Raw genomic sequence first — 54,809 nt, forward strand, 5'->3', positions numbered from 1 at the left:
CCCGGCGTCCACGACCCGACCGACCTTCTGGTGGCCGGCGGCCTCGGAGACGGCGGAGTAGTGCGGGAAGAGATCGTTCCAGAGGATCGCCTCGCGGAAGGAGTCCAGGCCCTCACCGGTGAGCTCGTGCAGGGTGTACCGGACCCGGACCGGGCGACCGTTCTCCGTGAGGCGCTCGTCCAGGCTGTTCTGGCAAGTCTCGCGGGCGAGGACCTGCACGTCGGCGTCGAAGGCGAAGGCAGCGGCATTGCCCAGGTCACGACCGCCGTCGGAGTAGCCGGGGCGGTGGTACCAGGTGACCGGGAGGCCGGCCTGGGTGTCGGTGGTGCGGGTGTGAACGGTCCCCACGTCCGTACCGAGCGCCTTGGCGATGTCCGTCATGACGGTAGGGCGAGGAGTCGACCTGCCGGTGATCCACGCGGACACGGCGGCCCGAGTCAGCTGCAGCTCGTCGGCCAGCTCGGCCTGTGTCTTCCCCGCGAGCTTGAGCTGTCGGGCCAACCAAGGCCCGAACTCCTCACCTGTCTCCACGCGTCACCTGCTCTTCTTCGGAGTCCATGCAGATCGTGTGCTGTGGACCACGAGGGTAATTTGACAGGCCCAGAAGCGTCAACCAACAGTTGATCGCCCCCATCACGCGATCCCTTGGCCTCGATGTCCAAGATGAGCCGAATAGTCAAGTGTCGCCCTACATGCGAAACTTCTCCATTCGGAGCCGTCAACTCCCCTTGCATGAATGAGAGTTGGGGTTGCGCCTTCGAGTGAACCTCGTTACCTTTGTTGACGATGGGGATCCCATCTCGCTCACGAAACCCGAAATCGGGAGGGCTGGGCGGCCGGGGGAGAAGTGCACCCAAATTCAGCCCCGCACCAGGGGACCGAGGCACACACCAGTTGCCACTGGACCACCGCAGATTATTTCGACGAAAGAGCTGGCGACACCGGACCGATGCCCGCTAGTGTCCTCAGCCAACAAGAATCCCGAAGCGGGATTCACCATCGATGTCATCCATTTTTCGCGGGGGGACGTGTGCCCAATCCACCCCTGTGCTACCTGAATAGGGGTGCGCTATCCATGATTGAACAGGGATACAACGACTTCTTGTTTTCAGCTCGGGAAATGAGTTCGTTCGAACTGGGAATCAAAACAGCCAAGACTTCGGCCGAGGTGGTGAAGATTCTCCAGGATCACGACCTGTCCGAGAAGGACTCCCCCGAGGGCAGGATTCCCGGTCTGCCGCCGGACGGGTTCCCCACGACCTGAGAGCGAGACAGCAAGAGAGCAGTTCACAGCCTCAATCGTTGCTCTTGGCAGGCCCCCCACCGCCTTCCGCCCGCGAAGGCACTGCGACGCCACTACACCAGCACCACGTCAGGAACGCGCCGTCTTTCGACGAAGCCGGCGCGACCTGCCCCATCGCTGAACATTTCACTCGGACTTTCACGACTCAGGAGTGCAGAGCAGTGCCACCTTCGTCCTCATCCGTAGTCCAAACCGTTCTCGAACAGTCCTCACGCGTCTTGCAGACCTACTCGGTGGACCCCGGCCTCGTGGCCGAGCACGCCAATGGCGAGCGCCGGATCACCCAGGGCGGATACGGCGACCGCCAGCTCTTCGAACTCGTCCAGAACGCGGCGGACGAAATGACCGAAGAGCCGGGCGGGCGAATTTACATCGTCCTCACGGATACCCATCTGTACTGCGCGAACGAGGGTACTCCGGTCACCCCTGAGGGCGCCGAGACAATCCTTCGAATGAGCATGTCGAAGAAGCGTGGAGGTCAGATCGGACGCTTCGGAGTAGGCGTGAAATCCGTCCTCGTGGTGACCGACGCACCTGAATTCTTCAGCAGCAGCGGGAGTTTCGGATTCGACCGTGCCTGGTCTTACGAGCAGATCAAGACCGTATGCGGCGTGATGGAACGCTACGGCCCGGACTTCGACGCCCCGGTGCTGCGGATGGCCCGGCCTCTCGACATGCAGGCCGAGCGCGCCGCAGATCATGTGCTCAACGAACTGCTGGGCTGGGCCACCACCGTCGTCCGTCTTCCTCTGCTCGCCAGGGCAGACGAGCGGCTGGGCAGGGACATGCACGGCGGTCGCGCCAAGGACCACGGCGACCCGCGCGAGGAATTCCCGGTGGGTTTCCAGCTCTTCTCCCCGCACGTCGCGAAGGTCGTACTGGAGGACCGCCGGCCCCGTCCCATGGCCCGCCGTACGCTGACCACCCGGCAGACCGGCGACCTGCACACGGTCGTGGAGGAGCGGACCGGAAAGGCCGTCACCACCGACCGATGGCGCGTGTTCCGCACGACTCACGAGCCCGGACCGAGTGCCCGGGCGGATGCCGGAGAGCTGCACGACCGGCTTCTGCTCGACATCGCATGGGGTGTCCCGGCCCTGGAGAAGGATCCGGAGAGTGGTCTGTACGTCAGCCCGAGGTCGCGCGGACGCGGGAAGTTCTGGTCTTTCTTCCCGACCAAGTACGAAATGTCGCTGAGCGGCATTCTCAACGGAGCCTGGAAGACCAACGAGGACCGACAGAACCTGCTCGACTCTTCCCCGTTCAACCAAGAGATGATCAGGGTGTCGGCGAAGCTGGTGGTCGACTCCCTTCCCTCCATGGCAACGGCCGAGGACCCGGCCGCCTATCTGCCTCTGCTGCCCGGCCGCGTCAAGGAGGCGATCAGCTGGGCCGACGAGTTCCTGACGAGGGAGATCTGGGCCCGCACCGCGAACAGCCCCTCCCTGCCTGACCAGGACGGCGTCCTGCGCGTCCCCTCGCACCTGCGGATCCACCCGCGGCTCGACAAGGATGTGAGGAAGCTTTCCGGTTGGCTGCGGATGTGGAACGAGTGCCCCGGGCGACCCTCGAACTGGCTGCACCCGAGCGCGGAGGCGGACGCCCTGCGTTCCGGCAAGGTCGAGCACATCATCGGCGCGGCCGGACACGAGCGGACCGGCGTCCGTGAGTGGCTGGAGGCCCTGGTCGCGAGCGGGACTCCCGAGGCATCCGCAGTCGCCGTCCGAATCCTCGCGGACATGGTCGAGGCCCACTCTCCCTATGCCGAGGAGGCCCGCACGGCCCACATCGTGCTCACCGAGGAGCACGGTCTCGTCGCCCCCGTGCACGGCAAGGTGTTCCGCCGGGCCGATCAGGGCGGCTTGCGCGAGGCCCTGGTGTACGTGGTCGACGAGCTTGCCCATGATCCGTCGCTCGCTCACGCCCTCAACACCCTGGGCATCCGGGAGGCCGACGTCGAGGGCAGGTTCGTCAGCGTCCTCGACCAAGGCTTCGGTCACTACAGCTACTCGGACTGGGAGCGGTTCTGGGAGTTGTTCCGCCAGGCGGGAGTCCGTCGACTGGCCCACAAAGTCCTGGAGCGGGTGTCCACTCCACGCTCGACGATCCGGGTGCGGACCGCCGACGGCCGGTTCCGGCCGGTCGAGGACTGCATGCTGCCGGGTGTCGTCGTCGACGCAAAGCGCGACCCGAGCATCGCCGTCGACATGACCTTCCACTCCGACGACACCCCGTTCTTCTCCCAGGTCGGTCTGCGGGAACGCCCCTCCGGCGGGATACAGCCCCAGACAAACGAGACTTGGTTCGAGGAGTACCGCGAGGCCGTCCACGCCGCGTACCTCCGGGGTCTGGACAGTCGCGCCCCGCGCCCCACTCTCAACCGGCTGAAGGTCGAGGGCGCCGCGATCGGTGGCCCGCTCCACCTCTTCCGGGCACTCTCCGAGGATTCGCGCGCGGCCTTCCTGAAGGTGTTGCCGGACGACGCGGTGGTGGACAACTGGACGCTGCAGATCGGCGCGCAGACCAGCACCCGTCAGGCGGCAGTCTCGCCGATCCGGTGGATGCTGAGGAAGTTCGGCACGGTGGCCACCTCTCAGGGGATCAAGCCTCTGAGGGAGGCCGTCGGCCCCCAGCTCGCCGGATACCGGGACGTGCTACCGGTCGCTGACATCTCTCCCGAGAAGGCTCGCAGGCTGCGACTCCCGACCACCGTCGACGAGGTTCCCGCAGATCGGTGGGACGCGCTGCTCGACGAGATCACCCGCAGCGAGGACGACTCCTTCGTCGGCGCCACCTACGTGATGCTGACCCGATTCGGCGCGGACTTCCCCGAGGGCTCCCTGACCCGTTGCCGGATCGGCAACGTCTGGGGCACCCGCCCCGACGAGGAGATCACGATCGCGGTCGGAACCGCTCAGTACCAAGCACTCCGCGCCGAGCAGCTCCCGGCGCTCCTCGTGCCGACCGCCGAGGACGCAGAGCTGATGATCGAGAAGTGGGGGATGCTCCGCTTCACGGACGTGATCAGTCGGGAGACCCGTGAAGTACCGGAGGGTGACCCCGTCCCTCTGGTCGAGCTGTTCCCTGCCCTGCGGCAGCGCCTGAACAGCGGGCATCGGAACCACATGGTGCAACGGTGCAGCGAACTGGAGGAGGTCACTCGGACGCCCAACGGCACGCACGCGTCCCCCCTGGATGCCGTGCGCAAGGACGGCGCCGTAAAGGTGCGCATGCCGCTTGAGCCCGAGCCGATGCTGCGTCTCATCGACCGCGAACTCGGCCTCGGTCTCGGCGCCGCCGGTTGCCGCGCCGTCCTGGAGCATCAGGATCGGATGGCTCGTGACAGCGAACTGAAGGCAGCGCAGAAGGCGGTACGCGAGGCCACGGACGTGGTGGCCAAGATCGAGCTGCTGATCGGTGCCGACGCGCTCAGGGCCGGCCTCCCTGAGGGATTGATGGAGGCCGAGTTGCAGGCGGCCGACGGCGCGGAGCCGTCCGGGCGCCGAATCGCACAGATGGCGTTCAACGCGCACGGTGACGGAGTGCTCCAGCAGCACGCTCGCGACATCCAGGCTCGTTTTCCCAACGCGCCGGTCGGGTACGGAGGTTCGTCGGCCGCCATCGCGTTCGTCTCTGAGTTGAAGCTCCCTGTCTCGTTCGCGGGTTCGAGAACTCCGTCGCCTCCTCCGTTCGAGACCGTGGACGGCCCTCGGGACTTCCCTCGCCTCCACGACTACCAGGAGGATCTGGTACGGAACATCTCCACGATGCTCGACCGGCTGGCACCGCAGCGTGGGATGCTCTCCCTGCCGACCGGTGCCGGCAAGACCCGGGTCACAGCCGAGGCCGTGATCCGATGGGTGAAGCGGGTCGGCGACCTCAGGGGTCCACTGCTGTGGATCGCGCAGACCGAAGAGCTGTGTGAACAGGCCGTTCAGAGCTGGAAGTTCGTTTGGAGCAAGGTGGGTGCCGAGCGCCCGCTCACCATCAGTCGGCTGTGGACCACCAACGAGGTCGGCAATGTCGTCGACCACCCGCACCTGGTGGTCGCCACCGACGCCAAGCTGGAACGGTGCCTGGGGACGGACCAGTACGCCTGGTTGCGTCAGGCCGCGTTGGTGATCGTGGACGAGGCGCACACCGCCATCTCCAAGCGGTACACCGAGATCCTCGGCCAGTTGGGACTCACCCAGTATGAGACCGGCCGACATCTGCTCGGCCTCACCGCCACCCCGTTCCGGAACAAGAACGAGGAGGAGACCCGCCGCCTGGTCAGCCGCTTCGGCAACCGGCGACTCGACGACGGAGTTTTCCCGTCGGGCGATCCGTACCGTGACCTCCAGGACTGGGGCATGCTCGCTCAAGTCGAGCACCGCACTCTCGAGGGCGGCCGGATCGAGCTCACCCGGGACGAGAAGACACACGCCGACCGTATGGCCGTGCTCTCCCGCTCCGCCGAGCAGCGGCTTGCCGACGACCACGCCCGCAGTCGCCGCATCGTGGACTCGGTGGCCGAGCTGCCGGACGGCTGGCCGACGCTGCTCTTCGCCACCTCCGTCGACCACGCCAAGTACCTGGCGGCCTTGCTCAACGACCGGGGCGTCCCGTCCGCCGCGGTGGACTCGACGACCAGTGCACAGGACCGGCGTGCTCGCGTCGAGAACTTCCGAAGCGGACGCATCCGGGTCCTGACCAACTACGGTGTGCTCACCCAGGGCTTCGACGCCCCGGCGACGCGTGCAGTGGTCGTGGCCCGGCCTGTCTACAGCACCAACGTCTACCAGCAGATGATCGGTCGCGGACTGCGTGGACCGCTGAACGGGGGCAAGGACAGCTGCCTCATCCTGAACATCAGCGACAACATCACCAACTTCGACACCGACCTCGCCTTCACCGAGTTCGAGCACCTCTGGAGCCGGAAGTGATCGACGCCTACCTGGACAGCCCTCCGCTCACCGACGAGCAGCGGGCCGTGGTCGAGCAGCCCTGGGATGCGCGCATCCTGGTCACCGCGGGCGCCGGAGCGGGAAAGACCCACACCTTGGTGCGCCGGCTCGACGCGTTGTGCGGTCACGAGGACCCGGACCAGGCCCTGGAGGCGGCCGAGATCCTGGTGCTGACCTTCTCTCGAGCAGCAGCCCGGGAGCTGCGCGAACGGATCTCCCGGCACGGGGAGCGGGCCCTTCGGGTACGTGCCCGCACGTTCGACGCGTGGGCCTACGAGGTGCTCCTCCAGGCGCACCCCGACGGCGAATGGGGAACGGTCGGGTTCGACGCGCGGATCGCCGCCGCGACCCGCGCGATCGAGAAGGGCGCGCTGGAGGTCGGCGACGCGGTCCCACCGGCGCATGTCGTGATCGACGAGGTGCAGGACCTGCTGGGCGGACGCCGCGAGCTGGTCGAGACGCTCCTCGACCGCTACCAGGACAGTTGCGGCTTCACCGTCGTCGGAGACGCCGCCCAGTCCGTGTACGGCTTCCAGATCCACGACTTGAACGAGCGCGTCGACGAGACCGGCCGATTCTTCGACTGGCTGCGCTGCTCCTACCCCGACGACCTGGTGGAGCTGCGTCTCACCCGGAACTTCCGGGCCACCACCGCCGAGGCGCGGGTCGCGCTGACGCACGGCCCCCTTCTCCAGCAGGTCACCGACGCGGACGAGGCCAGCAGGCTCTACGACGAATTGCGCGACCTCCTGTTGGATCCGGCGAACGGCATGGGCGACCTCGCCGAAGACTTCACCCTGGCGGGCCTGCGGGACCTCTCCGACACCTGCGCCGTCCTCACCCGGGACAATCAACAGGCCCTCGTGATCTCCGGCATGCTGCACGCGCACGGCATCGACCACCGGCTGCGGCGCCCGCTGGAGGAGCGTCCGGTGCCGTACTGGGTGGCCGAGCTGCTGCGACGCACGGAGGCGACCGGCCTCACCGAGGACCGGTTCCGCACACTCCTCTCGGAGATCCCGCTCCCGTACGAACCGAACGTCCCAGCCCTGTGGACGGTGCTGCGTCGGGTCGCGCGCGGACCGGGGCGCGGGGTGCTCGATCTGGACAGGCTGCGCCGCGCGGTCGCCGACGGCAGATTCCCCGACGAAGCGGCAGACCCGGAGGCCGCCCGCATCGTCCTTTCGACGGTGCATCGGGCCAAAGGCCTGGAGTTCGACAGGGTGATCGTGCTGACCCCTCCTACCGTCGCCGAGCTCCACAAGCGGTACCGGGAGGAATTGGACCTTCCAGCCGAAGCCCGCGCCCTGTACGTGGCGATGACACGCGCCCGCCAGGACCTCTACCACGTGGCGCCCCCCGAACTGCCGCACTTCAAACGGGCGGGAGGCCGACGGCACGGACGTCGCTACCTCGGGTCGTGGCGGTCGTACGACAGGTACGGGATCGTCGCCGAGGCGGGCGACGTGTGCCGGGACAACCCGCCCGGTCCTCGAACAGACGCTGTCACCACACAGGCGTATCTCCTGGCACAGGTGCGTCCCGGCCAGGAAGTGCTGCTGCGCAAGCGCCACGACCTGCCGATGAGTGAGGTCGAGAGCCCGCCCTACGCCCTGATGCACGGCGGAAGGGAGATAGGGGAAGCCTCGCAGCGATTCCGCGAGGATCTCTTCCAGGTACAGAAGGTGAACCGCACCTGGACCCCTTGGTGGCCCGACGAGATCCACGATCTGCGGATCGACACCCTGGAGACCGTGACCGGCAGCATCGCCGCCGGCTCGAACGTCGGACTCGGTGAACGAGGCGTATGGATCACGCCGCGGATCACCGGCATCGGCCGGTTCAGGAGAGCCGACGACCACGAGGAGCAGCGCGCATGACGCAGGTGGCAGGTCCACACACCGAGCACTACCGGGTCCGGGACGAGGAACTCCTGGTGGGACTCCGCCGTGAACTCCTGGGCCCTGCCGAGGACGCCGAACCGGACGATCGAGGAGAGATTCTCGCGCAGGACGCGCCGTTCGACCGCTACCTGACGGGCGTTCTGTATCCCCGTGCCGCGGACAGCGCGGCGAAGGAACACAAGGACGAGGACGCCGCAGAGCAGGAAGGCCTCGACGCGGCCCCTGTGCTCACTCGCGTAGACGTCGAGGAGTCCGGCACCGCACACGAGGTCGGTGCCGCGGGTGACAGGCGACCTTCGTCGATGGGTCTCACCTTCGCGGTCCGCCCGAGCATAAGCAGTTCGATCGTGGTCTCTGCCCGCGCGGCCGTCTACGAACCCACCGATGCCGAGGGCAGGCCTGTTCCTGCCCGCCGCGCCGAGGCCCGTACCACCGCCGACCAGCGGGAGCGGTGGCGCCGCAAGGAACTCGTCCTCCCCGAGCAGCACCTCGACGTGAGACATCCGGATCCGAGGAAGACATTCCAGCTCGCGCCGGAAGCGGCGTTGCACGTCAACATCCGGCGCCACGATCGGACCACCGACACAGTCACGGTCACGGTCACGCTGATCAATACCCAGAAAGTAGGTGAGCGGGATCTCCAGGACGCCTTCTCCCTGTTCCAGTGCGGTCTGACGGTTCGGGCCGCCGACGGCTCCACCGCGTTCGTGGAGCGTCCCGCCCCCGCTGCCGCCCACGACGGGGAGATCGCCCTGAGTCGGTTGCTGCACCGCCACGCCCCGACCTTCGCTGTCGGCCACGGCTGCGCCGCCGAGTGGGACTGGACTCCGCAGCCGATCGGCATGATCGACGCCCAACAGCCCGCCGTCCCCGAGGTGCGAAGCCAGTTCGTGCCCACGGTGGAGGTACTGCTGACCGACTCCAACCCGGAGATCGACAGCTCGGCACTGTCGATGCTGGGGCTGGCCGAGCAGACGGACACCAAGGTCCTGGCCGCTCTGGAAGGGCTGGCCACCGGGTACGAGCACTGGATCGACCGCAAGTCGACCGAAACGGACGCTCTGACGGGTACCGTCCACGAAAAGCCCGCACAGGACCAGGTGCGTGCCTGCCGCGAGGCACTCGACCGTGTCCGTGAAGGCATCGAGCTGCTGCGGACCAAGACCGATCTCATGCGTGCTTTCCGCCTCGCGAACCGCGCCATGGCGGATCAGCGCGCCCGCAGCAAGTGGGTGAAGGACGGACGCGTCGGTGTCCCCGCCCCGGCCGCCGGCCGCTGGCGCCCTTTCCAGATCGCGTTCCTGCTGCTCTGTCTGGCCGGCATCGACGACCGTGCGCACCGCGATCGGCAGGTGTCCGACCTGCTGTGGTTCCCCACCGGTGGTGGCAAGACGGAGGCCTACCTCGGGCTGATTGCCTTCACGTCGTTCCTGCGTCGCATTCGGCGGGGTGCGGACGGCGGCGGAGTCACCGTCCTCATGCGTTACACCCTGCGGCTGCTCACCCTCCAGCAGTTCGAGCGCGCGGCGATCCTGCTCTGCGCCATGGAGAACATGCGGCGCCGGACGCCCGAGCTGGGCAAAGAGGAGTTCTCCGTCGGCATGTGGGTGGGGCGTTCGGCCACCCCCAACACGCTGGCCGTCGCCGACCAGAAGCTGGACGAACTGCGGAGGAACCTCGACAAGCGCCTCGCCACTGAGAATCCCGTCCAGTTGCACGCCTGCCCCTGGTGCGGTACACGCCTCGACGCCCGGAACTACGAGGCCGACGAAAACGCCAAGCGGATGTACGTCCGATGCACCGGAGCGGACTGCGAGTTCACCGACGGTCTGCCCGTCCACCTCATCGACGAGGCGGTGTACGACGCGCGGCCGACCCTGGTGATCGCCACCGTCGACAAGTTCGCGTCGATGCCATGGCGCCCCGCGACCTCCGCGCTCTTCAACCGCGACGACGACCCGGACGACGGCACCCCGCCCCCGGAGTTGATCGTCCAAGACGAACTGCATCTGATCTCCGGCCCGTTGGGTACCCTCACGGGCCTGTACGAGACCGCCGTCGACGCCCTCGCCGACCGGCCGAAGGTGATCGCCTCCACAGCGACCATTCGCCGCGCCGCAGACCAGGGTCTCCACCTCTTCGCCCGCGATGTGCGGCAGTTCCCGCCTGCCGGCCTGGATGCCCGCGACTCATGGTTCGCCGTGGAGACGCCACGCCAGGAGAAGGCGAGCCGACGCTACGTCGGCCTCCTGGCCCCCGGCACCAGCCAGTCCACCCTGCTGATCCGCACGTATGCCACCCTGCTGCACCGGGCGAAGCAGGCGAAGACCGATGACGAGGTGCGTGACGCGTACTGGAGTCTCGTCGGCTACTTCAACAGCCTCCGGCTGCTGTCCGCGGCCGAACTCCAGGTCCATGACGACGTGGTGGCTTATCTGGAGCTGCTCGCCGAGCGTGAGGGCGTGGAGGTCCGTTCGGTCGCCAACTACTCGGAGCTGACGAGCCGTATCGACGCCAGCGAGATCCCCACCCGCCTCAAGGGCATCGAGAAGCGGCTGCCCGACGAGGACACCGTGGACGTCCTCCTGGCCACCAACATGATTGCGGTCGGTGTGGACGTGGACCGCCTCGGTCTCATGGCCGTGATGGGCCAGCCGCAGACGACCGCCGAGTACATCCAGGCGACCAGCCGTGTCGGCCGCGCGCACCCCGGCCTGGTCACGGTCATGCTGAATTCGACGCGGTCCCGGGACCGTTCCCACTACGAAAGCTTCCTGCATTTCCACTCTGCGTTGTATCGCGAGGTCGAATCGACCTCCGTCACCCCTTTCTCCGCCCGCGCGCGTGACCGGGGCCTGCACGCGGTGATCGTCGCCCTCGCCCGCATCATGATTCCGGCCGCCCGCCCCAACGAGGGAGCGGGCCAGGTCGAGTCCTATGAAGACGTGCTCCGGGGCCGCATCAAGGCGATCCTCCTGCAACGCGTCGAGGCGGTGACCCCGGAGGAGACCGACGCTGTCTCCCGTGCTTTCGACGAATTCGTCGAGTGGTGGTGCGAGGAGGCCGACATCCACAGTGGCCTGCTGTTCGAACCTCAGAGGGGCCGTCGTACCCCATCGCTCCTGAAGGCGTACGACGACGAGTCCGAGGAGGCAGAAGCGTGGTCCACTCTGTGGAGCCTGCGCGACGTCGACGCCGAGACCGCCCTGTTCATGGAGGGAACCCGATGACCCCGCCCCCCGCCCGCCGTCGCCGGACCGGCGCGAACGGCGCCGCACCCGTCCACAACTTTCCGCGGCGTGGCGCCGTCCGTCGCGCCCAGGCGATCACCACGTACGGCGTCGGGTCGCTCGTCGCCGTGGATCACGAGTCCTTCATCGTCTCGGGGCTCGACGAGGCCGAGCAGAGCTGGAGTCGTGACGAGTCCCCACGGATCCATGAACGGCGCTTGGCCCGGCTGCTCGGCGTCGACTACTTCCGGCTGCCGCCCGCGTCCGACGACACCAGCAGGGACGGTCTCCGGGTCCGACGGTTCCCCATGATGCACTCCTGCCCGGAGTGCAACGACCTGCAGCGGCACCGCGACTTCAATCCGCCTGCCGGCAGGAGCGTCTGTGGCACGTGTGAGGTCGACCTGGTCCCCTCGCGTTTCGTCGTCGCGTGCGAGGCCGGACACGTCGGCGAGTTTCCGTACTGGCAGTGGATGCACCGCTCCAAGGAGCGTGGCGCCTCGCCGAGCGCACTGTGCGGAGGAAAGCTCAAGCTGCGTACGTCCGGGCGCACTTCCTCGCTCCGCTCCATCCTGATCTCCTGCACCTGCGGGCAGGCCCCCGAGGTCTCGATGGAGGGCTCCTTCCGCAGGAACGCGCTCAAGGACCTGGGCCTCAAGTGCCGAGGGAGTCGTCCATGGCTCGGCGCATCCGCCCCCGCTCAGCAGTGTGGACTTCCCCTGCGCACGTTGCAGCGCGGTTCCTCGGCGGTCTGGCAGCCGGTACTGAAGTCGGCGCTCTCCATCCCGCCGTGGAGCGACGGCCGCGCGGATCCACTCGCCGAACACTGGGAAGCGCTCCGCGAGTACGAGGAGCGCGAGCATGTCGAGATCTACCTCAAAGGTGTTTTCAAGGGGAAGAGTCCCGTACCGCTGGACGAGGTGATGGCGCTGCTCGACGCGGAGCGCGAAGAGGATCCCGACGGCGAGTCGGCCCCCACCTTCGACCACCGCTACCGTGCCCTGCGCAACAAGGAGTACGAGCGTCTCCGCGCGGGCAATGACGAGAGCGAACACACCCGTGACGAGCAGTTCGTCTGCGAGACCCCGCTGGGCGACCAGGGTGTGCTCGATCCACTCGGCCTCACCGGCCCGATGCTGGTCAAAAAGCTCCGCGAGGTTCGCGCCCTCAAGGCGTTCACCCGGCTCGTCGACGCGGAGTCGACCACCGACTCCAAGGAGATGCCGCTGTCCGAGCACCCCCTGCGCTGGCTCCCGGCCATGGAGGTGCGAGGCGAGGGAGTCTTCCTCCGCCTGGACGAGGCCCGGCTGGACGCCTGGGAGAAGGCACCGGCGGTGGCCGCCCGGATCGAACGGATGCGGACCGCCCACCAGCGCGTTCTGGAGCAGCGAGCCGACGACCCGAGCCATGTCGTCCCCTCCCCCGCGACGCCTCGTATGGTGCTGCTGCACACCCTTGCCCACGTCCTCATCAACGAGTGGAGCCTGGAGGCGGGCTACCCGGCCGCATCCCTGCGCGAGCGCCTGTACGCCGCCGACGACATGGCCGGCGTGCTCGTCTACACGGCGACCAGCGATTCCGCGGGCAGTCTGGGTGGTCTGGTCGCTCAAGGTGAGCCGGAGATCCTTGCTCGCACGACCCGTTCGGCCGTCCGCCGTGCCGAATGGTGTTCCTCGGACCCGCTCTGCATGGAGACCGAGGCGTCCGGCGCCGGCGGAATCAACCTGGCGGCATGCCACGCCTGCGTGATGCTCCCGGAGACGAGCTGCGAGCACAACAACATCCTGTTGGACCGCGCACTCCTCGTCGGCATCCCGGAGGAGCCCCATGTGGGTTTCTTCGCGAACATACTGAGCCGCTAGCAACTCACCGAGCGTGTGTTGGGCCGCTTCGCAGAACACGTCTCTGCGAAGCGGCCCAACTCGAACTGGGCAGGGACTACCGCCGACCGCAGTCGGTACAGACCCCGCGGAGATTGCACAGCGTGGAGACCGCAGGCGGCCTAGGTGCTGATTTCCGCCTCGAAACGCGTCTGCGCCCGATCTAGAAGCTCATCCGCATCGTGCCCCCGTGCCCACAGCCAATGGAGCACGCCCGCGATGACGTCGACCGCGGCGTCCTCGACCAAGGCGGTACCCAGTGGACGCGAAGCACCGCTCAGCGGGCCGGTCGACGCCCGGCTTCCGTGCGGTTGAGTTCGATCGGTCGGTTCGGTCGCCAACTCGCACCAGGTCGCTTTCCGATCAAGGCGGAGATCCACGCCCCAGCGATCGGCGGTCGCTGCGACAAGCGCCATACCTCGGCCGCCTTCGCAGTCGCTCCCAGCCTGCATCAGCGTCGGCAGGGCACGGCAGTCGGGATCGTGGACCTCGATCCGCAGGTATGTGTCGTTCATCGAGACCGCCAGCGTGGCCGGGGTGCCGCGGCCGACGTGTGTGATTACGTTGGACACCAGCTCGCTTACGCAGAGTTGTGCTCCGTCCACGATCTCGTGAAGCCCCCAGATGCCCAGGTGCAGCTTCATGATGCGCCGCAATGTCGCCACTTCTTCGGGCTCGGCCGTGAACGCCAGCTCCCAAGGCTTCCGCTGCAGACATGCAATGTTGAGCACGAAAGGTCGACCCCTCTCATCACATGCTCGACACGCCGACGAAGCGACGTGACGTCACCAATACATACAGTGACTGGCACCGACGGCCAGCATGCGGCCCGCCCATCCCGTCGTGCAATGTGCACGACGGGATTCCCGCGTACGAGTGATTGGCAAGCCCAAACCTTGGCGCGAGACTGAACGTCCGCTACCAGAAGGGTTTTGTGATGGCCGGCTCTCCGACGGCACGCCGTCGCCGTCTCTCGATCGAGCTGAAGAAGCTCCGCGAGTCGAGTGCCCTCACCTGCGCTCAGGTCGGCCAGGCCCTCGACTGGAGCGGCTCAAAGGTCAATCGCATGGAAACGGGGAGCGGTCGCGTCCAACCATCGGACGTCGATGCTCTGTGCCGGTTCTACGAAACCACCGACGAGCTACGCGACTTCCTCAAGTCACTTGCACGGCAGGCGAAGACACGCGGCTGGTGGCAGGTGCACGGCTCCGGCATTCCTGAGTGGTTCAACATCTACATCGGGCTCGAGCAGGACGCATCCACGATCCGCCAGTACCAGTGCGAAGTGGTTCCCGGCCTGATGCAAGTCGGACCGTACGCTCGCGAGCTCCACACGACCGGCGCGCACATGTCCTCTCAGGACATCGACAAGGCAGTACGTGTACGCCTGGAACGCCAGGTCATGCTCACACGACCTGATGCTCCCGAGGCCTGGTTCATCGTGAACGAGGCCGTCGTACGCAACGTGATCGGAGATCGTTCCCTGATGCGTGACCAGCTCGAACGGGTCTTGGACGCAGCGGAGCTGCCGAAGGTTACTCTGCAGGTGCTTCCGTTCGATTCGGGTACCTACCCCACCACCGGTTCCTTCACCATGCTCGGATTTCCTGCCCAGGAGGACCTCGACCTGGTGTACCGGGACGGAATCACTGATGCCGTCTACCTGGAAGGCGAGCATCATGTTCGTGAGTACGCACGGGCATTCGACGGCTTGCGCGCCGCAGCTCTGAGTCCTCAGCGTTCCGCCCAGCTGATCAAGTCCGTTCTCAAGGATTACGCAGGATGAGCATGGAAGTGTCGCTCGACGAGTACCGTCCGGCATGGTTCCGATCGTCGTACAGCAACGGCGCCGGAGGCGAGTGCGTGGAGTGCGCGCCGACCCACACAGGCGTACTTCTCCGCGATTCCAAAGGCAGCACGGCTTCCGTCGTGATGGTGAGCGGCAAGACATGGAGCGCTTTCATCGAGGGCTTGAAAGGCGGGGCGCCCTGTCGGCCTCGCACAGTCGGGAGACTTCGAACGGAGTCGGTGGTACAGGCGGAAGTCGACCCGGTGTGACCTGACGTTGGTTATGAGGTGCCCACGGCCGCCCGGTTGTTCTGAGGGTGGCGGTTGCGGGGCGAGGGTCAAGAGCGCCCTTCGGGCGTCGGCTTCGCCGATTCCGCTGCGCTCCACTCCTGACACTCGCCCCTCCACCGCGGTGTTTCCTCCGGCCGGGCGGCCCAGGGGTGGGGCCTCCGGGATCGGTGGGTGCGTAGTGGCGCCGCGTCGCCGGGTGCCAGTGTGCGGGGGTGCGCACCGGCCTATCGGGGCACGCCGGCTCGGCTTGGCGGGTGGCGCAAGCGCTCGTGGATCGAGCCTGTCGGCCCCCCTGGCTGTCTGCCAGGATCTCCCCGGTGTTCAGGGCCACTTGGGGGAGGACGAACATGCGTATCGGGGTGTATCTCGCGCATCCGCGGGACGGGAGCTTCAATCACGCCCTCTTCGGGGCCGTGGTCGGTGAGTTGCGTCGACGTGGGTGTGATGTCGTCGCGCATGATCTGTGTGCCGAGGGGTTTCCGGCCGAGGTGTCCGCCGAGGAGACGGGGACCGTTCAGGTCGCGGCGCGTGCCGGGGATGCCCAGGTCGCGCTGCATCGGGGCGAGGTCGCCACGCTGAACGCCCTGGTGTTCGTGCATCCCAACTGGTGGGGGATGCCGCCCGCCGTGCTGGTCGGGTGGGTGCAACGGGTGTTCGTGCCGGGAGTTGCCTACAAGTTGGGGAGTGCGCAAGGGGAGCCCGTCGGGCTGCTGCGGGCCCGGCGGGCGCTGGTGCTGAACACGTCCGACACTCCCGCCGAGCGGGAGGCGGGTGAGTTCGGAGATCCTTTGGACCGGGTCTGGAGGGCCTGCGTCCTGCCGTACGTGGGCGTCGTCGACGTGCGGCGCGTGGTGTTCCGTACGGTCGGCGATTCGAGTGAGGAGCAGCGTGCCGCGTGGCTCACCCGGGCTCGGCGCGAAGCCGCCGCGCTCCTGGACGCGCGGCATCCGTCCAGCCATTCGTGACCGCTTCGGCGCGCCCCGGCTCAAGATGCGATCTCCGCGGCCCGCGCGGGACGATGAGGAAACCGCCAGGAGTTTCAACTGCCAGGAGTGTTGAAACTGCCCGGAGACTCAACTGCCAGGAGACTCAGCTGCCAGGAGCTTCATCCGCCTACCCCCACCCTGATGATCATGCTGCTCGCGGACAAGAACGCCCTGATCTACGGCGCCGGTGGGGCGGTGGGAGGCGCCGTCGCGCGTGCCTTCGCCCGAGAAGGGGCCACCGTCTTCCTCGCCGGTCGCACCGAAGGCAAGCTGCAGGCGGTGGCCGGGGACATCGCCGCCGCCGGCGGGCGGGCCTGGACCGTGCGGGTCGACGCGCTCGACGAGGGGTCCGTCGAGGACTGTGTCGCCGGGGTCGCCGCGCGGGCGGGGCGCATCGACGTCTCGTTCAACGCCATCGGGCTCGACGAGGTCCAAGGGACGCCGCTCGTCGAGATGTCCTACGACGACTTCGCGCGGCCCATCGGCATCGCGACGCGGACGCAGTTCCTGACCGCGAGGGCCGTCGCGCCCCGCATGATCGAGGCCGGGTCCGGCGTGATCATGATGATCACGGCCACCCCCTCCCGGATCCCCTTCCCCCTCGTCGGCGGCTTCGGCGTCACCTGCGCCGCGTTGGAGGGCCTGTCCCGCACGCTGGCGGCGGAACTGGGCCCGAGTGGTGTGCGGGTCATCTGTCTGCGCTCGGCCGGATCGGTGGAGTCGATCGAGGACGTGCTGGACAGACACGCCGCCGGCACCGGGACGACCCGGGACGACTTCGTCGCCCAGCTCACGGAGATGACCCTGCTGAAGCGGCTGCCCTCCCTCGCCGACGTCGGCAATGTCGCCGCGCTCATGGCGTCGGACCACGCGGCCGCCATGACCGGCGCGGTCCCCAACGTCACCTGCGGCCAGGTCGTCGACTGACGGCCCCGGCGAGCGGCTTCGGAGTCAGCTCCGCCCGGCCGAACAACAGCGCGTACCCCCGCGGGAGTTGGCGCAGCAGGTCGTCCACCGAGGCGTCGCCGATCACCTCGGGCAGGACACCGAGGACGGAGCTGACGTCCCAGCGGGCGGTCGCCGGGGTGGCGCCCTCCACGCGGCTCGCCACCGCGTCGACGAACTCCGGGGCGGTGAGCGGGCGGGGCGCCGGGATCTCGGAGGCGACGGCCCGCGCCGCCTCCTCCGGGAGGGCCTGCGCCAGGGCCACCCGTGCGTCGCCCGGGACGTGCCGGCCGAGGGCGCGCAGGACGGTGCGGGTGAGGCGCTCCGCCTCTGTCCGCGTCGGGTACCGGCCCGCCCGCTGTACGGCAGTGATCAGTTCTGTCCAGGTCACGGTGCGGGCCGGCGCCGTCGTCAGGGGCGGCATCGTGGGTGCGGTCATCGTGCGGCCTTCTCCTCCAGGTGGGCCGAAAGAGTCCAGGTGGGCGCGGGGGCGTCCCGCAGGCGGGGTGCCGTGCCCGCGGGACGCCGCTCGTCGACTGCCCTGATCGGGCGTTCAGGTGCTGAGCTGCTTGCGGCTGTCGCCGCCGGTGATCTGGATGCGGCGTGGCTTGGCCGCCTCCGCGACGGGGATGCGCAGCGTGAGGACGCCCGCTTCGTACGAGGCGTCGATGCGGTCCGTGTCGAGGGTCTCGCCGAGGAAGAGCTGACGGGTGAAGGTTCCCGTGGGGCGTTCGGCGACGATCATCTCCGCGCCCTGGGGGGCGGGGACGCGGCGCTCGGCGCGGACGTTCAGGACGTTGCGTTCGACGTCCAGTTCGATCGTCTCGGGGTCGATGCCGGGCAGGTCGAAGTGGACGACGAAGTCGTCACCGGACCGGTAGGCGTCCATCGGCATCGCGGCCGGACGGGCGGGGCCGAAGACCTGCTGCGCGAGGCGGTCGAATTCACGGAAGGGGTCGGTACGCATGAGCATCACGGGTCACTCCTTTCGGAAGAGGCTGGGTGCGATGCCCTACGCCTTCTTATATAGCTCGCGCGAGGAAAGTTGACAAGCCACGACTCAGGTTAAGTGCACCGGGGCAGGTGAGCAGTAGTCTCGGGGACGGACACGAGGTCGTACGAGGAGGCAGCAGATGGTCAGGGTTCCCAGCGCGCTCGTCGCCGCGAGCGGGCTCGTCGGCGGGTACGGTGTCGCCCGCTGGACCAGGAAGCGGCAGCTCGGCGGAGTCGTGCTCGCCGTTGCGGGGGCGGCAGCGGCCCAGCAGTGGCGGGAGCGGGCCGGCGGGAAGGCCGCGGGCGCGCTCGGCGCCGCGTACGTCGCCGCCTTCGCGGGGTCGCACCCGCTGGCCAAGAAGGTGGGCGCCTGGCCCGCCGTGTTCGGGGTGGCAGGGGCCGTCGCCCTCGCGTCCTGGGCCGTCGCCGACCGCCGGGCGTGAGCCACTACGCCGACCTGAACGCCCTCCGGTAGCCCTGCGGGCTCGTCCCCACCACCCTGCGGAAGCGTTCCCTGAATGCCGTCGGCGAGCCGAAGCCGGCCTGCGTCGCGATGCGTTCGACCGGGTACGACGTCGTCTCCAGCAGGTACTGCGCCCGCCGCACCCGCGCCCGGTGCAGCCACTGCAAGGGCGTCGTCCCCGTCTGCTCCCGGAAGCGCCGGTTGAGGGTGCGCGTGCTCATCCCGGCCCGCGTCGCGACCTCGTCCAGGGTCAGGTCGCGGTCGCAGTTGTCCTCCAGCCAGGCCAGCAGGGGCTCCAGCGTCGCGCCCGCCGGGGCCGGGGGCTGGTCGTGCACGATGAACTGAGCCTGCCCGCCCTCCCGTTCCAGCGGCATCACCGACATCCGGGCGGCGTGTGCCGCGACCGCCGAGCCGTGGTCCTTGCGGATCATGTGCAGGCACATGTCCAGCGCCGCCGCCGCGCCCGCGGACGTCAGGAACTGGCCGTTGTCGACGTAGAGGACGTTCGGGTCGACCGTCACCTCCGGGTGGCGCCGCGCGAGTTCCGGCGCCGCGATCCAGTGCGTCGTGGCACGCAGGCCGTCCAGCAGGCCGGTCGCGGCGAAGAGGAACGCGCCGACGCAGACCGACGCGATCCGTGTACCGTTCGCCGCCGCCGCGCACAGCGCCTCGGCGACCCCGGGCGGCAGCGTCCGCGGCGGGTCCTCGACGCCGGGCAGGATGATCGTGTCGGCCTCCGCCAGCGCCTCCAGGCCGTACGGCGCCCGCACGGTGAACGCCCCCGCGTTCACCTCCCCGCGCTCCGCGCAGACCCGCACCCGGTAGGCCTCCCGGCCGTCCGGCAGCCGGGCCCAGCCGAAGGCGTCGATCGGGGCGGAGAGGTCGAAGGGGATGACGCCGTCCAGCGCCAGTACGGCCACGGTGTGCATGGCGCGATCCTAGGCGTACGACGAACTCTCGCCAATCCTGGACGGCCTGGACACGGTCCGACGCGCGTCGTCCGCCCGCTGACGGGGCCCGCGGGCCCGCCCTGACGCCCGTGGCGAGAATCCGTCGAAGGCTGGCACTACCGCCACTTCTCCAAGATCCACCACGCCCCTAGCGTCGACGTCCGTGACCAAGTTCCTCCTCGCCGTCCATGTCCTCGCCGCGATCGTCGCCGTCGGGCCCGTCACCGTCGCCGCGAGCATGTTCCCGCCCGCCGCGCGCCGGGCCATGGCCGCGCCCGACGACCCGAAGGCCGCCGAGACGGTCCAACTGCTGCACCGGATCTGCCGGGTGTACGCGACCGTCGGTGTCGTCGTGCCCGTGTTCGGGTTCGCGACCGCGAGCGCCATGGGCGTGCTCGGCGACGCCTGGCTGATCGTGTCGATCGGGCTGACCGCCCTGGCCGCGGTCGTGCTCGCCGCCCTGGTGCTGCCCCGGCAGGGCGCGCTCGTGGAGGGCGTCGGGACACGGGAGGCGACCGTGCGGCTGGCCATGTTCACCGGCGTATTCAACCTGCTGTGGGCGGTCGTGACGGTGCTGATGATCGTCCGCCCGGGGTCCATGACCGGCGCGTGAGCCCTATCGCCGGTGGGTGAGCACGTTCACCACACGCCCGTTCGGGTCGCGGACGAAGAAGCGCCGTACGCCCCACTCCTCGTCGCGCAGTTCCCGTACGACCTCCGCACCCGAGGCCAGCACCCGCGCGTACACCGCGTCGACGTCCTCGACCTCCACGCTGAGGTCGGGGACGACGGGCGCGGTGCGTTCCTCGGTGAGGAAGATGAGCTGAGCGGTGGGGTTGGCGGGGGAGGCCAGCGTCATCACCCAGCCCAGGTTCATGACCTCCTCCAGGCCGAGCAGACCGTAGAAGTCACGGTTGCCCTCCATCGCCGCCTCGGACGGCACCTGGCAGTCGGGGACGATTCTGCGGACGGTCATGGGTACGACTCCCGGGCTGTCAGGCTGTGGTGTCGGACGTGCCGGTCCCCGTCGTCACCGACAGCGGCGTCGCGATGTCCTCCAGGGACCGCCGCTCCGCCCGGACCGCGAGGAAGACCGCGACCAGACCTGCCGCGCACATCAGTCCGGCACCGATCTGGAAGGCGAGCACGGTGTCGGCGACGACGCCCGACTCGGTCAGGTCGGCGAAGATCAGCGGGCCGCTGATGCCGCCGGCCGCGGTGCCGAGGGCGTAGAAGAAGGCGATGGCCATGGCCCGGGTCTCCATCGGGAAGACCTCCGAGACGGTGAGGTAGGCGCTGGACGCGCCCGCCGAGGCGAAGAACAGCACCACGCACCAGCATGCCGTCATCGTCGTCGCCGTCAGGGAGCCCCGGTCGAAGAGCCAGGCCGTGGCGAAGAGGAGCAGGCCGGAGAGGATGTACGTCGAGGAGATCATCACCCGGCGGCCCACCGTGTCGAAGAGCTTGCCGAGCAGCAGGGGGCCGAGGAAGTTGCCGGCCGCGATGACGGCGAAGTAGTAACCGGTCCGTCCGGTGGGCACGTCGAAGAACGTGCTGAGGATGGTGCCGAAGCCGAAGGTGATGGCGTTGTACAGGAACGCCTGGCCGATGAAGAGGGACAGCCCGAGCACGGCCCGGCGCGGATAGCGGCCGAAGACGGTCTTGGCGATCAGGCCGAAGCCGATGCTCTTGCGCACCTGGATGGTGATCTCGCCGGCGGGAGGCGGCAGCGGCTCACCCTTCTCCTGCTCGATCTCCCGTTCGACGGAGGAGACCAGGTCCTCCGCCTTCTCGCCCCGGCCGTGGATGAACTGCCATCGTGGCGACTCCGGGACATGACGTCGTACCAGCAGGATGACCAGGCCCAGGACGACGCCGAGCGCGAAGCTGAGCCGCCAGCCCAGGTCCTTCGGGAAGATCGCGGTGTCCAGCATGACGATCGACAGCAGGGCGCCGCCGATGGCGCCGAGCCAGTAGCTGCCGTTGATGATGAGGTCGACCCGGCCCCGGTAGAGGGAGGGGATCAGCTCGTCGATCGCCGAGTTGATGGCCGCGTACTCGCCGCCGATGCCGAAGCCGGTGAGGAAGCGGAAGAGGAAGAACCACCACGACTCGAAGGACAGCGCCGTCATGGCGGTGGCCGCCAGATACACCGCCAGCGTCACCATGAACAGCTTCTTGCGGCCGTAGCGGTCGGTCAGCCAGCCGAAGAACAGGGCGCCCGTACAGGCGCCCGCCACGTACAGCGCCGCCGCGACGCCGGTGACCTGGGCGGCGGTGATGTCGAGGCCGCTGCCCTCCTCGGCGAGCCGGCCGGCGACATTGCCGACGATGGTGACTTCGAGACCGTCCAGGATCCAGACGGTGCCGAGGCCGATCACGATCATCCAGTGCCACCGGGACCACGGCAGCCGGTCCAGACGGGCCGGGACGGACGTGGTGATGGTTCCGGTGGAGGCGGGCACAGAATCCGGCGACGACGACGCTGCTGCTGTCATGGCTCCCTCTCCGTCGGGCGACCCCCTCCCGTCTGCCCGGAAAGCGGGGGGTCACGCCCGTACGCGGACGTGGGAGGTCACGCCCCCAGCATGCGGGAGACGGTGTAGATCAGCAGCCCGGCCAGCGAGCCGACGACCGTGCCGTTGATCCGGATGAACTGCAGGTCACGACCGATGTGAGCCTCGATCTTCCGGGTGGTGTGCTCGGCGTCCCAGCCGGCCACCGTGTCGGTGATCAGCAGGGTGATCTCGCTGCGGTACGTCGTCACGACGTGCACGGCCGCGCCCTCGACCCAGTTGTCCACCTTGTCCTGGACCTTGGGTTCGGTCGCCATCCGGGCGCCCAGGGAGAGCAGGGAGGCCCGCACCCGCAGCCGCAGCTCGCTGCGCTCGTCCTCGGCCGCGGAGACGATCATGGAGCGTACGGCCGTCCAGGCGGAGGCGATCAGGTCCTGGACCTCGCCCCGGCCCAGCACCTCGCCCTTGAGCCGCTCCACCTTCGCGCGGGTCTCGGTGTCGGACTGGAGGTCGGCGGCGAAGTCGGAGAGGAAGCGGTCCAGGGCGCCGCGCGCCGGATGGGACGGCATGTCCCGCATCTCCGCGCAGAAGCGCAGCAGCTCCTTGTAGACCCGCTCGCCGACCTTGCGGTCCACGAAGCGGGGGGTCCAGCCGGGCGCGCCGCCCTGCACGGCGTCCATCACGGAGTCGCTGTGCAGCACCAGCCAGTCGTGCGCGCGGGAGACGACCAGGTCGACGACCCGTTTGTGCCCGCCGTCGGCGACGACCTTCTCCAGCATCTTGCCGATGCCGGGCGCGATCTCCTGGACGCCGGCCCGCCGGGTGATCGCCTCGCCGACCACCGCCTGCACGTCGGAGTCGCGCAGCACGGTGAGCGCGCCGCGCAGGGCCGTCGCCAGCTCGGCCGTCACCCGGTCGGCGTTCTGGGGTTCGGCGAGCCAGGCGCCGAGGCGGCTGCCGATGCCGACGGCACGCAGCCGCTGCCGTACGACGTCCTCGGAGAGGAAGTTCTCACCGACGAACTCCCCCAGCGAGACGCCCAGCTGGTCCTTCTTGGTGGGGATGATCGCGGTGTGCGGGATGGGGATGCCGAGCGGGTGACGGAAGAGGGCGGTGACGGCGAACCAGTCGGCCAGCGCGCCGACCATGCCGGCCTCGGCGGCGGCGGCGACATAGCCGGCCCAAGGGCCGGCGCCCGAGTTCTGCGCCCATTTGGCCAGTACGTAGACCACGGCCACCAGAAGCAGCAGGCCGGTCGCGGTGAGTTTCATCCGGCGTACGCCGCGCCGCTTCTCCTCGTCGGCCGGGCTGAACGTCGTCATCGCCCGGACGGCGGACGCGGGCACGCCGCGCCCCGCGCCCGCGCGGTTACCGGCGGTGCCCGGTCGGGCATGCTGCTCTACGGCACCTGCTCCCGTTTCGCCTGCTTGATCCGTTTTCGTACGATCCATCCGCTCCACCCGTTCCCGAGCCTCCACTCCTCATTGTCCCTTCCTGACCGACTCCTGGAACGTGACAGGAGTTCCCGGCGTCTGTGGGGAGGGGCGGCGCACCTTCCCCCACCCCATGGCGCATCATGGGAGTCGATCACCTCGGAGCCTCGGGCTCCGCTTCCTCCCGAGGAGAAACGCACCGCATGACCAGGCGTCATCACGGTTATGCCTTGCTCGCCGCCGTCGTCTCGCTGATCGTGGCCATGTCGGTCGCCATATACGCCGGAGCCGCCTCCGACGGCGGCACGGCGCCGGGCCCGCTCGCGGGACCACGCCCGCCGCACCCTCCCGCCGCCCCGGCCTCCACCGGCACCTGGGTCGGCTCCTGGTCGACCTCCCCGTCGGCCGCCGAGCCCGGCACCGAGACCGCCGGCCTGCGCGACCGCTCCGTACGCAACGTCGTCCACACCAGTGTCGGCGGTACGGGTGCCCGGATCACGCTGTCCAATCTCTACGGCCGGCTGCCGCTGACCCTCACCCGGGCCACGATCGCGCTCGCCGCCGCCGACGACAGCGCGGCCGCGATCCCGCGGACCATGCGGCGGCTGACGTTCAACGGCCTCCCCACCGTCGTGATCCCGCCGGGGGAACAGGTGATGAGCGACGGTGTGCGCCTGCCCGTCCCGGCCGACAGCGACGTCCTGGTCACCACGTACGCCCCCGCAGAGCCGGGCCCCGTCACCGTGCACCCGCGCGTGCGGCAGATCTCGTACGCCGCGCGGGGCGAGCGCACCGAGGACGTGACCGGCGCGCCGTACACCGAACAGGTCGAGGCCTGGCGGTATCTGACCGCCCTCGACGTGCTCAGCGGGGAGTCCGACGGCACCCTGGTCGCCTTCGGCGACTCCCTCACCGAAGGGCACTCCTCCACCGTGGGCGCCAACCGGCGCTGGCCCGACGTCCTGTCCGACCGGCTGCGCGAGGCGGCCGACGCGGGCGAGGACGTGCCCCGCTACAGCGTCGTCAACCAGGGCATCGGCGGCAACCGCGTCCTGACCGGCGGTCTGGGCCGCCCCGCCGACAACCCGAGCGGCCTCAGCCGCTTCCCGCGTGACGTGCTCGGCCGCACGAACGTCCGGGTCGTCGTCATCGACCTCGGCGTCAACGACATCCTGCGCTCCCCCACGGTCATCGACCCCGGCCAGGTCCTCGACGGCCTGCGCACGCTGGTCGGCCAGGCCCACGCCCGGGGCATCCGGGTCGTCGGCGCCACCCTGATGCCGTTCGGCGGGCACCGCGGCTACAGCGACGAGCGCGAGGCGGTACGGCAGGAGATGAACGCCGAGATCCGCTCCGGTCGCCTCTTCGACGCGGTGGTCGACTTCGACCGGGCGGTACGCGATCCGTACGCCCCGCGCAGGTTCCGCCCGGACTACGACTCCGGCGACCATCTGCACCCCAACGACCGCGGCTACGACCGCATGGCCCACGAGTTCGACCTGCCCACCCTCAAGGACGCGGCCCCGGCCCACCTGTAAGGAGAAACGGGACGGGCCCGGAGCGGTGGGGCACGGGGCCCGGGGGGCGGGTGCGGCCCGGAGCAGTAGGGCGCAAGCCCGGGGCCGTGGGGCGCGGGCCCGGGGTGGTGGGGCGCGGGCCCGGGGCGCGAAGCGGCGGGCTCCGGGCGAGGGCGCGGGCCCGGGACGCGGGCTCGGGGCGCGGAACGGCGGGTACTAAGGGGAAGCGCGGGTCCGGAACTACGGCACAGCCCCGGCCGGACCCCCGGCGCGAAGCGGCACGCTCCGGGCGCGGGGCAAGAGCCTCCCGGTGAAGCGGGCCCGGGGCGGCGGGCTCCAGGCGGGAGCGCGGACCCGGGGCGCGGGCTCGGGACGCGGAGCGACGGGTACCGGGTGGAAGCGCGGGTCCGGAACGACGGCACAGCCCCGGAACCCGGGCGCGAAGCGGCGCTCCGGGCGCGGGCGCCGGGTGCGAAGCGGCGATCCGGGCGCGGGCCGGGTGCGAAGCGGCGCTCCGGGCGGGAGCGCGGGCCCGGAACCACGGCACAGCCCCGGAACCTGGGCGCGAAGCGGCGCTCCGGCCGCGGGGCAACAGCCTCCGGGTGGAGCGGGCCCGGGGCGCGAAGCGGCGGGCTCCGGGCGGGAGTGCGGGCTCGGGGCACGGAACGGTGGGTACCCAGTGGAAGCGCGGGTCCGGGACCACGGCACAGCCCCCGAACCCGGGCGCGAGGCGGCGCGCTGGCGCGGGGGCAACACCCTCCGGGTGGAGCTGGCCCGGAACTAGGGCGGGAGCCCGGGATCAGGGCACGGACTCCAGGCAAGGGCGCAGCGCGCCGAACTCCGGGTGGAGGCGCGAGCCCGGAAGCACGGCGCGAGCCCGGGACCAAGACGCCAGCCCGGAAGCACGGCGCCAGCCCCTAAGCAGGCGTCGGCCCGCGATCAAGGCGCCGGCCCGGGGCCACTGTGGGGGCTCCGGGCGGGGGCACTGTGGGCGTTGGGTGGGGGTGCGGGGGTCAGTTCGTGTCTCGTCGTTGGTCGTGGCCCCAGCCGTGCCCCTCGTCGCCATGGCCCAGCATCCGCCGGTCGCCGCCCTCGACGTCCCGCTGCTCGCCGCCGCGGCGCACCCGTACCTGCTTGCGCTCGATGCCGACCCCGCCCCAGAAGGCGAACCCGGAGACGATCACGCGCGGGGCGCCCGGGTCGCCCGGCACCCCGTCCTCACGGCTGTCGAAGCCGCCCATGATCCCGATGCCGCGGACGACGACCTCGACGCCGGGAGGCACGACGATGCTCACGCCGCCCATGATGGCCACGCAGTTGAGCTCGACCTCGCGGTCGGCGAACAGCGCGTCACGCAGGTCGAGTTCCCCGCCGCCCCAGAACGTGAAGCAGGTGAACCGCTTCGGCACGGTCCAGCGCCCCTTGCGCTGGAACCCGGACATCACGGCGACGCCGCCCGACGAGGATCCCCGGCCCCCGGTGATCCGCCCGGCCCAACCCCCGCGCGCCGCGGGCTCCTTGACCATCGAGACCGCCGGACCCGGCGCCGCGCCCCCGGCGGGCAGGTCCCGCGTGATGGGGGCCAGCTCGCCGTAGGTCCGCGCCTGGTAGGTCGCGTCGAGGCGTTCCTCGAACTCCGTCATGTCCAGCCGCCCCTCCGCGAGGGCGTCCCGCAGGACCTCGGCGACTCGCTCGCGATCGGCGTCGGAGGCTCGCAGCTCCGGGGCATCGTCGGTCATGGGCAGCAGCCTACGTTTTCCACGGTCCCGGCACTACGCGGTGCCGGGACTCAGCCGCGCCGGGGCTCCGCGACGTCCCCCGTCGCCCGCAGCATCCGCGCGATCACCGCCTCGATGTCCGGCTCCCGCACCGAGAGGTCCACCAGCGGATACTCCGCCGCGATCCGCGCCACCAGCGGCGCCGCCGACTCCGCCGCCGGGAAGGCCAGCCACTGCCGGGGGCCCTCCACGCGGACGACCCGCGCCGGTGCCGGCGCCTCGATCGGCGGCAGTTCCCGCTCCAGGTCGACGACGAGGGTGCGCTCGCTCTCCCCCGCCTCGTGCAGCCCGGCGAGCCCGCCGTCGTACACCAGGTGCCCGTGGTCGATGACCATCACCCGGGAGCAGAGCTGCTCGATGTCCTGGAGGTCATGGGTGGTGAGCAGCACCGTCGTGCCGCGCTCGGCGTTCAGTTCGCGCAGGAACTGCCGCACCCTGGCCTTGGAGATGACGTCCAGGCCGATGGTCGGCTCGTCCAGGTAGAGCACCTCGGGATCGTGCAGCAGCGCCGCGGCGATGTCCCCGCGCATCCGCTGGCCCAGCGAGAGCTGCCGTACCGGCACGTCCAGCAGGTCGGCCAGCTCCAGGAGTTCGACGCAGCGTTCGAGGTTGGCGCGGTAGCGGGCGTCGGGGATCCGGTACATGCGGTGCATCAGCCGGTACGAATCGATGAGCGGAAGATCCCACCACAGCGTCGTGCGCTGGCCGAAGACCACCCCTATCCGGTGCGCCAGCCGGGTCCGCTCACGGGACGGGTCGATGCCCGCGACCCGCACCCGCCCACCGCTCGGGGTGAGGATGCCGGTCAGCATCTTGATCGTGGTCGACTTCCCGGCGCCGTTCGGCCCGATGTAGCCGACCATCTCGCCGCGGGCCACCCGGAACGAGATCGCGTCGACGGCCCGCACCAGCCGCCGCTCCCGCTTCAGGAAGCCGGCCTTCGTACGCACCTCGAAGACCTTCTCGACCCGGTCGACCTCGATGAACCCCTCGGCGTCCGTGGCGCCCGCTCCGTCCGTCTCTGTCACTCTCACCGGCCTAACTCCCTGTGCTCCGATACGACTTGAGTCCGGCCCGCCAGGCCAGCCCCGCGAGCGCGCAGCACGCCGCCGCCACCAGCGGCGGTGCGAAGGCCACCCACTCGGGCAGGTCCAGCGGGTAGGGCCGCCCCAGGATGTGGCTCGCGGGCAGCCAGTTGACGAAGGCCAGCGGCAGCACGAAGGTCACCCCGCGCACCAGTTCCTTGCCGAAGACGGTCGGCGGGTACTGGAGCAGCGTCGTGCCGCCGTAGGTGAACGCGTTCTGCACCTCGGAGGCGTCCTGCGCGACGAACTGGAAGGCGGCGCCCCCGACGAACACCGCGCAGAAGATCGCCGCCCCGCTGAGCAGCATCATCGGCATCAGCAGCACCTTCAGCGGCGTCCAGTCGACGTCGAGCGCGACCAGCGCGTAGCCGAGGACCAGCGCGCCCTGGACGACCCGGCCGAGACGGCGCAGCCCGAACCGGTCGGCGGCGACCTGCGCGAGGACGGGCGCCGGACGCACCAGCAGCGTGTCCAGCGTGCCGTCGCGCACCCGGCGGCCGAGCCGCTCCATCGACCCGATGGCCAGATCGGCCAGCCCGAAGGCGACACCGGTCAGGCCGTACAGGAAGGCGATCTCGGGCAGGGTCCAGCCGCCGAGCTCGTCGACCCGGGAGAACATCAGCAGGATGGCGACGAAGTCGAGGCCGGTCGCCGCGAAGTTGCCGAGGGCGGTCACGGCGAACGACGTCCGGTAGGCCATGGTGGACCTGATCCACATGGCGACGATCAGCCCGTACGCGCGCAGTCCCTCGGCGATCCGGCCGGACCACCGCAGCCGCCCCCTGTCAGCCACCCTGCACCACCACCCGCCGGGTGGCCGCCGACTCCATCAGCCGCCCGACCGCCAGCAGCGCCACCGCCCACGCGCCCTGGAAGAGGAAGGTGCCGAGCGGTTCGGCCCGGCCGAGCAGGACGTCCGCCGGCGCCTGGAGCAGCGACGACCACGGCAGCACCCGGACGATCTCGCCGAGCAGGCCGGGGAAGACGTTCAGGGGCAGCAGCATGCCGGAGCAGAAGTAGCCCAGCAGCCAGGTCATCTGGGACACGCCGGTGCCGTCGAGCAGCCAGAACGCGCTCAGCGCCACCAGGTACCGCAGCCCGAAGCTGACGACCATCCCGAGCAGCACCGCGACCAGACAGGCCGCCCAGGTCACCGGGTCCGAGGGCAGCGCGACGTCGAAGGCCAGCGCCCCGAACGCGAACGGCAACACCCCGCGCCCCAGCAGCTGGAAGAAGGCCCGGCCCAAGTCAGCCGCGAGCCACCACAGTTGCAGATCGACCGGGCGGTGGAGATCGATCGCCACATCACCCGTACGGATGCGTTCCATCAGTTCGTTCTCGAAGCCGCCGCCCCCGATCGCGAGGGTCGACAGCAGCGCCTGGCCGAGCCACACGTAGGTGACGGCCTGTGCCTGGTCGTACCCGCCGAGCTGCGGTCTCTCGTCCCACAGGGCGAGATAGGCGTAGACGAGGATGAGCCCGAAGACCGTGTTGGTGAACACCCCGGCGGCCGTGGCCGCCCGATAGGTCGCGTACCGTCGGAAATTCCCCACCGCGACGGCCGCGTACAACCGTCCCGTGCCCACACCGAACCACCGTCCCCGACGAGCCGACACCGAAGCGCAGGAGCCTAGTACCCGGCGCAGGACGCCTGCCAGGCATTTTTCGGGCGGGACACGTGCCCGGATCCGGGAACGGAACGGCCGGTGCGGGAGTCTTCAGAGGGGGGCGCAGATGACGTACGAGGAAACACACAGGAGTCCGTGCACGACATGAGTGACGAGCCGCAGCCTCAGCAGCCGAACCAGGGCGGGCCCGGAAACGGGGAGACCGGGCGGGCGAAGCGCACCGGATGGCGCCGGATCCTCCCGACCTGGCGCATGCTGCTGGGCACCTTCGTCATCGGCGTCCTGCTGCTGATCGGCCTGTTCTACCTCGGCTACTCGATGGTCAAGATCCCCTCCGCGAACGCGCTGGCGACCAAGCAGAGCAACGTCTACCTCTACGCGGACGGCTCGCAGCTCGCCCGGGACGGCGAGGTCAACCGGGAGAACGTGGACCTCGCGCAGATCTCCAAGGACGCGCAGCACGCCGTGCTGGCCGCCGAGGACCGCGACTTCTACTCCGAGTCCGCGATCGACCCCAAGGCCATGGTGCGCGCGGGCTGGAACACGGCCACCGGCAAGGGCAAGCAGTCGGGCTCCACGATCACCCAGCAGTACGTGAAGAACTACTACCTGGCCCAGGAACAGACGGTCACGCGGAAGGTCAAGGAGTTCTTCATCTCGATCAAGCTCGATCGGGAGAAGAGCAAGAACGACATCCTGGAGGGCTACCTCAACACCAGCTACTTCGGCCGCAACGCCTACGGCATCCAGGCCGCCGCCCAGGCCTACTACGGCATGGACGCCACCGACCTCGACGCGGCCCGCGGCGCCTATCTCGCCGCGCTGCTGAACGCGCCCAGCGAGTACGACGTCGTCGCCCACCCGGAGAGCCGGCCCGCGGCCCAGGCCCGCTGGAACTACGTCCTGGACGGCATGGTCAAGGAGGGCTGGCTCACCCGCTCCGAGCGGGCCGGCCTGAAGTTCCCGATGCCGAAGGAGGCCACCGTCTCGACCGGGATGTCCGGGCAGCGCGGCTACGTCGTCGACGCGATCAAGCAGTACCTCGTCGAGCACGACGTCGTCGACGCCGCATCCCTCGAAGCGGGCGGCTACCGCATCACCACCACGCTGCAGAAGCCGCGCCAGGACGCCTTCGTGAAGGCCGTCGACGACAAGCTGATGTCCCAGCTGGACAAGGAGAACCGCGAGGTCGACAACTACGTCCGCGCGGGCGGCGCCGCCGTCGACCCGAAGACGGGCAAGGTCGTCGCGATGTACGGCGGCATCGACTACGTGAAGCAGTACACCAACGGCGCCACGCGCCGGGACTTCCAGGTCGGCTCCATCTTCAAGCCCCTGGTGTTCACCTCGGCCGTCGAGAACGGCTCGATCACCCAGCAGGGCACCCGCATCACGCCCAACACGTTCTACGACGGCACCAACAAGCGCCCCGTGCAGGGCTGGAACGGCGCCTACGCGCCGGAGAACGAGGACCAGGTCTCCTACGGCGACCTCACGGTCCGCGAGGCCACCGACAAGTCCGTGAACGCGGTGTACGCGCAGATGGCCGTCGACGTCGGCCCCGACAAGGTCATGCGCACCGCGGTCGACCTCGGTCTGCCCTCCAGCACACCGGAACTGGGCCCGTACCCGTCGATCGCGCTCGGCGTCGCCCAGGCGAGCGTCCTCGACATGGCCGAGGCGTACGCGACGCTCGCCAACCACGGCGAGCACGGCACGTACACCCTGATCGAGAAGATCACCCGAGGCGGCTCCGAGGTCGAGATGCCCGAGCGGCACACCACCCAGGCCGTCAGCCGCGAGGCCGCCGACACCACGACGTCGGTCCTGCGGAGCGTCGTGGACAACGGCACCGCCACCGCCGCGCAGGCCGCCGGCCGTCCGGCGGCCGGAAAGACGGGCACCGCGGAGGAGGACCAGGCGGCCTGGTTCGCGGGCTACACCCCCGAGCTGGCCACGGTCGTCGCCGTGATGGGCCAGGACCCGAAGACGGCCGCCCACAAGTCGCTGTACGGCGCGATCGGCCTGGAGCGCGTCAACGGCGGCGGACCGCCCGCCGAGATCTGGGCCCAGTTCACCAAGGACGCCCTGGAAGGCACCCCGGTCTCCGACTTCGACCTGCGCCTCCAGGAGGGCGCCGACGTCGTCCTCACGCCCCCGGCCCCGCCCACCCTTGAGGAGAACACCGGCGACCCCAGCCAGGAGGACCCGACCGGCACCGGCGACCCGCAGATCCCGGGCACGGCGCAGGGCGGTGCGACCGACGGCGGGACCCCGGGCGACGGCGGCACGACGACCGGCGGCACGCCCACGGACGGCGGGGTCACCGGCGGGGAGTCCGACGGCGGGGCCACCACCGACGGGGGCACCACCGGCGACGGCGGTACGACGGACGGCGGCGCGAGCACCGGCGGGGACCCCACCACAGCGGGCCCGACCACCGGCGGCCTCCAGGGCGGCACCACCGACGGCTCGACGACCTTTGGCACGACGACGGGAGCACTGGGCCCCCGCCGGCTGTGAACCCGTTCCGGCCCCGCCCCGGGGCCCCTAGTGACCGGAGGTCGCCTTCAGGCCGACGACGGCGACCAGCAGCAGACAGACGAAGAAGATCCGGGCGGCGGTGACGGGCTCGCCCAGCACCACCATGCCGAGCACCGCCGCCCCGGCCGCCCCGATCCCGACCCACACGCCGTAGGCGGTACCGATGGGCAGGGACTTCGCGGCGTACGAGAGCAGCAGCATGCTGGTGACGATGCCGGCGCCGGTGAGCAGACTGGGGACGAGCCGGGTGAAGCCGTCGGTGTACTTCATCCCGATCGACCAGCCGACTTCGAGCAGGCCGGCGACGATCAGCAGAACCCAGGCCATGACAGGCACCTCCGGGAGACAGGCGGACTGACGGGGGTGCGTCGTCTTTGCCTTCTCCCGGTACGGCGCGTCTCGTCGGGTGCCTCTCCAAGGTAGCAAAACGCCGGCAGGGCAGAGAAAAAAGGGCTGGTGACCATGGTCACCAGCCCTTTCGTGCCGCTCGCCGGGACCGGCGCCTACAGATACAGCCCCGTGGAGTCCTCGGACCCCTCGAACCGGTCGGCGGCCACCGCGTGCAGGTCACGCTCGCGCATCAGGACGTACGCGACACCCCGCACCTCCACCTCGGCGCGGTCCTCCGGGTCGTACAGGACCCGGTCGCCCGGCTCCACGGCCCGTACGTTCTGCCCCACCGCCACGACCTCCGCCCACGCCAGCCGACGGCCCACGGCCGCCGTGGCGGGGATCAGGATGCCGCCGCCGGAACGCCGCTCGCCCTCGCTGGTGTCCTGCCGCACGAGCACGCGGTCGTGGAGCATCCGGATGGGCAGCTTGTCGGGATGGGTGCTGTCGTTTCTGTTGCCGCTCACGTCCTTGAACCTACCTGCATCCGGGGAATTCGTACGCCGGCGGGGTCAGCGCCTGCGGCGCCGGGTGCCGAGCGCGAGCAGCCCGACGACGCCGACGGCGACGAGCGCCACGGGCAGCACGCGGGCCATCCGGGGCGAGCCGTCCTCGTCCACGAACTGCCGCCTGACGTCGCTCACCGCCCGGTTGACCTGAACGTAGGCTCGTCCAAGGGTGTGATCGACATTCGAGACGACCTTCGCCTTGGCGTCCCCGACGATGGTCTTCGGGTGCACCCGCACACCGAGCTCGTCGAGGGTCTCGGCCAGCACTTCGCGGCGGCGCCTGATGTCCGCCTCGATCTGCGCCGGGGTTCTGGTGTCCGACGATTCCGCCACCGTACGGCCTCCGAAGTCTGCTGATGCTGTTCCGGACAGTCTGTCAGTTCCCTGGGCGACCGCACTGTCAGGACCCCCGGTTACGCTGGATCGATGAGCGAACGACTCCAGCCCGGGGACGTGGCCCCCGCCTTCACCCTGCCCGACGCCGACGGTCACGAGGTGTCCCTCGCGGACCACAAGGGCCGCAAGGTCATCGTCTACTTCTACCCCGCGGCGCTGACGCGAGGCTGCACCAAGCAGGCCTGCGACTTCACGGACAACCTCGACGTGCTCGCCGGCGCCGGCTACGACGTCATCGGCATCTCGCCGGACAAGCCCGTCAAGCTCGCGAAGTTCCGCGAACAGGAGTCCCTGAAGGTCACCCTGCTCGCCGACCCCGACAAGCAGGTCCTGGAGTCCTACGGCGCCTTCGGCGAGAAGAAGCTCTACGGCAAGACGGTCGTCGGCGTCATCCGCTCCACGGTGATCGTCGACGAGGAGGGCAAGGTCGAACGCGCCCTCTACAACGTCAAGGCCACGGGCCACGTAGCCAAAATCATCAAGGACCTGGGCGTCTGACCGTCCGACCGCCCCACGACGGGAAGGCCGCCGCGCGAACTGCCACGCCCTGACGGTGACATGGTGCGCGAAGTCCAGGCTCCGGCGGGACGGGTGCCCCCGTACACTGAGGTCGCCGAGCGGCATCGCACAACCGGATGTCCGTTTTGGGGCGGTCGTGGCGAAATAGGCGATACGCGCGGGTTTTAGGTGCCCGTGGGAGAAATCCCGTGTGGGTTCGAGTCCCACCGACCGCACCTCCCTGTGACGAGGGGCGCTCCACCGGCCGGTGGAGCGCCCCTCGTCGTGCTCTCGGGGTCAGCCGAGCAGGTCCCGTACCGCTGGGACCAGTGCGCGGAATGCCTTGCCTCGGTGGCTGATGGCGTTCTTCTCGTCGGGGCTCAGTTCCGCGCAGGTGCGGGTCTCGCCCTCGGGCTGGAGGATCGGGTCGTAGCCGAAGCCGTGGGTGCCGATCGGCTCGTGGCGCAGTACGCCCGTCAGCCGGCCCTCGACCACCCGTTCCGTGCCGTCCGGCAGAGCGAGCGCCGCCGCGCAGGCGAAGTGGGCGCCGCGGTGCTCCTCGGCGATGTCGGAGAGCTGGGCCAGCAGGAGTTCGAGGTTGGCGCGGTCGTCGCCGTGCCGGCCGGACCAGCGGGCCGAGAAGATGCCCGGCGCGCCGCCGAGGACGTCGACGCACAGGCCCGAGTCGTCGGCGACCGCGGGCAGGCCGGTGGCCTGGGCGAGGGCGTGGGCCTTGAGCAGGGCGTTCTCGGCGAAGGTCACGCCTGTTTCCCGGACGTCGGGGATGTCGGGGTAGGCGTCCGCGCCGACGAGGTCGTGCGGCAGACCTGCGTCGGCGAGGATCGCCTTCAGCTCGGTGATCTTTCCGGGGTTGCGGGTGGCGAGGATCAAGCGGGTCATGCCCTCAGTATCCAGGCCCCGGTGCCCCGGCTCGCCCGCGCGCGGCTTACGGAGTGCAGACCTTGGTCAGCTCGCCGGCCGCGTCCGTGATCGGGCTGATGTCGGGGGTCTCGTCGCCGTTCTCCACGGACGTGCGGACGTTGTCGACGGCCTGCTGGAGGTCGTCGACCGCCTTGTTGACGTCGGCGTTGTCGGTCTTGTCGCCGATCTCGCCGAGGTTCTGCTCGATGGAGTCGAGGGACTCCGCGAGCTGCGTCGGGTCGTTGGCGGCGCTCTCGACAGCCTGCTGGAGATCCGTGACGCTGTCGGCGATGGCGTCGGCGGTCTGGACGCAGTCGAGTGCCTTGCTCACGGCGTCGCAACCGGTGGTGAGCCCGGCGGTCAGCACGACGGCCGCAAATGTGGCGGCGACGGCTGCGGTACGGCGTCGGCGGCGGCTCTCGGCCATGGAACGGTCCCTCCCTCGGATCGGGCCCGACGGGCCCGGCTGCTGGCCGGGCGCACAGGGATGAGCCGTGCGCCCGTACCTCATGAGACGCGGCCGCGCGCGGGACGGTTGCCCGCACCGACCACAGCTTTTTGTGCGCCCTTTACCTTCCGCGCGCCGAACGGGCAGAGCATTTCTCGCGCCGCACGGGCAGAGCATTTCTCGCGCCGCGCAGGCAGAGCAGCATTCCTCGCGCCGCACGGGCAGAGCATTCCTCGCCGGGCCGGCGGACCCTCCCCCGAGCGGCAGGGACGGAGCCGGCCCCACCCGGCGGCCGGAGCCTGACCCGACCCGCGCGGCGCGGCCTCCCCGATCCCGGCCCGCGGGGCGGCGCCCTACTTCTCGCTGGTCACCGTCAGCGCCGCCCGCTGCAGGGCGGAGAGTTCGGTGCAGCCGGCCACCGCGAGGTCGAGGAGCGCGTTGAGCTCCTCGCGGGCGAACGGCTCGGCCTCCGCGGTGCCCTGGACCTCGACGAAGCGTCCGTCGCCGGTGCAGACGACGTTCATGTCGGTCTCGGCGCGCACGTCCTCCTCGTAGCAGAGGTCGAGCAGCGGGACGCCGCCGACGATGCCGACGGACACCGCGCTGACGGTGCCGGTCAGGGGCTGACGGCCGGCCCGGATCAGCTTCTTGCCCTGGGCCCAGGTGACGGCGTCGGCCAGGGCGACGTACGCGCCGGTGATGGCGGCGGTGCGGGTGCCGCCGTCGGCCTGGAGGACGTCGCAGTCGAGGACGATGGTGTTCTCGCCGAGCGCCTTGTAGTCGATGACCGCGCGCAGGGAGCGGCCGATGAGGCGGGAGATCTCGTGCGTACGGCCCCCGATCCTGCCCTTGACCGACTCGCGGTCGCCCCGGGTGTTGGTGGAGCGGGGCAGCATCGCGTATTCCGCGGTGACCCAGCCCTCTCCGCTGCCCTTGCGCCAGCGCGGCACGCCCTCCGTCACGGAGGCGGTGCAGAAGACCTTGGTGTCGCCGAAGGAGACGAGGACGGAGCCCTCGGCGTGCTTGCTCCAGCCACGTTCGATGGTGACCGGGCGGAGCTGTTCGGGGGTGCGGCCGTCGATGCGAGACATGGGTCGAGCCTAGCCCCCCGTCACCGCTGCTCGGACCCGCATGCGGAAGGGGCCCTTCCCGGTGCGGGAAGGGCCCCTTCCGGAGCCGGCCAGGGTCACATCATGTCTTCGATGTCCGCGGCGAGGGGGTCGGCGTCGGTGCCGATGACGACCTGGATGGCGGTGCCCATCTTCACGACGCCGTGGGCGCCGGCGCCCTTGAGGGCGGCGTCGTCGACCAGCGCGGGGTCGGACACCTCCACCCGCAGCCGCGTGATGCAGCCTTCGACCTCTTCGATGTTGTCGATGCCACCGAGCCCGGCAACGATCTTCTCAGCCTTGCTGGCCATGTCCTTCTCCCTGATCCGACCTGGTCCGAAGCGCTTTGTCGCAGTAACCCACAGTTGGCCCAGCTTCGCGAGCGGTCATGGCCTGCGTACCGAATGATGGCGTCACGACAGCGGAGCCTTCCGCCGACTGGTCTACACCACCTGGCGGACGCTCGCCAAACCCGGTCCCTCCGGGAGGAGTCCGATGAGTGCCGACAGCGTCGCACGCCCCTCTCGCAGCCGCTGGAGCGCCCTCTTCCAAGGCATGCAGAAGATGGGGCGCAGCCTCCAGCTTCCCATCGCCGTCCTCCCGGCCGCCGGCATCCTCAACCGGCTGGGACAGCCGGACCTGTTCGGCGACGAGGGGCTGGGCTGGACCGACGTCTCCAAGGTGATGGCGGGCGCGGGCGGGGCGCTGCTGGACAGCGCGCTCGGGCTCCCCCTTCTCTTCTGTGTGGGTGTCGCGATCGGCATGGCGAAGAAGTCGGACGGCTCGACCGCGCTCGCGGCGGTGGCGGGGTTCCTCGTCTACTTCTCGGTGCTGCGCCAGTTCCCGCAGGAGTGCCCGGCCGGGGCGCGGGTGATCGTCGCGGGCTGTCAGGCCAACGACGGGACGGTGTCGGTCTTCACGTACCAGAACCCGGGGGTGTTCGGTGGGATCGTGATGGGGCTGCTGTCCGCCTTCTTCTGGCAGCGCTACCACCGTACGAAGCTGGTGGACTGGCTCGGCTTCTTCAACGGCCGGCGGCTGGTGCCGATCATCATGGCGTTCGTCGCGATCGGGTTCGCGGCGCTGTGCCTGTGGGTCTGGCCGCCGATCGGCGCGGCGCTGGAGAGCTTCAGCGACTGGATGAGCGATCTGGGCGCGTGGGGCGCGGCGGTGTTCGGGGTCGCGAACCGGGCGCTGCTGGTGGTCGGCCTGCACCAGTTCCTGAACGTGCCCATCTGGTTCCAGTTCGGTACGTACGTCGAGCCCGACGGCACGGTGGTGCACGGCGACATCAACATGTTCCTGGCGGGCGACCCGGACGCGGGCCAGTTCACCACGGGCTTCTTCCCGATCATGATGTTCGCGCTGCCCGCCGCGGCCCTCGCGATGACGCACTGCGCCAGGCCGGACCGTCGCAAGGAGGTCGGCGGGCTGATGCTGTCGGTGGCCCTGACGTCGTTCGTCACCGGCATCACCGAGCCCCTGGAGTACTCGTTCCTCTTCGTCGCCCCCGCCCTCTACGTCGTCCACGCGCTGCTGACCGGTGTGTCGATGGCGGTGTCGTGGGGTCTGGGCGCGAAGGACGGCTTCAGCTTCTCGGCGGGACTGATCGACTACGTCATCAACTGGAACCTGGCGACGAAGCCGTGGCTGCTGGTGCCGATCGGGCTGGCCTTCGCGGTCCTCTACTACGCGATCTTCCGGTTCGCGATCACCAGGTTCGATCTGAAGACGCCCGGACGGGAGCCGGAGGACGAGGTCGAGGACGTCACCAAGTCCTGAGGAACGGCCACTGCGGGTAGCGGCTCGGTAGCAAGAATCGCGGGTTCCTTATGCGGCCTTCATCGTGCTACAACAGGTCTACACCACTGATGGTGTAGACCACCTGGACGCCGCCGTCCCCCTTCCCTTTCCGTTGCTGGGCGGCGCCATGCCCACTGGAGGAAGTTGTGTCCACGGCCAGCGCCGCTCCCGCGGCCGAGAAGAAGAAGGGCTCCGGCACGATGGCTGTTCTGCAGCGTATCGGCCGCAGCCTGATGCTGCCGGTCGCCGTGCTGCCCGCCGCCGCGCTGCTGGTCCGCTTCGGCAACGCCGACATGCTCGGCGACCCGGAGTACCCCGCCTTCCTCACGAAGATCGCGGGCTTCATGACGGCCGGCGGCAACGCCATTCTCGACAACATGGCGCTGCTCTTCGCGGTGGGCATCGCGATCGGCTTCGCGAAGAAGTCGGACGGCTCGACCGCGCTCGCGGCCGTCGTCGGCTACCTCGTCTTCAAGAACGTGCTGGGCACGTTCACGGACGGCAGCCTGCCCAAGAAGGAAGCCATAGTCGACGGCAAGATCGTCATGGTCGAGCAGGCGGTGGACGCCAAGGTCCTCGGCGGCGTGGTCATGGGCATCGTCGTCGCGCTGCTCTACCAGCGCTTCTACCGCACCAAGCTGCCCGACTGGGCGGGCTTCTTCGGCGGTCGCCGCCTGGTCCCGATCCTGGCGGCCTTCGCGGGTCTGCTCATCGGCATCGTCTTCGGCTACATCTGGCCGGTGCTCGGCACGGGTCTGCACAACTTCGGTGAGTGGCTGGTCGGCTCCGGCGCCGTGGGCGCGGGCATCTTCGGTGTCGCCAACCGCGCGCTGATCCCGATCGGCATGCACCACCTGCTGAACTCCTTCCCGTGGTTCCAGGCGGGCGAGTACGAGGGCAAGAGCGGCGACATCGCCCGCTTCCTGGCCGGTGACCCGACCGCGGGCCAGTTCATGACCGGCTTCTTCCCGATCATGATGTTCGCCCTGCCGGCCGCCTGCCTCGCGATCGTGCACTGCGCCCGCCCGGAGCGCCGCAAGGTCGTCGGCGGCATGATGTTCTCCCTCGCGCTGACCTCGTTCGTCACCGGTGTCACCGAGCCGATCGAGTTCACCTTCATGTTCATCGCGCCGGTGCTCTACGCCCTGCACGCGGTGCTGACCGGTGTCTCCATGGCGCTGACCTGGGCGCTGGGCATGAAGGACGGCTTCGGCTTCTCGGCCGGCGCGGTCGACTTCTTCCTGAACCTGGGCATCGCGACCAACCCGTGGGGCCTGGCCCTGGTCGGCCTCTGCTTCGCGGCCGTCTACTACGTGGTCTTCCGCTTCGCGATCACCAAGTTCAACCTCCCGACGCCGGGCCGCGAGTCCGACGAGGAACTGGCGGAACTGCAGAAGGCCGAGGCGAAGTAGCCCCGGTCGGTCCCGACCGTACGAAGGCCCCCGGACGGCGTCCGGGGGCCTTCGTCGTGTTGTCGGGGCGCCGGGTGCCCGGCGCGTGTCCTGCCGTACGGTCAGACGTCGTACGACTTCCTGGGCAGCGCCAGTTCCACCGGACCGTCGTAGACCGCGCGGGCGTCGGCGAGGTTGACCTGCGGGTCGGTCCACGGGGGGATGTGGGTGAGGAGCAGCCGGCGGGCGCCCGCCCGGGTGGCCGTCTCGCCCGCCTCGCGGCCGTTGAGGTGCAGGTCGGGGATGTGCTCCTTGCCGTGCGTGAAGGCGGCCTCGCACAGGAAGAGGTCGGTGTCCCGGGCCAGTTCGTCCAGGGCGCCGCTGACGCCGGTGTCGCCGGAGTACGTGAGCGTCCGTCCGGCGTGCTCGACCCGGATGCCGTACGCCTCCACCGGGTGGGCCACCCGCTCGGTGTGCACCGTGAAGGGGCCGATGTCGAACGTGGACGGCTTGACGGTGTGGAAGTCGAAGACCTCGCTCATGGAGGAGGCCGACGGGGTGTCGGCGTAGGCGGTGGTCAGACGGTGCTCGGTGCCCTCGGGCCCGTAGACCGGGAGCGGGTCGCAGCGGCCGCCGTCGTGACGGTAGTAGCGCGCCACGAAGTAGCCGAGCATGTCGATGCAGTGGTCGGCGTGCAGATGGCTGAGGAAGATCGCGTCGAGGTCGTAGAGACCGCAGTGGCGCTGCAACTCGCCCAGGGCGCCATTGCCCATGTCGAGGAGCAGCCGGAAGCCGTCGGCCTCGATGAGGTAGCTCGAACAAGCCGATTCCGCGGACGGGAACGACCCGGAGCAGCCGACGACGGTGAGCTTCATGAAGCAGAAACCTCCGCGGGCGGATGGGGAGTATCGGGGGGGTCGTGCGGTCCGTCGAGCGTAAGGCGCGAAAGGTCCGGTCGCTCCTCCGCCAGGGGCCGTTGTGGGGGAACTCACCTGTGCTGTCACCGGTTCGGCTGGACCCGGCGGGCGCCGCCCCCACGTCGTGCGGGCCGCGGTGGGGCGAGCGGGCGCGGGGGAGGGCGCGCGGGCGGGTGCGTACGCCGGTAACGTCATCGTATGGACACGTCCTGGTGGTTGGCACTCGCAGCGGTGGTGCTGCTCGCGCTGGTCGCCGCGCTCGTGGACGGCTGGGGGCGGCGTCCCGCGGGCCGGCGGACGCGGCCACCCGGGCACCCGGAAGGGCCGGCGGCACGGCCGCGGGCGGCGGAGATCTGGTGGGCCAACGTGCCCTACGAGGACGGGCCCGGCGCCAAGGACCGGCCGTGCCTGGTGCTGGCGGTGCACGGGCGGCGGGCCACGGTCGCGAAGATCACCAGCAAGTACCACGACGAACGGGCCGGGGTGATCCCGCTGCCGCCGGGTTCGGTCGGGGACACCCAGGGCCGGACGAGCTTCCTGGAGACGGACGAGCTGCGTGAGGTCGCGCTGTGGGAGTTCCGGCGCCGGGTCGGGGTGGTGGACCCGGTCCTGTGGGACCAGGTCCGCCACCTGGCGACCTAGGGCCTGTGCCTGCGCGGGGCGGGGGTCAGGCCCAGAGCTGACCCTGCAGGGTCTCGATCGCTTCCTCCGTGGTGGCCGCCGTGTAGACGCCCGTGGAGAGGTACTTCCAGCCGCCGTCGGCCACGACGAACACGATGTCCGCGCTCTCGCCGGCCTTGAGCGCCTTGGTGCCGACACCGATCGCGGCGTGCAGGGCCGCGCCGGTGGAGACGCCCGCGAAGATGCCCTCCTGCTGGAGCAGTTCACGCGTGCGGGTGACCGCGTCGGCGGAGCCGACCGAGAAGCGGGTGGTCAGCACGGAGGCGTCGTACAGCTCCGGTACGAAGCCCTCGTCGAGGTTGCGCAGGCCGTACACCAGGTCGTCGTAGCGCGGCTCGGCGGCGACGATCTTGATGTCCGGGCGCTGCTCGCGTAGGAAGCGGCCGACGCCCATCAGGGTGCCCGTGGTGCCGAGGCCCGCGACGAAGTGGGTGAGGGAGGGCAGGTCGGCGAGGATCTCCGGGCCGGTGGTGGCGTAGTGCGCGCCGGCGTTGTCCGGGTTGCCGTACTGGTAGAGCATCACCCAGTCGGGGTGCTCGGCGGAGAGTTCCTTGGCGACGCGCACGGCGGTGTTGGAGCCGCCCGCCGCCGGGGAGGAGATGATCTCCGCGCCCCACATGCCGAGCAGGTCCCGGCGTTCCTGCGAGGTGTTCTCGGGCATCACGCACACCATCCGGTAGCCCTTGAGCTTGGCCGCCATGGCGAGGGAGATGCCGGTGTTGCCGGAGGTGGGCTCCAGGATGGTGCAGCCCGGGGTGAGCCGGCCGTCCTTCTCGGCCTGCTCGATCATGTGCAGGGCCGGGCGGTCCTTGATCGAGCCGGTCGGGTTGCGGTCCTCCAGCTTGGCCCAGATCCGGACCTCGGCGGACGGCGAGAGCCGCGGCAGGCGCACCAACGGGGTGTTGCCCACCGCGGCCAGCGGGGAGTCGTAACGCATCGGGCCCGGAGCCTCAGGCCATGCCGCCGGCCACGGCCGGCAGGATCGTGACGTTGTCGCCGTCGGTCAGCTTGGTGTTGATGCCGTCGAGGAAGCGGACGTCCTCGTCGTTCAGATAGACGTTGACGAAGCGGCGCAGCTGGTCGCCGTCCACGATGCGGGCCTGGATGCCCGTGTGCCGGGTGTCGAGGTCGGCGAACAGGTCGGCGAGGGTGGCCCCGGCGCCTTCGACGGCCTTCTGACCGTCGGTGTACTGGCGGAGGATGGTGGGGATGCGGACCTCGATGGCCATGGCTCAGGGCTCCTGTCGGGAGAAGTCAGGTTCGGTGGGCGCGCGGCAGCGCGGTGACAGCAGGTCGTGCGTACGTCGCGCCGCGGCTCACGGCCGTACGGCGGCAGGCGTCGGCGTCAACAGATGGCGCTGGCGAGCCTGCACAGGTCGACGTGCAGCCGCGCCACGAGCAGGGCGCCCGGCGTCTTGTCGCTCACGTCGAGGGAAACCATGGGCTCATCGTATCGATTCCTGGTCCGGGTCCTGGAATGTGATCTCGGATGGTGGATGAAATCTGACCGAATCCCGGGATCAGTAGGATTCCACGACCCTGACCTCCTCCTCCGTGACCTCGCCCTCGACGATCCGGAAGGAGCGGAACTGGAAGTCGCCGAGACCGTCGGTGTCCGCGGTGGACACGAGGACGTAGTGGGCGCCGGGCTCGTTGGCGTAGGAGATGTCCGTGCGGGACGGGTAGGCCTCGGTCGCCGTGTGCGAGTGGTAGATGATCACCGGGTCCTCGTCGCGGTCGTCCATCTCGCGGTAGAGCTTGAGGAGATCGCCGGAGTCGAACTCGTAGAACGTGGGCGAGCGGGCGGCGTTCAGCATCGGCACGAAGCGCTCGGGGCGGCCCTCGCCCACCGGGCCCGCGACCACGCCGCACGCCTCGTCGGGGTGGTCCTCACGCGCGTGGGCGACGATCCGGTCGTACAGGTCCTGGGTGATGGTCAGCATGCCCGTCAGGATAAGCAGAGGGCCGTCCCGTACCGAGGGGTGGTACGGGACGGCCCACATGCCGGACGTCCGGAGCGGCGGCGGCAGAGAGCACCACGAGCGCTCGCTGCCGCCGGACGTCCTCGCGTTGGTCAGCCGACCTTCTCGAGCTCCGAGGTGCGACGCTCGGCGATCTGCGGGTTGCGTGCCTTGAGGACCATCCAGCCGACCCACAGGGCCGCGGCCCAGCCGGCCATCACGTAGAGGCAGACGCGGGCGTCGGCGTCGTAGGCGATGATGCCGGTCACGAACAGCAGGAACGCGATGGCGACGTACGAGCACTTCGCGCCGCCCGGAGCCGGGAAGGACGAGGCGGGCAGCCGGCCCGCGTCGACCGCGCGGCGGTACAGGACGTGGCTGATCAGGATCATCAGCCAGGTCCAGATGCCGGCGGCGGTGGCGATGGAGGTGACGTAGCCGAAGGCCTTCTCCGGGACGACGTAGTTCAGGACCACGCCGATGCCCATGAAGCAGACGGAGACCAGGATGCCCAGAGCGGGGGTCTTGGTCGACGACAGCTTGGTGAAGACCCGCGGGGCCTCGCCGCTCTCCGCCAGGTTCCGCAGCATGCGGCCCGTGGAGTACATGCCGGAGTTGCAGGACGACAGCGCCGCGGTGAGCACCACGAAGTTGACGATGGCCGCGCCCGCCGGGATGCCGATCTGCGCGAAGGCCTCGACGAACGGGCTGACACCTGGCGCGAACTCGGTCCACTTCACGACGCAGAGGATGACGGTGAGGGCACCGACGTAGAACAGGGCGATGCGCCAGGGCAGGGTGTTGATCGCCTTGGGGAGGGTCTTCTCGGGGTTCTCGGACTCGCCGGCCGTGACACCGACCAGCTCGACCGCGAGGTAGGCGAACATGACGCCCTGAAGGGTCATCAGGGAGGAGCCGATGCCCTTGGGGAAGAAGCCGTCGAAGGCCCAGAGGTTGGAGACGGCGGCCGTGTCGCCGGCGCTGCTGAAGCCGAAGGTCAGCACGCCGAGGCCGATCACGATCATGCCGATCAGGGCCGTGACCTTGACCATCGAGAACCAGAACTCCAGCTCGCCGAAGAGCTTCACGGAGATCAGGTTGACCCCGAACAGGATCACCAGGAAGACCAGTGCCGTCACCCATTGGGGAATGGACGGGAACCAGTAGTTGACGTAGATCGCGGCGGCGGTGAGTTCCGCCATGCCGGTGACGACCCACATCAGCCAGTACGTCCAGCCGGTGAAGTAACCGAAGAACGGGCCGAGGAACTCGCGGGAGTACTCCGCGAAGGAACCCGAGACGGGGCGGTAGAGCAGGAGCTCGCCGAGCGCCCGCATGATGAAGAAGATGATCACGCCGGCGAGGGCGTACATCAGGATCAGGCTGGGGCCGGCCTTGGCGATGTTCGCCCCGGCACCCAGGAAGAGGCCGACGCCGATGGCGCCGCCGATCGCGATCATCTGGACCTGACGGCTGCCGAGCCCGCGCTCGTACCCCTCTTCAGGAGCGTCCGTGACCTTCTCAGAGGCCATGTGTAGTGCGCCTTTCTCCATGCCGATCCGGACCTCTCGTCGGCCTCGGATCGGGTTTCGATCCCCCCGGATTGATGGAGCTGAGCAGCCCTCCCAAGGCCGCTCGTGCCTGGCCGACGGTCGCCGGCTCGGTGGCGCACCCGGCGCGACATAAGGGTGGTGTTCGCCGGGCGGTCGTGAAGATTTATCACGGCCGCAACATTGATCGCCCGAGGGGTATGTGGCGCACGACACAGGAAGAACCGGACAAATAAGTACCAAAGAGCCCAAAGGCGGCCACAGCGGTGACAGGATCGTTATCCGGAATTGAGCGTCCGCTGAGCGAACACATCGCCTTCACAATCAGGGCAAAAGGGTGGAGATCTCAGGGCATAAGGGTGGAGACCAATGTCTCCTGAAGCCCTCCGAGCCACAGATAGGCCATCACCATGGGCTTGCGCGGGTCCTCGTCCGGCAGTCCGTAGAGAAGATCGGTGTCGTCCTCGTCGGAGATCTCCAGCCGGGAACCGATGGCGAGACGCAGATCGTTCAGGGCGCCCAGCCACTGCTGAGACCGCTCAGGGGTCAGCTGCAGCACCGCCCCGCCGTCCCCCGGGGAGGCCAGCTCGTCCAGCGAGCGGATCACCGCGAGGGCGTTCTCCCGCTTGCCGGCCCGCAGGTCGTTCTCGGTGTAGCGGCGGAACTCGGCGGAGTGCGCCCGCTGCTCCTCGTCCTCCTGCGGCTGCTCGGGGTCGCTGTAGGCGTCCGGGAACAGGCGGCGGAGCACCGGGTCGGAGGGCGGTTCGCTCGGTCCCTCGGCGAACAGCTCGGCCAGCGGGTCGGCGGAGGCGTCCTCGCCGGGGCCGGGGCCGATGAGCTCCAGCAGCTGGACGGCCAGCGACCGGATGATGGAGATCTCGACGTCGTCGAGGGCGACGGCCGCGCCGCCGCCGGGGAGCGGTTCGAAGGTTCCTGGCATGGCGGCGATCGCTACTTCCGGTCCTGCTGGAGGGTGGCCCACAGACCGTAGCCGTGCATGGCCTGCACGTCGCGTTCCATCTCCTCGCGACTGCCGCTGGAGACGACCGCCCGGCCCTTGTGGTGGACGTCGAGCATGAGCTTGGTGGCCTTGTCCTTGGAGTAGCCGAAGTACGACTGGAAGACGTACGTCACATAGCTCATGAGGTTGACCGGGTCGTTGTGCACGATCGTGACCCAGGGGACGTCCGGCTCTGGTACGGCAGAGACCTCCTCCGCCGGCTCGGTGCGTTCGATCTCGATGGGAGCGGCTGACGTCACAAGACCCATGCTGCCATGGGCCCCACAAATCGTCACACTGACGAAATGGGGTGTAGCATCCTTGCCATGAACACAGCGGACCTTGGGCTGCCGGTGGACGTCCCCTCGACCGCCCTCTTCACGGACCAGTACGAGCTGACGATGCTCCAGGCCGCGCTGAAGGCCGGCACCGCCGGACGGCGCAGCGTCTTCGAGGTCTTCACCCGGCGGCTGCCGGAGGGGCGCCGCTACGGCGTGGTGGCCGGGACCGGCCGCGTGCTGGACGCCGTCGAGAACTTCCGCTTCGACGCGGACGTCCTGCGCTTCCTGCGCGAGGGCGGGATCGTCGGCGAGGAGACCCTCGACTGGCTCGCCGGCTACCGCTTCTCCGGCGACATCTGGGGCTATCCCGAGGGCGAGGTCTACTTCCCGGGCTCGCCGATCATGCGCGTCGAGGGCAGCTTCGCCGAGTGCGTGCTGCTGGAGACGGTGATCCTCTCCATCCTCAACCACGACTCGGCGATCGCTGCCGCGGCCTCCCGGATGTCCTCGGCCGCCGGGGGCCGCCCGCTGATCGAGATGGGCGCCCGGCGCACCCACGAGCTCGCCGCGGTCGCCGCCGCGCGCGCCGCGTACGTCGGCGGCTTCGCCTCCACGTCCGACCTGGCCGCCGGCTTCCGCTACGGGATCCCGACGGTGGGCACCTCCGCCCACGCCTTCACCCTGCTCCACGACCGCGAGCGGGACGCCTTCCGGGCCCAGGTCGCGTCCATGGGACGGGGCACGACCCTGCTCGTGGACACGTACGACGTCGCGGAGGCCGTGCGGACGGCGGTGGAGGTCGCCGGGCCCGAGCTCGGGGCCGTGCGGATCGACTCGGGCGACCTGCTGCTGGTCGCGCACCGGGTGCGTCAGCAGCTGGACGCGCTCGGCGCCACGGGCACGAGGATCATCGTGACCTCGGACCTCGACGAGTACGCCATCGCCTCGCTCGCCGCGGCGCCCGTGGACGCGTACGGCGTCGGCACCCAGCTGGTCACCGGTTCCGGACACCCGACCGCGTCGATGGTCTACAAGCTGGTGGCCCGCGCCGAGTCCGAGGAGCCGAGGGCGCCGCTGGTGGCGGTGGCGAAGAAGTCGACCGGCGGCAAGACCTCCGTCGGGGGCCGCAAGTGGGCCGCCCGGCGGCTGGACGAGCAGGGCGTGGCCGAGGCGGAGGTCGTCGGCACGGGGGCCGTCCCGGCGGGGCTGGTCGACCGGCAGCTGCTGGTCGAGCTGGTCAAGGGCGGCGAGGTGGTCGCCCGCGAGCCGCTCGACGCCGCCCGGGACCGGCACATCGCCGCCCGCGCCGCCCTGCCCCTGTCGGCGACCCAGCTGTCCCGGGGAGAGCCGGTCCTGCCGACGGAGTACGCCACCGACGGTCAGTCCGTTCCGGCGGACCGACGGGGGGCGTGAGCGCGCGCGCCCCGTAGCGCCCCCTCCCGCTGTGAGCCCGGAGTCTCTAGGCTCGGAGGTTCAGCTCCACCCGCCGGACCGGGCCCGCACCCCCAGCACCAGGCTCCGCCGCCCTGTACCGAACCGCCGGGACCACGGTCGCCAGACCCCATAACCGTAAGGACACCGACCATGCGCCGCGCCTTGATCGTCGTAGACGTGCAGAACGATTTCTGCGAGGGGGGAAGTCTCGCGGTCGCCGGCGGTGCCGATGTGGCCGCCGCGATCACCGAGCTGATCGGGCAGGCCCCCGCCGGGTACCGCCACGTGGTGGCGACCCGTGACCATCACATCGCGCCCGGTGGCCACTTCGCGGACAACCCCGACTACGTGCACACCTGGCCCGCGCACTGCGTGGCGGGCACGGAGGGCGTCGGCTTCCACCCGAACTTCGCCCCCGCCGTCGCCTCGGGCTCGGTCGACGCGGTCTTCGACAAGGGCGCGTACGAGGGGGCCTACAGCGGCTTCCAGGGCGCCGACGAGAACGGGACCACGCTGGCCGCGTGGCTGCGCGAGCGGGGCATCGACGAGGTGGACGTCGTCGGCATCGCGACCGACCACTGCGTGCGCGCGACGGCCCTGGACGCGGCCCGCGAGGGCTTCCGCACCCACGTCCTGCTGGACCTCACGGCGGGCGTCGCGGAGGCGACCACGGAGAAGGCCCTGGAGGAGCTCCGCGCGGCAGGCGTGGAACTGTCGGGCAAGCCGGTCGTCTGACCCCGGGGCCCCGGCCCTCAGCGCGCTGCACGGCGGACAAGACGCCCGGCACGTACGGACCCACGCGGGCCGGCCAGCGGGATGCGGGCTCCGGGTGTGCGTCGCGAGGCGGGTGAGGCTTCCGGCGGGGTGGGTCTCCCCCGGGACGGCCCGCAGCGCGCCGCGCGGCGGACCAGGCTTCCGGCGGCGGGCGGGCGCCCTCGGCACGGCCCCGGGCGAGCGGGACTCACGGCGGCATGCGGGCTCCCGGGGTGCGTCGCGAGGCGGGTGAGGCTTCCGGCGGGGTGGGTCTCCCCCGGGACGGCCCGCAGCGCGTCGCGCGGCGGACCAGGCTTCCGGCGGCGGGCGGGCGCCCTCGGCACGGCCCCGGGCGAGCGGGACTCACGGCGGGTGCTGGCTCTCGCGGGGCGTCGTGTGGCGGGTGGGTTCGATCCGTCCCGGGCTACGTCGCGCCCCGGCGGCGTATCGACTCCGCGGGACGGCCCGTGAGGCGTCGGACGGCACACGGCGTTCGGTGCGTGCGGGGGGTGGGGGCCGGGGCGTGGGTCACATCTGGGCCGTGGGGCGGCGTAGCAGGGCCCGGATGGGGCGCCAGAGCTCCTGGGTGAGGTCGGGGCCGCCGAGGGTCGCGTCGGGGGCCGTGCGCCATATCAGGCCGTCCGGGTGGTGCAGGACCGCCGTGATCTCGTCCGGGGTGGGTGGGGCCGCGTTGCCGCGCAGGTAGACCGCCCGCAACCCCAGGTTGCGCAGCCTGGTCAGGGCGCGCGCCCGGTTCTGGGCGTGGACCAGCACCCGCACCGCGGCGGATCCGTCGGCGGCGGGGCTGGGCAGGTTCAGCGCCACCACCACGGTGCCGTTCGGCAGCTTGCAGAAACCTCCTGCGGCCATGTCGTCATACCCCCGTATCAGCCGGTGTCAATAAGAGAACCACAGGAGGCACCTAAACACGGATCGGCGGTGACCCGCCAGGGGGTCACCGCCGATCACGCTCTGACCTGGGCAGATACCGATTACCTACCCGCGGGGCCGACCTCCAGCTCGATCGTGGAGCCGTTCGCGGCCTCCTCCAGGATCTTGATCTTCGTGTTGGTGTCAGTGATCTTGACGCCGGCGGTCGGGTTCGACTCGTCGTAGTAGTCACCGGTGCGGTCGTTGAAGACCGAGACACCCTTCGACCCCGGGATGTACTTCGCCACGTCCGCCTTGTGCAGCGTCATGCCGTCGGTGCGGCCGAGGCTGAACGGCGAGTCGTAGGCCTGGATGCGGTTGCGCATCAGCGTGCCGTCGGCCCACTTGAGCGCGGTCGGGTGGGAGTCGATCGGCAGCACCAGACCGGTACCCGCGTGCTGGCTGGTGTTGTTGTCCGCCTGGGAGGTGTCCCACTTCCAGATCAACAGGCCGTTCTGGTACGCGTAGTGCTCCACCCAGTCCGGGCGCTCCGTGAAACCGAAGTTGTACGGGCCGGTCTTGAGCGTCTCGTCGTACGACACGTACTGCCGGTTCTCGGCGATGTAGTACTGCGCGTAGTCCTTGGTGAAGGACGCGCCGACGCGGGAGAAGCCGTTCGCGGCCCAAGCGCCGTCCGCCGTCTCGGCGTTGTCGGTGAACAGGGGCGCGCCGTCCGCGGTGACCGTGATCGCGTCGGCCGTGAAGCCCTTCAGGGCCACGCCGCCGTCGCTCTGGTAGCGGAAGCGGAGGCCGATCTTCTTGCCCGCGTAGGCGTCGAGCGGGTACGCGAACTTCTTGTACCCGTCGAGGGTGCCGTGCAGGGCGGGCTTGTCGCTGCCGTCCCGCGGGACCGGCTGCCCGTCCACCGTGCCGTCGAGGGCGGTCCAGTTGGCGCCGCCGTCCGTCGACACCTCGGTGTAGAGGTAGTCGTAGTTGGCCTCGATGTCGTACCAGCCGTCGAAGGTCAGCTCGGCGGCCGACTTGCCGGTGAGGTCGACCGTACGCGTCAGCGTGTTCTTGAGGTTGTCACCGCTGCCGCTCCACCACTGGGTCTGCCCCTCGGAGGGGGCGATGATCTCGGTGGTGACGGCCTTCTTCGGAAGCGTGACGACCAGCGCCTGCTTGTGCTTCGTGTTGTACTCGGCGACGCCCAGCTTGTGCCAGGAGTTGACCCCCGCCTTGGCGGTGTCGTAGTTCAGCCAGCCGAGCTGCAGCTTGTCCCAGGCCGTCATGTCGCCGGGCAGGTTGCCGATCTCGTTCTTGCCGGTGCCGAGCCAGGAGCCGGACGACATCAGCGTCCAGAAGCCGGTGGAGTTCTCGCCGCCCGCGGTGTCGTAGTGGTCCGGCAGACCGAGGTCGTGGCCGTACTCGTGGGCGTAGACGCCGAGTCCGCCGTTCTCGGGCTGGACGGTGTAGTCGCCGACCCAGAGGCCGGTGGAGCCGATCTGCGTGCCGCCGAGCTTGTTCTGCTCGGGGCCGGTGGCGCCGGCGTCGGTGCCGAAGGCGTACCAGCGGTGCGCCCAGATCGCGTCGGTGCCCTGGGCGCCGCCGCCCGCGGACTCGTCCTCGCCCGCGTGCACGACCTGGAAGTGGTCGATGTAGCCGTCGGGCTCGTTGAAGTCGCCGTCGCCGTCGAAGTCGTAACGGTCCCACTCGTCGAAGCGCGCGGCGTCCGCCTTGATCTGCGCGTCGGTGCGGCCGGCCGCCTTCTGCTGGGCGACCCAGGCGTTCAGACCGTCGCTGACGACGTTCCACACGCTCGGGCAGTTGGTGTCGCCGCAGGCGTTGTTGCCGTAGCGGGCCTCGTTGTAGGGGACCTTCACCCAGTCGGAGACCTCGCCCTCGACCGAGTAACGGCCGGAGGACTGCTTCTCGTAGTACGTCTTGACCGAGTCGACACCCTTGCCGGAACCGAAGTACAGGTCCTCGAAGTGCTGCTGGTCGTAGTCGGCCTGCCAGGCCGTGGAGTTGTCCTTCTTGCGGTCGGGCTTGGCGATCTTGTTGTGCAGCGGGCCCGGGGTGCCGCCGTAGCGGGGGTCGGTCTGGTCGCCGAACTCGACCAGGATGGTGAAGATCTTGTCGGTCTTCTCCCGGCCCAGCTCGACGTACTTGGCGTCGCCCTTCTTGCTCTTGAGCTGCACGACCTTCGAGCCGTCGCGCTCCTTCACGGAGGCTTGGCCGGATATGACCTGCTTCAGCGCCTCCTCGCGCTGGGCCTCGACCGTCTTGCTCAGCGGGCCGTCGAGGTTGTGCTCGTGGCCCTTGTGGTTCTCCGGCGAGGCGGGGTCGTGCCGGTCGGCGGCGGGCGCCTTGGCAGCCGGGCCGGCCGAGTCCGCCTGGGCCACGGTGAGGCCGGAGAGCGTGGCGGTGGCCGCGGCGAGCGCGACCGCGGTCGCGGCAGCTCTCGACGTCCAGGATCTACTGGTCACTTGAGTTCCTCCCCAGCGTCCGGGGCGCGCGGAAAGGGGGGTTGGATGGAGTGCGTGGTGGTGCGTCCGCGCGCGCCTGATCGACGCGTGTAGTCAAGTGCCGACATTTGACTAGAGGTTGCGGAGAAAAGACAGACCTTGACTTGAGCAGGACAACTGCACTATGCGGAGATGACATTTCGCTTACCGAACAAGTCGGGATACGTTCTCCGGGCGCGCGGGACGGCCGGACCGGTGGCCGACATGACTCGGTGCGCCCCCTGTGCATCGGCACTGTTGGTCAGGTCACGCTTACGGTTCGTTCCGGTCGGGCATGCACGCGAAGAGATTCTGTCCGCACCCTCCCCCGCAGCGTGAGGCACGGGGGGAGTCCACCCCCATTCTTCGAGGACACGATTGCCATGCCTCGTCCGACCGCCGCACAGCTCGCCTACGGTTCCTGCACCGTGATCTTCTCGACCCTCGCCATGCTGCTGCTGTCACAGACGAGTTCGGGTGCGGGGATCGCGGTCATCGCCGTCGCGGCACTCCTGCTCGGGCTGCTGGTCGCCATGACGGTGCCCATGCCGAAGCGAACCCCGATACCCGCGCCACGACCCGCCACCGACGTGGCGCCGCCGAGGCCGGCGACGGTGCGCCGCGAGCCCGTACGGGAGCCGACGGCACACTGAGGAAGTCACCGGCAGCGCACGGTACGGCGGGCCCGTCACCTCCCAGGTGACGGGCCCGCCGTCGTCCGGGCGGCTCACGTGGTGCTGACCACCACGGTCTTGGCCGCCTTGTCGTGCAGCCCCTGCTTGTAGGGCCGGTCGAAGAAGCTCCAGCCGCCGCAGATCGCCGTCCAGATGCAGGCGCAGCAGAACGCGAACGGAATCCACAGCACCGAGGCGCGCAGCAGCGAGGTCTGGACGGAAGGCGTGGCTCCGTTGTCCAGATGTGCCACGCGCATGTTCAGCCATTTCTTGCCGAGGGTCTGCCCGGACTTGGCGATCATGATCGTGTCGTACGCGATGTAGAGCACGGCCGCGATGACGGACTGCGCCACGGAGTCGCCGACGTCGACCCGGTCGGCGTCCACCTGGTACTCGTCCACGTTGAAACCCCAGGTGATCAGCCAGACCACGATCCCGACCAGCACCATGTCGATGATCCGGGCCAGGGTGCGCTTGCCGCTGTCGGCGAGCGGGGGCATACCGGCGAGCGGATCGGCGGGGGGCTCACCACCGCCGTACGGACCGCCTCCGTACGGACCGCCGCCGTAGGGCCCACCGCCGTACGGACCGCCGCCCTGCGGACCGCCTCCGTAGGGTCCGCCCCCGTACGGGCCGCCGCCGGGGGGTGGCGGCCCACCGCCGTCGGGCGGGGGCTGCTCGCCGCCGCCCGGGGGCCTGTCGTACGGCGAACCGGCCCCCTCACCGGGCGGGGGCTGCTTCTTGAACGGGTCGTCCTCCGGCGGCTGCCCGCCGGAACCGGGCGGCGGTTCGGTGCTCATGGCCCGAGTCGAACCCGAACCCCGTGACTCCGCATCCGGCGAGGGGCCGTCCGGAGTACCGGCCGTCGGCGGCCGGTCCGGACCACGCCCCCGCCGTCAGCCCGCGACGAACGTGTGGGCGGCCTTGTCGTGCCAGCACTGCCGCCACGGCCGGTCGAACAGGCACCACAGGACGCCGATCAGACCGAAGAAGAGCAGGCCGGGAACGCTGTAGACGAGCCAGCGGCGCAGGGCCGCGCCGAAGGAGGGGGCGTCATGGCCCTCGATGTCGCGCACCTCCAGGCCGAGCAGCTTCTTGCCCAGCGTGCGTCCCCACCTGGCGGTGGGCAGCGCCTCGTAGAGGACGCCGAAGACGAGCAGCACGGCGAGGACGATGCCCAACTGCGCCGCCGTCGTGCCGTCCAGCAGCCAGACGGTGACCGTCCGGCCGGACAGCTTGGCCTCGTCGATCTTGCTCTGGACATGGTCGAGGGCCTGGGTGCCGAGGGGCACGGCGGCGACCGCGGTGACGCCCGCGACGACCACGGTGTCGATCAGACGGGCGGTCAGCCGCTTGCCGAGGCCGGCCGGGCGGGCCTCGGCCTGCCGACGCGCCGCCGCCTGGAAGGGGTCCTCGACCGGGGGCTTCCACGGGGCGACGGGCTGCCCGTCGCCGGTGCCGGCGGAGGCGCCGGCCAGCCGGTGCACCTGCTGCGCCCACGAGGACTGTCCGCCGCCGGAGCCCGAGGTGACCGGGGCGGCCGCCTGCGCCTGGTGGGGAACGCTCGCGGACTGCTGGGCGGGCGCGGGCGCCTGCTGCGACGTGGCGCGGGCGGCGGCCGCCTTCCCGGCGCCGAAGCCGGGGCCGCCGGGCGTGCCCGCCTGCTGCTGTCCGGGCGCCGGGGCGGCGGGGCCCGACGCGGGCGCGGTGAGCGGTCCCGCCGCCGGGGAGCCGGCAGCGGCCGTGCCCGGCGTTCCGGTGCCCCCGCCGTGCGCCCCGTCCTGCTGCCCCGTGCGCGGGGTGAGCGCGCGGAACGTCATCGTGCCCGGGTCCTCGGGGGCACCCTCCGCACCGCCGGCACCCGGCGCCTTGGCGGCCGGACGGCGGAAGACGAACGTGCTGCCGGAGGGCGGCTGTTCGGACGGAGCGGGCGACGGCGATCCCCCCTGGGCGGGCGGAGCCGGGTGATCGGGGGACGACGCCGTGCCCTCCGTGCGGGCGGCGCCACCCTCCGGCCGTGCGGGCTGGTCCGCCGGGACGCGCGGATCGGCGCCCTGGGCCGTGGGCCAGGAGACCCGCCGGTCCTGGTCACCGCCGAAGCCGGACTGCCGGGAGCGGTCGGCTCCCCACGCGGAGGCGGGCTCGGGGCGGCTGCCGTGCTGGGCGTCCTGGCGCCCGGGGGCGGGATCCTCGTCGAAGAAGTGCGGCCCGGTCTCCTCGACGGCGGGCTGCGCGGGGCGCGTGCCGGAGGGCGGGGCGAGCGGCTCGCCGTCGGCCGGTGCCGGGCGGCTGGTGCCCGGCACCCAGGCGGCTCCGTTCCAGTACCGGACATATCCAGGAATGGAGGGGTCCGGGTAGTAGCCCTCGCGGGGCCGGTCGTCGCCTGGTGCCGGGGTTGGGGCGCTCATGTCCGTCGTCCCGTATCTGCTCGGTGGTGTTATGGGGGTCTCCACATCTATCAGACCTGCGCAGCCCGCACCGCCCGTCCCGCCGGACCCGCCCCTTTCGAGCACGGTTGTGCTAGGGCCGGAAAGGC

General features: G+C 70.1%; 51 protein-coding genes, 1 tRNA gene and 1 riboswitch (1 of these 53 cut by a window edge). Of the genes, 21 read left to right on the top strand and 31 right to left on the bottom strand.

Annotation, left to right across the window (positions count from 1 at the left end):
• On the bottom strand, positions 1-531 hold the 5' end (the start) of the coding sequence (locus ACZ7LV_RS30655; RefSeq protein ID WP_471944072.1) for a helix-turn-helix transcriptional regulator. 1,623 nt of this gene lie to the left of the window's left edge; 531 of the gene's 2,154 nt are visible here — the first part of the coding sequence; it begins with the start codon at positions 529-531; its stop codon lies off the left edge, out of view.
• Positions 532-1,075: 544 nt separating this feature from the next.
• Between ACZ7LV_RS30655 and ACZ7LV_RS30660 the strand changes: the two genes are divergently transcribed.
• The 5 genes from ACZ7LV_RS30660 (at position 1,076) to drmB (ending at position 13,245) form a co-directional block, all read left to right on the top strand.
• Positions 1,076-1,264, top strand: coding sequence for a hypothetical protein (locus tag ACZ7LV_RS30660; protein ID WP_471944074.1), 189 nt, complete (start codon positions 1,076-1,078; stop codon positions 1,262-1,264).
• Between the two features lie 200 nt (positions 1,265-1,464).
• The gene (locus tag ACZ7LV_RS30665; protein ID WP_471944075.1) at positions 1,465-6,228 is read left to right on the top strand and encodes a DEAD/DEAH box helicase; all 4,764 of its coding nucleotides are present in this window, start codon (positions 1,465-1,467) and stop codon (positions 6,226-6,228) included.
• Positions 6,225-8,129: a UvrD-helicase domain-containing protein gene (locus ACZ7LV_RS30670; protein ID WP_471944077.1), complete on the top strand. Its 1,905-nt coding sequence runs from the start codon at positions 6,225-6,227 to the stop codon at positions 8,127-8,129. The genes ACZ7LV_RS30665 and ACZ7LV_RS30670 overlap by 4 nt, the downstream gene beginning before the upstream one ends.
• Positions 8,126-11,383: a helicase-related protein gene (locus ACZ7LV_RS30675; RefSeq protein ID WP_471944079.1), complete on the top strand. Its 3,258-nt coding sequence runs from the start codon at positions 8,126-8,128 to the stop codon at positions 11,381-11,383. Before ACZ7LV_RS30670 ends, ACZ7LV_RS30675 begins: the two co-directional genes overlap by 4 nt.
• Positions 11,380-13,245, top strand: a complete 1,866-nt coding sequence (drmB, locus tag ACZ7LV_RS30680; RefSeq protein ID WP_471944081.1) for a DrmB family protein — start codon at positions 11,380-11,382, stop codon at positions 13,243-13,245. Before ACZ7LV_RS30675 ends, drmB begins: the two co-directional genes overlap by 4 nt.
• Before the next feature lie 140 nt (positions 13,246-13,385).
• Here the strand turns inward: drmB and ACZ7LV_RS30685 are convergent, their stop codons facing one another.
• The gene (locus ACZ7LV_RS30685) at positions 13,386-13,994 is read right to left on the bottom strand and encodes an ATP-binding protein (RefSeq protein ID WP_471944083.1); all 609 of its coding nucleotides are present in this window, start codon (positions 13,992-13,994) and stop codon (positions 13,386-13,388) included.
• A 206-nt stretch (positions 13,995-14,200) separates the two neighbouring features.
• On the opposite strand from ACZ7LV_RS30685, the gene ACZ7LV_RS30690 reads away from it, so the two are divergent.
• The 4 genes from ACZ7LV_RS30690 (at position 14,201) to ACZ7LV_RS30705 (ending at position 17,255) form a co-directional block, all read left to right on the top strand.
• Positions 14,201-15,049: a helix-turn-helix domain-containing protein gene (locus ACZ7LV_RS30690; protein ID WP_471944085.1), complete on the top strand. Its 849-nt coding sequence runs from the start codon at positions 14,201-14,203 to the stop codon at positions 15,047-15,049.
• 2 nt (positions 15,050-15,051) lie between these two features.
• Positions 15,052-15,321: a DUF397 domain-containing protein gene (locus tag ACZ7LV_RS30695; protein WP_471944277.1), complete on the top strand. Its 270-nt coding sequence runs from the start codon at positions 15,052-15,054 to the stop codon at positions 15,319-15,321.
• A gap of 368 nt (positions 15,322-15,689) precedes the next feature.
• Positions 15,690-16,307, top strand: a complete 618-nt coding sequence (locus ACZ7LV_RS30700; protein ID WP_471944086.1) for an NAD(P)H-dependent oxidoreductase — start codon at positions 15,690-15,692, stop codon at positions 16,305-16,307.
• A 162-nt stretch (positions 16,308-16,469) separates the two neighbouring features.
• A complete protein-coding gene (locus tag ACZ7LV_RS30705; protein ID WP_471944087.1) occupies positions 16,470-17,255 on the top strand; it encodes an SDR family NAD(P)-dependent oxidoreductase in 786 nt (261 codons plus the stop codon).
• On the opposite strand, the gene ACZ7LV_RS30710 is transcribed toward ACZ7LV_RS30705, so the two are convergent.
• Positions 17,230-17,712 (bottom strand): DUF2267 domain-containing protein, encoded by a 483-nt coding sequence (locus ACZ7LV_RS30710; protein WP_471944089.1) that lies wholly within the window; start codon positions 17,710-17,712, stop codon positions 17,230-17,232. The genes ACZ7LV_RS30705 and ACZ7LV_RS30710 overlap by 26 nt on opposite strands.
• Before the next feature lie 114 nt (positions 17,713-17,826).
• Complete coding sequence (locus ACZ7LV_RS30715; RefSeq protein WP_471944091.1) at positions 17,827-18,246, bottom strand: Hsp20/alpha crystallin family protein; 420 nt, start codon at positions 18,244-18,246, stop codon at positions 17,827-17,829.
• A 160-nt stretch (positions 18,247-18,406) separates the two neighbouring features.
• Here ACZ7LV_RS30715 and ACZ7LV_RS30720 point away from each other — a divergent pair, with 160 nt between their 5' ends.
• The gene (locus ACZ7LV_RS30720) at positions 18,407-18,709 is read left to right on the top strand and encodes a hypothetical protein (protein ID WP_471944093.1); all 303 of its coding nucleotides are present in this window, start codon (positions 18,407-18,409) and stop codon (positions 18,707-18,709) included.
• 4 nt (positions 18,710-18,713) lie between these two features.
• Here ACZ7LV_RS30720 and ACZ7LV_RS30725 read toward each other — a convergent pair whose 3' ends face one another.
• On the bottom strand, positions 18,714-19,658 hold the full coding sequence (locus tag ACZ7LV_RS30725) for a GlxA family transcriptional regulator (protein ID WP_471944095.1): 945 nt from the start codon (positions 19,656-19,658) through the stop codon (positions 18,714-18,716).
• Positions 19,659-19,842: 184 nt separating this feature from the next.
• Here ACZ7LV_RS30725 and ACZ7LV_RS30730 point away from each other — a divergent pair, with 184 nt between their 5' ends.
• Complete coding sequence (locus ACZ7LV_RS30730; RefSeq protein ID WP_471944097.1) at positions 19,843-20,292, top strand: hypothetical protein; 450 nt, start codon at positions 19,843-19,845, stop codon at positions 20,290-20,292.
• A gap of 3 nt (positions 20,293-20,295) precedes the next feature.
• Here ACZ7LV_RS30730 and ACZ7LV_RS30735 read toward each other — a convergent pair whose 3' ends face one another.
• The 3 genes from ACZ7LV_RS30735 to ACZ7LV_RS30745 all read right to left on the bottom strand — a co-directional run bounded on the left by ACZ7LV_RS30735 (position 20,296) and on the right by ACZ7LV_RS30745 (position 23,646).
• Complete coding sequence (locus ACZ7LV_RS30735; RefSeq protein ID WP_393104720.1) at positions 20,296-20,655, bottom strand: VOC family protein; 360 nt, start codon at positions 20,653-20,655, stop codon at positions 20,296-20,298.
• A 19-nt stretch (positions 20,656-20,674) separates the two neighbouring features.
• Positions 20,675-22,177, bottom strand: a complete 1,503-nt coding sequence (locus ACZ7LV_RS30740) for an MFS transporter (protein WP_471944099.1) — start codon at positions 22,175-22,177, stop codon at positions 20,675-20,677.
• A 77-nt stretch (positions 22,178-22,254) separates the two neighbouring features.
• The gene (locus ACZ7LV_RS30745) at positions 22,255-23,646 is read right to left on the bottom strand and encodes a DUF445 domain-containing protein (protein ID WP_471944100.1); all 1,392 of its coding nucleotides are present in this window, start codon (positions 23,644-23,646) and stop codon (positions 22,255-22,257) included.
• 185 nt (positions 23,647-23,831) lie between these two features.
• On the opposite strand from ACZ7LV_RS30745, the gene ACZ7LV_RS30750 reads away from it, so the two are divergent.
• Positions 23,832-25,166, top strand: a complete 1,335-nt coding sequence (locus ACZ7LV_RS30750) for an SGNH/GDSL hydrolase family protein (RefSeq protein ID WP_471944102.1) — start codon at positions 23,832-23,834, stop codon at positions 25,164-25,166.
• Between the two features lie 992 nt (positions 25,167-26,158).
• Here the strand turns inward: ACZ7LV_RS30750 and ACZ7LV_RS30755 are convergent.
• The 4 genes from ACZ7LV_RS30755 to ACZ7LV_RS30770 are packed head-to-tail and all read right to left on the bottom strand — an operon-like array spanning position 26,159 to position 29,594.
• On the bottom strand, positions 26,159-26,884 hold the full coding sequence (locus ACZ7LV_RS30755; RefSeq protein ID WP_471944104.1) for a DUF1707 SHOCT-like domain-containing protein: 726 nt from the start codon (positions 26,882-26,884) through the stop codon (positions 26,159-26,161).
• A 50-nt stretch (positions 26,885-26,934) separates the two neighbouring features.
• Positions 26,935-27,957 carry an ABC transporter ATP-binding protein gene (locus tag ACZ7LV_RS30760; RefSeq protein ID WP_471944106.1) on the bottom strand — a complete coding sequence of 341 codons (1,023 nt, stop codon included), beginning with the start codon at positions 27,955-27,957 and terminating at the stop codon, positions 26,935-26,937.
• A 4-nt stretch (positions 27,958-27,961) separates the two neighbouring features.
• A complete protein-coding gene (locus ACZ7LV_RS30765) occupies positions 27,962-28,801 on the bottom strand; it encodes an ABC transporter permease (protein WP_471944108.1) in 840 nt (279 codons plus the stop codon).
• The gene (locus tag ACZ7LV_RS30770) at positions 28,794-29,594 is read right to left on the bottom strand and encodes an ABC transporter permease (protein WP_471944109.1); all 801 of its coding nucleotides are present in this window, start codon (positions 29,592-29,594) and stop codon (positions 28,794-28,796) included. The genes ACZ7LV_RS30765 and ACZ7LV_RS30770 overlap by 8 nt, the downstream gene beginning before the upstream one ends.
• Positions 29,595-29,780: 186 nt before the next feature.
• Here ACZ7LV_RS30770 and ACZ7LV_RS30775 point away from each other — a divergent pair, with 186 nt between their 5' ends.
• Positions 29,781-32,159: a transglycosylase domain-containing protein gene (locus ACZ7LV_RS30775; protein ID WP_471944110.1), complete on the top strand. Its 2,379-nt coding sequence runs from the start codon at positions 29,781-29,783 to the stop codon at positions 32,157-32,159.
• A gap of 27 nt (positions 32,160-32,186) precedes the next feature.
• Here the strand turns inward: ACZ7LV_RS30775 and ACZ7LV_RS30780 are convergent, their stop codons facing one another.
• From ACZ7LV_RS30780 to ACZ7LV_RS30790, 3 genes are all read right to left on the bottom strand, one after another.
• Complete coding sequence (locus ACZ7LV_RS30780) at positions 32,187-32,507, bottom strand: DMT family transporter (protein WP_401680951.1); 321 nt, start codon at positions 32,505-32,507, stop codon at positions 32,187-32,189.
• A 35-nt stretch (positions 32,508-32,542) separates the two neighbouring features.
• Positions 32,543-32,605: riboswitch (guanidine-III (ykkC-III) riboswitch) on the bottom strand.
• Between the two features lie 78 nt (positions 32,606-32,683).
• Positions 32,684-32,986, bottom strand: coding sequence for a GroES family chaperonin (locus tag ACZ7LV_RS30785; RefSeq protein ID WP_258021436.1), 303 nt, complete (start codon positions 32,984-32,986; stop codon positions 32,684-32,686).
• 96 nt (positions 32,987-33,082) lie between these two features.
• Entirely contained in the window at positions 33,083-33,412 is a 330-nt protein-coding gene (locus tag ACZ7LV_RS30790; RefSeq protein ID WP_471944112.1) for a DUF3618 domain-containing protein, read from the bottom strand.
• Positions 33,413-33,505: 93 nt separating this feature from the next.
• Here ACZ7LV_RS30790 and bcp point away from each other — a divergent pair, with 93 nt between their 5' ends.
• Positions 33,506-33,973 carry a thioredoxin-dependent thiol peroxidase gene (gene bcp, locus ACZ7LV_RS30795; RefSeq protein ID WP_471944114.1) on the top strand — a complete coding sequence of 156 codons (468 nt, stop codon included), beginning with the start codon at positions 33,506-33,508 and terminating at the stop codon, positions 33,971-33,973.
• A gap of 151 nt (positions 33,974-34,124) precedes the next feature.
• A tRNA-Leu gene (locus ACZ7LV_RS30800) sits at positions 34,125-34,209 on the top strand.
• Positions 34,210-34,270: 61 nt separating this feature from the next.
• Here ACZ7LV_RS30800 and rdgB read toward each other — a convergent pair.
• From rdgB to ACZ7LV_RS30820, 4 genes are all read right to left on the bottom strand, one after another.
• Positions 34,271-34,873, bottom strand: a complete 603-nt coding sequence (gene rdgB, locus ACZ7LV_RS30805; protein WP_471944116.1) for an RdgB/HAM1 family non-canonical purine NTP pyrophosphatase — start codon at positions 34,871-34,873, stop codon at positions 34,271-34,273.
• A gap of 46 nt (positions 34,874-34,919) precedes the next feature.
• Positions 34,920-35,321 (bottom strand): hypothetical protein, encoded by a 402-nt coding sequence (locus tag ACZ7LV_RS30810; protein WP_471944118.1) that lies wholly within the window; start codon positions 35,319-35,321, stop codon positions 34,920-34,922.
• Positions 35,322-35,695: 374 nt separating this feature from the next.
• Positions 35,696-36,433 carry a ribonuclease PH gene (rph, locus tag ACZ7LV_RS30815; protein ID WP_471944120.1) on the bottom strand — a complete coding sequence of 246 codons (738 nt, stop codon included), beginning with the start codon at positions 36,431-36,433 and terminating at the stop codon, positions 35,696-35,698.
• 95 nt (positions 36,434-36,528) lie between these two features.
• Positions 36,529-36,762, bottom strand: coding sequence for a PTS sugar transporter subunit IIB (locus ACZ7LV_RS30820; RefSeq protein ID WP_393104696.1), 234 nt, complete (start codon positions 36,760-36,762; stop codon positions 36,529-36,531).
• 184 nt (positions 36,763-36,946) lie between these two features.
• On the opposite strand from ACZ7LV_RS30820, the gene ACZ7LV_RS30825 reads away from it, so the two are divergent.
• Both ACZ7LV_RS30825 and ACZ7LV_RS30830 read left to right on the top strand, forming a co-directional pair.
• Entirely contained in the window at positions 36,947-38,233 is a 1,287-nt protein-coding gene (locus ACZ7LV_RS30825; RefSeq protein ID WP_471944122.1) for a PTS transporter subunit EIIC, read from the top strand.
• A 167-nt stretch (positions 38,234-38,400) separates the two neighbouring features.
• The gene (locus tag ACZ7LV_RS30830) at positions 38,401-39,666 is read left to right on the top strand and encodes a PTS transporter subunit EIIC (protein WP_471944124.1); all 1,266 of its coding nucleotides are present in this window, start codon (positions 38,401-38,403) and stop codon (positions 39,664-39,666) included.
• A gap of 101 nt (positions 39,667-39,767) precedes the next feature.
• Here the strand turns inward: ACZ7LV_RS30830 and ACZ7LV_RS30835 are convergent, their stop codons facing one another.
• The gene (locus ACZ7LV_RS30835) at positions 39,768-40,520 is read right to left on the bottom strand and encodes an MBL fold metallo-hydrolase (protein WP_471944126.1); all 753 of its coding nucleotides are present in this window, start codon (positions 40,518-40,520) and stop codon (positions 39,768-39,770) included.
• 240 nt (positions 40,521-40,760) lie between these two features.
• On the opposite strand from ACZ7LV_RS30835, the gene ACZ7LV_RS30840 reads away from it, so the two are divergent.
• Positions 40,761-41,204 (top strand): type II toxin-antitoxin system PemK/MazF family toxin, encoded by a 444-nt coding sequence (locus ACZ7LV_RS30840; RefSeq protein ID WP_471944128.1) that lies wholly within the window; start codon positions 40,761-40,763, stop codon positions 41,202-41,204.
• Positions 41,205-41,229: 25 nt separating this feature from the next.
• Here ACZ7LV_RS30840 and ACZ7LV_RS30845 read toward each other — a convergent pair whose 3' ends face one another.
• From ACZ7LV_RS30845 to clpS, 7 genes are all read right to left on the bottom strand, one after another.
• Positions 41,230-42,180, bottom strand: a complete 951-nt coding sequence (locus tag ACZ7LV_RS30845; protein WP_471944130.1) for a PLP-dependent cysteine synthase family protein — start codon at positions 42,178-42,180, stop codon at positions 41,230-41,232.
• Between the two features lie 13 nt (positions 42,181-42,193).
• Positions 42,194-42,472: a MoaD/ThiS family protein gene (locus ACZ7LV_RS30850; RefSeq protein ID WP_471944132.1), complete on the bottom strand. Its 279-nt coding sequence runs from the start codon at positions 42,470-42,472 to the stop codon at positions 42,194-42,196.
• A gap of 116 nt (positions 42,473-42,588) precedes the next feature.
• On the bottom strand, positions 42,589-42,684 hold the full coding sequence (locus tag ACZ7LV_RS30855; RefSeq protein WP_450975594.1) for a putative leader peptide: 96 nt from the start codon (positions 42,682-42,684) through the stop codon (positions 42,589-42,591).
• Between the two features lie 79 nt (positions 42,685-42,763).
• Complete coding sequence (locus ACZ7LV_RS30860; protein ID WP_471944135.1) at positions 42,764-43,186, bottom strand: M67 family metallopeptidase; 423 nt, start codon at positions 43,184-43,186, stop codon at positions 42,764-42,766.
• Between the two features lie 131 nt (positions 43,187-43,317).
• Positions 43,318-44,736: an amino acid permease gene (locus tag ACZ7LV_RS30865; protein ID WP_471944137.1), complete on the bottom strand. Its 1,419-nt coding sequence runs from the start codon at positions 44,734-44,736 to the stop codon at positions 43,318-43,320.
• 364 nt (positions 44,737-45,100) lie between these two features.
• Positions 45,101-45,694 carry a DUF2017 domain-containing protein gene (locus ACZ7LV_RS30870; RefSeq protein WP_471944139.1) on the bottom strand — a complete coding sequence of 198 codons (594 nt, stop codon included), beginning with the start codon at positions 45,692-45,694 and terminating at the stop codon, positions 45,101-45,103.
• An 11-nt stretch (positions 45,695-45,705) separates the two neighbouring features.
• On the bottom strand, positions 45,706-46,023 hold the full coding sequence (gene clpS, locus ACZ7LV_RS30875) for an ATP-dependent Clp protease adapter ClpS (RefSeq protein WP_471944141.1): 318 nt from the start codon (positions 46,021-46,023) through the stop codon (positions 45,706-45,708).
• A gap of 57 nt (positions 46,024-46,080) precedes the next feature.
• On the opposite strand from clpS, the gene ACZ7LV_RS30880 reads away from it, so the two are divergent.
• Complete coding sequence (locus ACZ7LV_RS30880; RefSeq protein ID WP_471944142.1) at positions 46,081-47,448, top strand: nicotinate phosphoribosyltransferase; 1,368 nt, start codon at positions 46,081-46,083, stop codon at positions 47,446-47,448.
• Positions 47,449-47,619: 171 nt separating this feature from the next.
• Positions 47,620-48,204, top strand: a complete 585-nt coding sequence (locus tag ACZ7LV_RS30885; RefSeq protein ID WP_471944144.1) for an isochorismatase family protein — start codon at positions 47,620-47,622, stop codon at positions 48,202-48,204.
• A 546-nt stretch (positions 48,205-48,750) separates the two neighbouring features.
• On the opposite strand, the gene ACZ7LV_RS30890 is transcribed toward ACZ7LV_RS30885, so the two are convergent.
• Entirely contained in the window at positions 48,751-49,092 is a 342-nt protein-coding gene (locus ACZ7LV_RS30890) for a hypothetical protein (protein ID WP_401681010.1), read from the bottom strand.
• Between the two features lie 122 nt (positions 49,093-49,214).
• A complete protein-coding gene (locus ACZ7LV_RS30895) occupies positions 49,215-51,581 on the bottom strand; it encodes an immune inhibitor A domain-containing protein (protein WP_471944146.1) in 2,367 nt (788 codons plus the stop codon).
• 401 nt (positions 51,582-51,982) lie between these two features.
• On the opposite strand from ACZ7LV_RS30895, the gene ACZ7LV_RS30900 reads away from it, so the two are divergent.
• A complete protein-coding gene (locus ACZ7LV_RS30900; protein WP_401681016.1) occupies positions 51,983-52,252 on the top strand; it encodes a hypothetical protein in 270 nt (89 codons plus the stop codon).
• A gap of 74 nt (positions 52,253-52,326) precedes the next feature.
• Here ACZ7LV_RS30900 and ACZ7LV_RS30905 read toward each other — a convergent pair whose 3' ends face one another.
• Together ACZ7LV_RS30905 and ACZ7LV_RS30910 are read right to left on the bottom strand one after the other, a co-directional pair.
• Complete coding sequence (locus ACZ7LV_RS30905) at positions 52,327-53,073, bottom strand: RDD family protein (protein ID WP_471944148.1); 747 nt, start codon at positions 53,071-53,073, stop codon at positions 52,327-52,329.
• A gap of 96 nt (positions 53,074-53,169) precedes the next feature.
• A complete protein-coding gene (locus tag ACZ7LV_RS30910; protein ID WP_471944150.1) occupies positions 53,170-54,681 on the bottom strand; it encodes an RDD family protein in 1,512 nt (503 codons plus the stop codon).
• Positions 54,682-54,809 lie beyond the last annotated feature (128 nt).

The organism is Streptomyces sp. NPDC107562 (assembly GCF_055657325.1).

What these genes read in the sequence shown, in the direction of transcription:
- ACZ7LV_RS30775 (WP_471944110.1), top strand. Translation starts at nt 29,781, where the DNA reads ATGAGTGACGAGCCGCAGCCTCAGCAGCCGAACCAGGGCGGGCCCGGA.
- ACZ7LV_RS30910 (WP_471944150.1), bottom strand. Translation starts at nt 54,681, where the DNA reads ATGAGCGCCCCAACCCCGGCACCAGGCGACGACCGGCCCCGCGAGGGC.
- ACZ7LV_RS30880 (WP_471944142.1), top strand. Translation starts at nt 46,081, where the DNA reads ATGAACACAGCGGACCTTGGGCTGCCGGTGGACGTCCCCTCGACCGCC.
- ACZ7LV_RS30725 (WP_471944095.1), bottom strand. Translation starts at nt 19,658, where the DNA reads ATGCACACCGTGGCCGTACTGGCGCTGGACGGCGTCATCCCCTTCGAC.
- ACZ7LV_RS30870 (WP_471944139.1), bottom strand. Translation starts at nt 45,694, where the DNA reads ATGCCAGGAACCTTCGAACCGCTCCCCGGCGGCGGCGCGGCCGTCGCC.
- clpS (WP_471944141.1), bottom strand. Translation starts at nt 46,023, where the DNA reads ATGGGTCTTGTGACGTCAGCCGCTCCCATCGAGATCGAACGCACCGAG.
- ACZ7LV_RS30715 (WP_471944091.1), bottom strand. Translation starts at nt 18,246, where the DNA reads ATGCTCATGCGTACCGACCCCTTCCGTGAATTCGACCGCCTCGCGCAG.
- ACZ7LV_RS30695 (WP_471944277.1), top strand. Translation starts at nt 15,052, where the DNA reads ATGGAAGTGTCGCTCGACGAGTACCGTCCGGCATGGTTCCGATCGTCG.
- ACZ7LV_RS30700 (WP_471944086.1), top strand. Translation starts at nt 15,690, where the DNA reads ATGCGTATCGGGGTGTATCTCGCGCATCCGCGGGACGGGAGCTTCAAT.
- ACZ7LV_RS30660 (WP_471944074.1), top strand. Translation starts at nt 1,076, where the DNA reads ATGATTGAACAGGGATACAACGACTTCTTGTTTTCAGCTCGGGAAATG.
- ACZ7LV_RS30720 (WP_471944093.1), top strand. Translation starts at nt 18,407, where the DNA reads ATGGTCAGGGTTCCCAGCGCGCTCGTCGCCGCGAGCGGGCTCGTCGGC.
- bcp (WP_471944114.1), top strand. Translation starts at nt 33,506, where the DNA reads ATGAGCGAACGACTCCAGCCCGGGGACGTGGCCCCCGCCTTCACCCTG.
- ACZ7LV_RS30745 (WP_471944100.1), bottom strand. Translation starts at nt 23,646, where the DNA reads ATGGATCGTACGAAAACGGATCAAGCAGGCGAAACGGGAGCAGGTGCC.
- ACZ7LV_RS30850 (WP_471944132.1), bottom strand. Translation starts at nt 42,472, where the DNA reads ATGGCCATCGAGGTCCGCATCCCCACCATCCTCCGCCAGTACACCGAC.
- ACZ7LV_RS30675 (WP_471944079.1), top strand. Translation starts at nt 8,126, where the DNA reads ATGACGCAGGTGGCAGGTCCACACACCGAGCACTACCGGGTCCGGGAC.
- ACZ7LV_RS30885 (WP_471944144.1), top strand. Translation starts at nt 47,620, where the DNA reads ATGCGCCGCGCCTTGATCGTCGTAGACGTGCAGAACGATTTCTGCGAG.
- ACZ7LV_RS30820 (WP_393104696.1), bottom strand. Translation starts at nt 36,762, where the DNA reads ATGGCCAGCAAGGCTGAGAAGATCGTTGCCGGGCTCGGTGGCATCGAC.
- drmB (WP_471944081.1), top strand. Translation starts at nt 11,380, where the DNA reads ATGACCCCGCCCCCCGCCCGCCGTCGCCGGACCGGCGCGAACGGCGCC.
- ACZ7LV_RS30705 (WP_471944087.1), top strand. Translation starts at nt 16,470, where the DNA reads ATGATCATGCTGCTCGCGGACAAGAACGCCCTGATCTACGGCGCCGGT.
- ACZ7LV_RS30690 (WP_471944085.1), top strand. Translation starts at nt 14,201, where the DNA reads ATGGCCGGCTCTCCGACGGCACGCCGTCGCCGTCTCTCGATCGAGCTG.
- ACZ7LV_RS30860 (WP_471944135.1), bottom strand. Translation starts at nt 43,186, where the DNA reads ATGCTGACCATCACCCAGGACCTGTACGACCGGATCGTCGCCCACGCG.
- ACZ7LV_RS30825 (WP_471944122.1), top strand. Translation starts at nt 36,947, where the DNA reads ATGAGTGCCGACAGCGTCGCACGCCCCTCTCGCAGCCGCTGGAGCGCC.
- ACZ7LV_RS30710 (WP_471944089.1), bottom strand. Translation starts at nt 17,712, where the DNA reads ATGACCGCACCCACGATGCCGCCCCTGACGACGGCGCCGGCCCGCACC.
- ACZ7LV_RS30865 (WP_471944137.1), bottom strand. Translation starts at nt 44,736, where the DNA reads ATGGCCTCTGAGAAGGTCACGGACGCTCCTGAAGAGGGGTACGAGCGC.
- ACZ7LV_RS30905 (WP_471944148.1), bottom strand. Translation starts at nt 53,073, where the DNA reads ATGAGCACCGAACCGCCGCCCGGTTCCGGCGGGCAGCCGCCGGAGGAC.
- ACZ7LV_RS30755 (WP_471944104.1), bottom strand. Translation starts at nt 26,884, where the DNA reads ATGACCGACGATGCCCCGGAGCTGCGAGCCTCCGACGCCGATCGCGAG.
- ACZ7LV_RS30810 (WP_471944118.1), bottom strand. Translation starts at nt 35,321, where the DNA reads ATGGCCGAGAGCCGCCGCCGACGCCGTACCGCAGCCGTCGCCGCCACA.
- ACZ7LV_RS30845 (WP_471944130.1), bottom strand. Translation starts at nt 42,180, where the DNA reads ATGCGTTACGACTCCCCGCTGGCCGCGGTGGGCAACACCCCGTTGGTG.
- ACZ7LV_RS30785 (WP_258021436.1), bottom strand. Translation starts at nt 32,986, where the DNA reads ATGCTCCACGACCGCGTGCTCGTGCGGCAGGACACCAGCGAGGGCGAG.
- ACZ7LV_RS30900 (WP_401681016.1), top strand. Translation starts at nt 51,983, where the DNA reads ATGCCTCGTCCGACCGCCGCACAGCTCGCCTACGGTTCCTGCACCGTG.
- ACZ7LV_RS30740 (WP_471944099.1), bottom strand. Translation starts at nt 22,177, where the DNA reads ATGACAGCAGCAGCGTCGTCGTCGCCGGATTCTGTGCCCGCCTCCACC.
- ACZ7LV_RS30835 (WP_471944126.1), bottom strand. Translation starts at nt 40,520, where the DNA reads ATGAAGCTCACCGTCGTCGGCTGCTCCGGGTCGTTCCCGTCCGCGGAA.
- rdgB (WP_471944116.1), bottom strand. Translation starts at nt 34,873, where the DNA reads ATGACCCGCTTGATCCTCGCCACCCGCAACCCCGGAAAGATCACCGAG.
- ACZ7LV_RS30840 (WP_471944128.1), top strand. Translation starts at nt 40,761, where the DNA reads ATGGACACGTCCTGGTGGTTGGCACTCGCAGCGGTGGTGCTGCTCGCG.
- ACZ7LV_RS30890 (WP_401681010.1), bottom strand. Translation starts at nt 49,092, where the DNA reads ATGGCCGCAGGAGGTTTCTGCAAGCTGCCGAACGGCACCGTGGTGGTG.
- ACZ7LV_RS30750 (WP_471944102.1), top strand. Translation starts at nt 23,832, where the DNA reads ATGACCAGGCGTCATCACGGTTATGCCTTGCTCGCCGCCGTCGTCTCG.
- ACZ7LV_RS30780 (WP_401680951.1), bottom strand. Translation starts at nt 32,507, where the DNA reads ATGGCCTGGGTTCTGCTGATCGTCGCCGGCCTGCTCGAAGTCGGCTGG.
- ACZ7LV_RS30735 (WP_393104720.1), bottom strand. Translation starts at nt 20,655, where the DNA reads ATGACCGTCCGCAGAATCGTCCCCGACTGCCAGGTGCCGTCCGAGGCG.
- rph (WP_471944120.1), bottom strand. Translation starts at nt 36,433, where the DNA reads ATGTCTCGCATCGACGGCCGCACCCCCGAACAGCTCCGCCCGGTCACC.
- ACZ7LV_RS30855 (WP_450975594.1), bottom strand. Translation starts at nt 42,684, where the DNA reads ATGGTTTCCCTCGACGTGAGCGACAAGACGCCGGGCGCCCTGCTCGTG.